The organism is Bovifimicola ammoniilytica, assembly GCF_025567085.1.
Lineage (GTDB): Bacteria > Bacillota > Clostridia > Lachnospirales > Lachnospiraceae > Bovifimicola > Bovifimicola ammoniilytica.
The window spans coordinates 1-57,671 of sequence record NZ_JAOQJN010000012.1; the positions used below are offsets into that span (position 1 = coordinate 1).

The 57,671-nt window shown below is 33.1% G+C and carries 50 protein-coding genes (1 of these 50 running past the window's edge); 1 reads left to right on the forward strand and 49 read right to left on the reverse strand.

Features of this window, described 5'->3' with window-relative positions:
• Positions 1–852 precede the first annotated feature (852 nt).
• From radA to OCV48_RS13035, 49 genes are all read right to left on the reverse strand, one after another.
• Positions 853–2,214 carry a DNA repair protein RadA gene (gene radA, locus OCV48_RS12795; RefSeq protein WP_021983822.1) on the reverse strand — a complete coding sequence of 454 codons (1,362 nt, stop codon included), beginning with the start codon at positions 2,212–2,214 and terminating at the stop codon, positions 853–855.
• Between the two features lie 85 nt (positions 2,215–2,299).
• Positions 2,300–2,713 (reverse strand): hypothetical protein, encoded by a 414-nt coding sequence (locus OCV48_RS12800; protein ID WP_021983821.1) that lies wholly within the window; start codon positions 2,711–2,713, stop codon positions 2,300–2,302.
• 28 nt (positions 2,714–2,741) lie between these two features.
• Positions 2,742–5,225 carry an ATP-dependent Clp protease ATP-binding subunit gene (locus tag OCV48_RS12805; RefSeq protein ID WP_147592149.1) on the reverse strand — a complete coding sequence of 828 codons (2,484 nt, stop codon included), beginning with the start codon at positions 5,223–5,225 and terminating at the stop codon, positions 2,742–2,744.
• A 43-nt stretch (positions 5,226–5,268) separates the two neighbouring features.
• On the reverse strand, positions 5,269–5,637 hold the full coding sequence (locus OCV48_RS12810) for a GntR family transcriptional regulator (protein WP_021983819.1): 369 nt from the start codon (positions 5,635–5,637) through the stop codon (positions 5,269–5,271).
• Between the two features lie 72 nt (positions 5,638–5,709).
• A complete protein-coding gene (locus OCV48_RS12815; RefSeq protein WP_262559860.1) occupies positions 5,710–7,638 on the reverse strand; it encodes a cadherin-like beta sandwich domain-containing protein in 1,929 nt (642 codons plus the stop codon).
• A 41-nt stretch (positions 7,639–7,679) separates the two neighbouring features.
• On the reverse strand, positions 7,680–9,821 hold the full coding sequence (locus OCV48_RS12820; protein ID WP_021983817.1) for a dockerin type I domain-containing protein: 2,142 nt from the start codon (positions 9,819–9,821) through the stop codon (positions 7,680–7,682).
• Between the two features lie 35 nt (positions 9,822–9,856).
• A complete protein-coding gene (purD, locus tag OCV48_RS12825) occupies positions 9,857–11,128 on the reverse strand; it encodes a phosphoribosylamine--glycine ligase (protein ID WP_021983816.1) in 1,272 nt (423 codons plus the stop codon).
• A gap of 171 nt (positions 11,129–11,299) precedes the next feature.
• On the reverse strand, positions 11,300–11,926 hold the full coding sequence (gene purN / locus OCV48_RS12830) for a phosphoribosylglycinamide formyltransferase (RefSeq protein WP_021983815.1): 627 nt from the start codon (positions 11,924–11,926) through the stop codon (positions 11,300–11,302).
• Complete coding sequence (gene purM, locus OCV48_RS12835) at positions 11,920–12,945, reverse strand: phosphoribosylformylglycinamidine cyclo-ligase (RefSeq protein ID WP_021983814.1); 1,026 nt, start codon at positions 12,943–12,945, stop codon at positions 11,920–11,922. The genes purN and purM overlap by 7 nt, the downstream gene beginning before the upstream one ends.
• 76 nt (positions 12,946–13,021) lie before the next feature.
• Complete coding sequence (gene purE, locus OCV48_RS12840) at positions 13,022–13,534, reverse strand: 5-(carboxyamino)imidazole ribonucleotide mutase (protein ID WP_021983813.1); 513 nt, start codon at positions 13,532–13,534, stop codon at positions 13,022–13,024.
• Positions 13,535–13,581: 47 nt separating this feature from the next.
• Complete coding sequence (locus OCV48_RS12845; protein ID WP_021983812.1) at positions 13,582–13,908, reverse strand: DUF6142 family protein; 327 nt, start codon at positions 13,906–13,908, stop codon at positions 13,582–13,584.
• Between the two features lies 1 nt (position 13,909).
• Positions 13,910–14,368: a VanZ family protein gene (locus OCV48_RS12850; protein WP_021983811.1), complete on the reverse strand. Its 459-nt coding sequence runs from the start codon at positions 14,366–14,368 to the stop codon at positions 13,910–13,912.
• Between the two features lies 1 nt (position 14,369).
• Complete coding sequence (locus OCV48_RS12855) at positions 14,370–14,519, reverse strand: hypothetical protein (protein ID WP_021983810.1); 150 nt, start codon at positions 14,517–14,519, stop codon at positions 14,370–14,372.
• Positions 14,520–14,531: 12 nt separating this feature from the next.
• Positions 14,532–15,212, reverse strand: coding sequence for an orotate phosphoribosyltransferase (pyrE, locus tag OCV48_RS12860; protein WP_021983809.1), 681 nt, complete (start codon positions 15,210–15,212; stop codon positions 14,532–14,534).
• An 87-nt stretch (positions 15,213–15,299) separates the two neighbouring features.
• The gene (locus tag OCV48_RS12865) at positions 15,300–16,205 is read right to left on the reverse strand and encodes a dihydroorotate dehydrogenase (RefSeq protein ID WP_021983808.1); all 906 of its coding nucleotides are present in this window, start codon (positions 16,203–16,205) and stop codon (positions 15,300–15,302) included.
• Positions 16,205–16,972 (reverse strand): dihydroorotate dehydrogenase electron transfer subunit, encoded by a 768-nt coding sequence (locus OCV48_RS12870; RefSeq protein ID WP_147592151.1) that lies wholly within the window; start codon positions 16,970–16,972, stop codon positions 16,205–16,207. Before OCV48_RS12870 ends, OCV48_RS12865 begins: the two co-directional genes overlap by 1 nt.
• A gap of 27 nt (positions 16,973–16,999) precedes the next feature.
• Positions 17,000–17,917, reverse strand: coding sequence for an orotidine-5'-phosphate decarboxylase (pyrF, locus tag OCV48_RS12875; protein WP_147592152.1), 918 nt, complete (start codon positions 17,915–17,917; stop codon positions 17,000–17,002).
• A gap of 55 nt (positions 17,918–17,972) precedes the next feature.
• On the reverse strand, positions 17,973–19,262 hold the full coding sequence (locus OCV48_RS12880; RefSeq protein WP_147592153.1) for a dihydroorotase: 1,290 nt from the start codon (positions 19,260–19,262) through the stop codon (positions 17,973–17,975).
• A 13-nt stretch (positions 19,263–19,275) separates the two neighbouring features.
• A complete protein-coding gene (locus tag OCV48_RS12885; protein ID WP_147592154.1) occupies positions 19,276–20,364 on the reverse strand; it encodes an HD-GYP domain-containing protein in 1,089 nt (362 codons plus the stop codon).
• Between the two features lie 67 nt (positions 20,365–20,431).
• A complete protein-coding gene (locus OCV48_RS12890) occupies positions 20,432–21,397 on the reverse strand; it encodes an AEC family transporter (RefSeq protein WP_021983803.1) in 966 nt (321 codons plus the stop codon).
• A gap of 15 nt (positions 21,398–21,412) precedes the next feature.
• The gene (locus tag OCV48_RS12895; RefSeq protein ID WP_147592155.1) at positions 21,413–23,182 is read right to left on the reverse strand and encodes an ABC transporter ATP-binding protein; all 1,770 of its coding nucleotides are present in this window, start codon (positions 23,180–23,182) and stop codon (positions 21,413–21,415) included.
• A gap of 2 nt (positions 23,183–23,184) precedes the next feature.
• Positions 23,185–24,921, reverse strand: a complete 1,737-nt coding sequence (locus OCV48_RS12900) for an ABC transporter ATP-binding protein (protein ID WP_021983801.1) — start codon at positions 24,919–24,921, stop codon at positions 23,185–23,187.
• A gap of 21 nt (positions 24,922–24,942) precedes the next feature.
• Entirely contained in the window at positions 24,943–25,899 is a 957-nt protein-coding gene (locus OCV48_RS12905) for a serine O-acetyltransferase (protein WP_021983800.1), read from the reverse strand.
• Positions 25,900–26,296: 397 nt separating this feature from the next.
• Positions 26,297–27,250 (reverse strand): calcium/sodium antiporter, encoded by a 954-nt coding sequence (locus OCV48_RS12910; protein ID WP_021983799.1) that lies wholly within the window; start codon positions 27,248–27,250, stop codon positions 26,297–26,299.
• Between the two features lie 569 nt (positions 27,251–27,819).
• Positions 27,820–28,239: a hypothetical protein gene (locus tag OCV48_RS12915; protein WP_147592156.1), complete on the reverse strand. Its 420-nt coding sequence runs from the start codon at positions 28,237–28,239 to the stop codon at positions 27,820–27,822.
• Positions 28,240–28,361: 122 nt separating this feature from the next.
• A complete protein-coding gene (locus tag OCV48_RS12920; RefSeq protein ID WP_147592157.1) occupies positions 28,362–28,859 on the reverse strand; it encodes a hypothetical protein in 498 nt (165 codons plus the stop codon).
• 310 nt (positions 28,860–29,169) lie between these two features.
• Positions 29,170–29,577 (reverse strand): Imm44 family immunity protein, encoded by a 408-nt coding sequence (locus tag OCV48_RS12925; protein WP_147592158.1) that lies wholly within the window; start codon positions 29,575–29,577, stop codon positions 29,170–29,172.
• A gap of 13 nt (positions 29,578–29,590) precedes the next feature.
• A complete protein-coding gene (locus OCV48_RS12930; RefSeq protein WP_147592159.1) occupies positions 29,591–29,989 on the reverse strand; it encodes a hypothetical protein in 399 nt (132 codons plus the stop codon).
• A gap of 174 nt (positions 29,990–30,163) precedes the next feature.
• Positions 30,164–30,403: a hypothetical protein gene (locus OCV48_RS12935; protein WP_147592160.1), complete on the reverse strand. Its 240-nt coding sequence runs from the start codon at positions 30,401–30,403 to the stop codon at positions 30,164–30,166.
• Positions 30,404–30,533: 130 nt separating this feature from the next.
• Positions 30,534–31,031, reverse strand: coding sequence for a DUF2247 family protein (locus OCV48_RS12940; RefSeq protein ID WP_147592161.1), 498 nt, complete (start codon positions 31,029–31,031; stop codon positions 30,534–30,536).
• Between the two features lie 143 nt (positions 31,032–31,174).
• Positions 31,175–31,642: a hypothetical protein gene (locus tag OCV48_RS12945; RefSeq protein WP_147592162.1), complete on the reverse strand. Its 468-nt coding sequence runs from the start codon at positions 31,640–31,642 to the stop codon at positions 31,175–31,177.
• A gap of 58 nt (positions 31,643–31,700) precedes the next feature.
• On the reverse strand, positions 31,701–31,904 hold the full coding sequence (locus OCV48_RS12950) for a hypothetical protein (RefSeq protein ID WP_147592163.1): 204 nt from the start codon (positions 31,902–31,904) through the stop codon (positions 31,701–31,703).
• A 93-nt stretch (positions 31,905–31,997) separates the two neighbouring features.
• Positions 31,998–32,300 (reverse strand): hypothetical protein, encoded by a 303-nt coding sequence (locus OCV48_RS12955; protein WP_147592164.1) that lies wholly within the window; start codon positions 32,298–32,300, stop codon positions 31,998–32,000.
• Between the two features lie 167 nt (positions 32,301–32,467).
• On the reverse strand, positions 32,468–32,875 hold the full coding sequence (locus OCV48_RS12960) for a hypothetical protein (RefSeq protein WP_147592165.1): 408 nt from the start codon (positions 32,873–32,875) through the stop codon (positions 32,468–32,470).
• Positions 32,876–32,952: 77 nt separating this feature from the next.
• On the reverse strand, positions 32,953–33,588 hold the full coding sequence (locus tag OCV48_RS12965; RefSeq protein WP_262559868.1) for a DUF2625 domain-containing protein: 636 nt from the start codon (positions 33,586–33,588) through the stop codon (positions 32,953–32,955).
• 57 nt (positions 33,589–33,645) lie between these two features.
• Positions 33,646–34,362: a DUF6896 domain-containing protein gene (locus tag OCV48_RS12970; protein ID WP_147592167.1), complete on the reverse strand. Its 717-nt coding sequence runs from the start codon at positions 34,360–34,362 to the stop codon at positions 33,646–33,648.
• A gap of 155 nt (positions 34,363–34,517) precedes the next feature.
• Positions 34,518–34,790, reverse strand: a complete 273-nt coding sequence (locus OCV48_RS12975) for a hypothetical protein (protein ID WP_147592168.1) — start codon at positions 34,788–34,790, stop codon at positions 34,518–34,520.
• A 226-nt stretch (positions 34,791–35,016) separates the two neighbouring features.
• On the reverse strand, positions 35,017–35,364 hold the full coding sequence (locus OCV48_RS12980) for a hypothetical protein (protein ID WP_147592169.1): 348 nt from the start codon (positions 35,362–35,364) through the stop codon (positions 35,017–35,019).
• 95 nt (positions 35,365–35,459) lie between these two features.
• Complete coding sequence (locus OCV48_RS12985; RefSeq protein ID WP_147592170.1) at positions 35,460–35,696, reverse strand: CPCC family cysteine-rich protein; 237 nt, start codon at positions 35,694–35,696, stop codon at positions 35,460–35,462.
• A 335-nt stretch (positions 35,697–36,031) separates the two neighbouring features.
• Positions 36,032–36,292, reverse strand: coding sequence for a hypothetical protein (locus tag OCV48_RS12990; RefSeq protein WP_147592171.1), 261 nt, complete (start codon positions 36,290–36,292; stop codon positions 36,032–36,034).
• A gap of 103 nt (positions 36,293–36,395) precedes the next feature.
• On the reverse strand, positions 36,396–36,773 hold the full coding sequence (locus OCV48_RS12995; protein WP_147592172.1) for a hypothetical protein: 378 nt from the start codon (positions 36,771–36,773) through the stop codon (positions 36,396–36,398).
• Between the two features lie 26 nt (positions 36,774–36,799).
• A complete protein-coding gene (locus OCV48_RS13000; RefSeq protein WP_147592173.1) occupies positions 36,800–37,081 on the reverse strand; it encodes a hypothetical protein in 282 nt (93 codons plus the stop codon).
• 519 nt (positions 37,082–37,600) lie between these two features.
• Positions 37,601–37,825: a hypothetical protein gene (locus OCV48_RS13005; protein ID WP_262559872.1), complete on the reverse strand. Its 225-nt coding sequence runs from the start codon at positions 37,823–37,825 to the stop codon at positions 37,601–37,603.
• Positions 37,826–37,827: 2 nt separating this feature from the next.
• Positions 37,828–38,034, reverse strand: coding sequence for a hypothetical protein (locus tag OCV48_RS13010; protein WP_262559873.1), 207 nt, complete (start codon positions 38,032–38,034; stop codon positions 37,828–37,830).
• A gap of 563 nt (positions 38,035–38,597) precedes the next feature.
• A complete protein-coding gene (locus OCV48_RS13015) occupies positions 38,598–38,885 on the reverse strand; it encodes a DUF6881 domain-containing protein (protein ID WP_147592174.1) in 288 nt (95 codons plus the stop codon).
• 1 nt (position 38,886) lies between these two features.
• Positions 38,887–53,433 (reverse strand): HYD1 signature containing ADP-ribosyltransferase family protein, encoded by a 14,547-nt coding sequence (locus OCV48_RS13020; protein WP_147592175.1) that lies wholly within the window; start codon positions 53,431–53,433, stop codon positions 38,887–38,889.
• Between the two features lie 56 nt (positions 53,434–53,489).
• Positions 53,490–54,356 carry an RHS repeat domain-containing protein gene (locus OCV48_RS13025; protein WP_147592176.1) on the reverse strand — a complete coding sequence of 289 codons (867 nt, stop codon included), beginning with the start codon at positions 54,354–54,356 and terminating at the stop codon, positions 53,490–53,492.
• A gap of 462 nt (positions 54,357–54,818) precedes the next feature.
• Entirely contained in the window at positions 54,819–55,382 is a 564-nt protein-coding gene (locus OCV48_RS13030; RefSeq protein WP_021982293.1) for a manganese efflux pump MntP, read from the reverse strand.
• 430 nt (positions 55,383–55,812) lie between these two features.
• The gene (locus OCV48_RS13035; protein WP_262559880.1) at positions 55,813–57,306 is read right to left on the reverse strand and encodes a CotH kinase family protein; all 1,494 of its coding nucleotides are present in this window, start codon (positions 57,304–57,306) and stop codon (positions 55,813–55,815) included.
• Positions 57,307–57,470: 164 nt separating this feature from the next.
• Between OCV48_RS13035 and OCV48_RS13040 the strand changes: the two genes are divergently transcribed.
• On the forward strand, positions 57,471–57,671 hold the start of the coding sequence (locus tag OCV48_RS13040; RefSeq protein WP_021982291.1) for a sigma-70 domain-containing protein. It continues 681 nt past the right edge of the window; the window shows 201 of its 882 coding nt (coding positions 1–201); it begins with the start codon at positions 57,471–57,473; the stop codon falls past the right edge of the window.

The following is a 57,671-nucleotide window of genomic DNA, read 5'->3' on the forward strand; positions in this document are numbered from 1 at the left end:
TTTTGGAAATCGTTTACACGATGTTCGCTGAAAATTTTTAGAATTTTCAGGGTTGGATTTATGTTACTGTTCAGTTATCAATGTTCATTTCTTCGAACTTTTAAAATCTGTTATCTTTATGATTCCCGACTTCAAATGTTCGTTTTGTCCTCTCTGCTCTTTAGCAGTAGAACTTCTCAATAATATCATACTTCGTTGTGTTTGTCAACAACTTTTTTGATTTATTTTTTTGTCGTTGTTGTGAATGTCTTACTGTCTCACAAGCGACTTGAATATATTATCACTATGGTTTGGTTTTGTCAACAACTTTTTTTAACTTTTTTTGACTTTTTTTCATTTTATAGAATTCTTTTTATTCCAACATATTTTTTATTATTAATACTTTGTATTATTAGAGTAATTTACCCTCTTAACATGCTAAGTCTTTCAATTAAGTCTTATTATCTTATCAACTTTTTGATTATATAAATATTTTTTCACATTTTTTTCATACAATGTACATTTTTTCATCATATTTATCTTTTAGTATATATAGTATCAAAAGTAATTTACTTTTGAGCATTTTTCTTTTTCATATTTTTCCTATATTTCATTAATATTTTTTAGATACGTGCTACAGAATGAAATAATAGGTTTTGAAAAAATTATATTTCTTTTTTATATTTCCTTTTTTATATAATTTTTTCATTTTCTCCTTATACATTGTTTATACCAATACATTTTCGTTGCGGTATACATTACATTTTCCTCATCGTTGTAATGTTAAAAAAATAAGTGTCTCATTATCCGGACACTTATTTTTTTAATCTTTCTATATAATATTTTCTTATCCATAACGTTATATTGTTTTGTTTATATCAAACTAATAGCCTCTGCGATGTTTTTAACTCCGATAAGTTTTATATTATGTTTATTCTGTATGCCATCTAGCGATGCCTGTGGCAATATACATATCCCGAAGCCTAACTTGGCTGCCTCTGCAATTCTTTGTTCTGCCATACTTACAGCTCTTACCTCACCCGATAATCCTACTTCACCAAATACAATTGTCTTGCTATCAATTACACTATTTTTATAACTTGACACGATTGCCATAATAATTCCCAAATCTAATGCAGGTTCGTTTAATTTTATTCCTCCTGCAATATTTACATAGGCATCGCAATCATTTATCTGAATTCCGATGCGCTTCTCTAATACTGCCATAAGCAGATTTACCCTGTTGAAATCAGTACCTGCCGCTGTTCTTCTTGGTATTCCGAAATTTGTTCTACATACTAATGCCTGTATCTCAATAAGTATTGGTCTGGTTCCTTCTATTGAGCACGCAATTACAGAACCTGATGCGCCCTCTGGTTTTCCATTCAGCATAAATTCTGATGGGTTTTTTACTTCGTTTAATCCATTTTCATGCATTTCAAATACACCTATTTCATTTGTAGAACCAAACCTGTTCTTTACACCTCTTAATATTCTATATGCTGCGTGTCTGTCACCCTCGAAATAGAGAACAGTATCAACCATATGCTCAAGAACTCTTGGTCCTGCCACTACACCCTCTTTTGTAACGTGTCCTACAATGAATATTGTTATAGACAGCTTTTTAGCCAGCTGCATAAATACATTGGTAGACTCTCTTACCTGACTTACGCTGCCCGGTGCTGATGAAATGTCATTTTTAAACATAGTCTGTATTGAATCAATCACTACTACATCAGGACTAAACTTTTTAATTATCTCTTCTATTATATCTAAATCTGTTTCACATAGAAGTGTCAAGCCATCTTTAAATTCTCCAATTCTGGTTGCTCGTATCTTAATCTGTTTTAATGATTCTTCTCCTGAAACATATAATATGTTTTTACCGTATTCACTAAGATTCCTACATACCTGTAATAATAGTGTAGATTTACCAATTCCAGGGTCGCCGCCTACAAGTATCAGAGAACCTTTCACGATACCTCCACCAAGCACTCTGTCTAGTTCCTCCATACCTGTTTTCGTTCTGTCCTCATTATCTAATGAAATATCTGATAACTGTGTCGGAGTCGGAATATCAGCAATTGTCCTTACAACACTGTTACATTTCTTAATAACCGGTTCTTCAACAAATGTATTCCATTCTCTGCAACCTGGGCATTGTCCTAACCACTTTGAGGACTCGTATCCACACTCCTTACAGAAAAATATACTTCCTTTTGTCTTTCCTGCCATATATAATCCTTTCGTTTTAAATACTAAACCTATGTAAAATTAAAACCTGCCACATATCATATGCGGCAGGCCTCTTGTATACAAATTATTCTTTTACTAATCTTACTTTTGATGTTTCACCTTTATTAATTTCTACACTTATTACTAATTTCCCGCCAAGATTTGCTGTTACCTTACCTACATTTATATCATTTACATATACTTTATATGTTGCACCATCTTCAGCTTCTACTGTAATCTGTGCATCATCTTCACCTTCAATCGTGAAGCATACTTCTGTATCTGATTCATAGAAATTATTAACTGCTGTTCCTGGAACTGATTCATATACGAACATTCCATTTCTCTCTAACTTAGTTATCTCTTTAAAGGTTTTGACTTTATACATATCACCTTTGTGTTCAAAGTCTGATAATTTAGACTTCTCTCCTAACTCATAGTTACCAAAACTAAGTGTTCCATCTGCCTCTGCACGCAATAATTCTTTTACTACTGACATACTATATCCTCCTGCATTTTGTGTATTTTTATTTTATCTTGTTACCAGATACTTCAAATTTCAGTTTTTTGCCACTTACACCTATACTTACTTCGTCACCACTTTTAACATTGCCATCTAATATTTCTTCTGCTAGTTTATCTTCTATCATAGTCTGGAGTTTACGTCTAAGTGGTCTGGCACCATACTTCTTGTCAAAGCTTTCATCTATTATAACATTTTTTGCCGCTCCGGACACCTTAATTTTTATATTAAGCTGTTTTTCTGCACGGTCATAAATCTCATTAAGCATAATATTTAATATCTGCTTCATATTCTCTTTCTGCAATGAATGGAATACAATTATTTCATCAATTCTGTTAAGGAGTTCAGGCTTAAATAATTCTTTTATTTCTTCCATAACACCTTTCTTCATTAATTCATAATTCTTCTCTTCACTTACATCTGTTACAAATCCTAAATGCTTTGGCTCTATTATCTTCTGAGCACCAACATTTGAAGTCATTATGATGACTGTATTCTTAAAATCAACTTTCCGTCCTGTACTGTCTGTAATATGTCCTTCGTCGAGAATCTGTAATAATACATTGAATACATCGGGATGTGCTTTCTCTATTTCATCAAATAATATTACTGAATAAGGATTTCTTCTTACTCGTTCACTTAATTGTCCACCATCATCATATCCAACATAGCCAGGTGGTGAACCAATCAACTTAGAAACGCTGTGTTTCTCCATATATTCCGACATATCTACTCTTATCATAGAGTTCTCGTTACCAAATACAGCTTCTGCCAATGCTTTTGATAATTCTGTCTTACCAACACCTGTAGGTCCTAAGAAGAGGAATGATCCAATTGGTCTGCGTGTATCTTTAAGTCCAACTCTGCCTCGTCTTATTGCATTTGCAACTACCTTGACAGCTTCCTCTTGTCCGACTACTCTATTTGTAAGTGTTGCCTCTAATTTCTTTAATTTAGCTGATTCTTTCTCTGTAAGTTTAGAAACTGGAATCTTTGTCCATATAGATACAACTTCTGCTATATCATTCTCATGGACAACAGGTACATTTTTATTGTCTCTGTTACGTCTGTTATTTATCTCTTCATATTTAGTTTTAAGTTGCTCTTCTTTTGCCATAATCTGTTTGACATCTTTGAATTTTCTACTTCTTATAGCTGCAATTTTGTCCTGTTCTAAATTATCAAGTTCCTTTTTTATATCAATTGTTGATTCTTTAACTGTTAATTTAGCCAGCTTAACTTTAGCCGCTGCTTCATCCATTAAATCTATAGCTTTATCAGGCAGATATCTGTCATTAATGTATCTCTCCGACATATTTACTGCTGCTAATATGGCCTCATCACTTATAATAACATTATGATGTTCTTCATATTTCTCTTTCAATCCATTTAAAATGGCAATTGCCTCTTCTGTCGTAGGTTCATCAACATTTACAGGCTGAAATCTTCTTTCAAGTGCTGCATCTTTTTCAAAATATTTTCTGTATTCATTAACAGTTGTCGCACCGATGATCTGTATCTCACCTCTGGCAAGTGCAGGCTTTAAAATATTAGCTGCATCAATCGAACCCTCTGCACCACCGGCACCGATAATCGTATGGATCTCATCTAAAAATAATAAGACATTTCCGTCTTCTTTAACTTCGTTAATAATCCTTTTAATTCTCTCTTCGAATTCGCCACGATATTTTGAACCGGCTACCATTGCTGCTAAATCAAGTGTAATAAGTCGCTTATCTTTAACTGTATCTGGAACATTTCCATCTACAATTCTTCTGGCTATGCCCTCAACAATTGCAGTCTTACCAACACCAGGCTCCCCGATAAGACATGGATTATTCTTTGTTCTTCTGCTTAGAATCTGAATTACTCTAGATATCTCATCATCTCGTCCCACTACAGGATCTAATTTGCCATCTAATGCATTCGCAGTTAAATCTACTCCAAATTGTTCTAATGCAGATGTCCCCTGACCACCTCGTTGTTTTCTGTCATTTGACACCTGTTGCCCGCCGAATGCTATAGCTATTTCATCTTTAAACATACTCGCTGGTATTCCCATGGTCTCTAATATCTGTGCGTATACATTTTTAAGATTTATATTCATTGTGTTAAGAAGCCTTACTGCAATACAGTCACGCTCTCTTATTAATGCAAGCAATATATGTTCTGAACCAATCAATTCATCGTTAGTCCTTGCAGCATATTTTTCTGCATTTTCTAATACTCTTTGAGCTTTTGGCGTGTATGACGGTTCATCTATTACCAATGTTGTGCTTGTCGGAGTTGTAATGGACTCAATGTATCTTTCAATTTTATCACGTTTAACATTATTATCTCTTAAAATTATTCCTGTTACAGATGATACGTCTTCTAATAATCCCAACAATAAATGTTCTGTTCCTATATATCCATGGCCGCAATTTTCAGATTTATTTTTTGCATAATTTAAAGCCTTCTTAGCTACTTTAGTGTATTTTTCCTTCATGTACTACCTCCACTTTCTTACTAATCATTTTCCCTAAGTACAATCAACGAAACTCATTATATATCTCATTAACAATTTCATGAGCTTCTTCTTCAGTAATATTTTTGCAAATAGCCTTGGCTAAAATGACCTTCATCTCGAATTTCATCTCATCCAAGGCTCTTAATTTGTCAATATCCAATGCAATTATAGCACCATGTCTTCTGTCCAGTTTAAGAAATCCTTCCTGTCTTAGAACTGAATATGCTTTATTAACAGTATGCATATTCACTCCAACATTATCTGCCATTCTTCTTACCGAAGGTAAGGAATCACCTTCCTTTATCTCATCTGTCGCTATGGCAAGAATTATCTGATTTCGCAACTGCATATAAATAGCTTCATCACTATTAAAATCAATTTCTAATACCATATAATCACTAACCTTTCACAGTCACATTTGTTATACTTAGAATATAACAAATGTGACTATTTGTCAAGCTGACTATTTAGTATCATCTCCATCATTTAAGTCTACAAATTCTATTTCAAATGGATCATCCTCTTCCATATTTATAAGATATGGTTCATTTTCATCTGATTTTTTTGATGGATTTTCTAATTTTGCTTTGTTAGCTGTTACTTTATCATCTTTTGAAGAAGCATTTTCTTCATTTACTGCCTTGCTATCCGTTGCATCAGCATTTTCTTCTACTGAAGCATTTTCTTCATTTTCCGCCTTGTTATCCATTGCGTCAGTATCTTCTTCCAGAACCTCTTCATTATCTTCTGACTCGGACTCATTCATCATTTCATTTACCTGGGCTGCGAGTTTTTCAGCTTTCATTTCATTTACCTGAGCTACCATATCAAGCTTTAATTCTTTCTGAGCCTGTTCACTTCCGATTTCTTCTAATTCATCTTCATCTTCTTCATCTTCATCATTTTCGTCGATAAAATCTGATTTCTTTGTACGAAGTCTGTATATTAATGCTGCAATACCAATTGCGGCACCGATTACAATAATTCCAAGTATAATAATAATTCTGTTTTTCTTTGAATGATCATTAACATATTCATCATACATATCATCATATTTTCTCTTCATAGCAAGATATTCCTTATTCTCCTCATCCGGCTCATCATCTACTGATTCTGATTTAGCGCCTTCAATAAATCTCTGCATAGTCTGTTCTTTTGAATCATATATGTAGAGTGCTTTCTCGCCATCCCAATTCATTGCATATACAACGTAAAATCCTGAATCTGGTGTTTTAACCCATGCACTTACCTTCTCACCATTTATATCTAATTCTGTCTTTGTATATCCTTCCGGACCAACATAATCATCACCTGTTGGTATAATTGTATAGATTTTCTGTGATGTAGTAATATTAATCATCTTATTTATAGTACCTGAAATTTCATTATAAATATAGAACGATGCATTAGAACCTTGTGCATCATCTGCCAGGCATAAAAGTGTAAGTTCTTTTGCAATTCCCTTTACTGCCGCCACTGTTTCTCCATTATATGTTGTGATGCATTCTTCAAATCCCTCAGGTACAGATACCAATGAAAAATCCTGAATTATATATTTATTAATATCACTTATTAACTTTGGCGAACGATCAAAATCTGTAGTCTGTAATTCACTTGAACTCTCCTGTGGTGATTCAGGATTAGCTGTAGTCTCATTTTCACTTGGTCTTTTTGTATACAGAGTGTATTTACTCTGAGAACCATCTTCCGCAACAACGGTTATCGTTGTCTTATTGTCACCCGGGTCAATTCGTGTTCCTGAAACTTTTGTTGTCGAATTCTTATCTGAAAGTGTCGTTGAAATGACTAATTTAACTGTATTTGCCGGCAAATCAGCTTTATAATCAAATACTTCAGGTGAAAATGAAGGTGAATAACTTACAGTCTGGCTATCTCCACTCTGACTTACAGCCTGAACTACAAGTCCTGACAGGCGACTATCACTTGAAGCTGTAGTTGTTGCATTTATAGTTACTGAGCCATCTGTTTTGTTAATATTAAGTTCCGAATCATCTGCTGTCGCAGCAATACTTGTGCTTGCATTTGAAATCGTAACTGCTGCTGTTCCTGCTTTCTTTAATCTAAATGAAATAGACATCTTGCCTGATGAACCTTCAGCTATATCAAGTATATCCATAACTATTCCGGCAGTTCCACCATTTCCACCACCTACACATTCAAGATAGTTAGTATCATATGCTACCGCTATTTGTGCTACAGCAGCAACTTCTGGTGTAACTGTTACATCAACTGTAACTGTATCACCAACAGAGCCACTTGCAGAAGATACATTAACATTTGCGTTTGCAGCATTTGCCTTGATATTACTCATCATCATGATTGCAAAGCATACAATAATCCCCGCCATAATTTTGCTTAATTTTGATTTCATTTTAATCTCCATTCCGTTTGCACTTATCGTACCTTACTCTGTTATTGACTAATTTTCTTTATTCCTAATATATCTCTCTTAATCTGTGTCATATCTCTTATATCTATTCCATTATTTTTATTAACATCTCCCGCTATCAGCGCTGCACCTGACAGTTTACTGATTCCGAGAATATCTCTCTTCTGACGAGTCATATCTAAAATAGATATCTTACCATCTCCATTGGCATCTCCATATATAACACATATGAATTCCCTTAACTTCTTGCCACTATTATCCGCAATAATGACTCTGTTACCTGTTCCGATAATTCCGTCATTCTTCGTCTTTCCGTCAGACTTATATACAGTCAGTTTGCAATTGCTAAGTGTAAATCTCTGTGAAAGTCCTGCAGCCGTAGTTCCCACTTCTATACCCGTAAGATAATCATTATTAAGTATCTTATATGATGTCGTATAATTTGCTGTCTGTGGTATCGTGGTCGGCTGTGTTGTTTCCTGTGGCTTTGTAGTCGGCTGTGTTGTAGGTTGTGTCGGCTTCGTAGTCGGTTTAGTTGTAGGATTGTTATTATTATCCGCCGCCTTACGGACAACGTTTAATGTATAGGTTCTATTATTACCATTCTTAGCAGTAACCACAACTTTAATCGTATTATTTCCGACTTTAAGTGCTATCTTACCTGTTCCGCTAATACTTGCCTGACTATCAATTGCGGAAGCACTTATCTTAATGCTGTCTACATTATTAGCCACTATAAGATCATAATTCTGTGTGAACTTATCAAATGTAGGAGTTAATGTATATCCATCAATAATTAATTTATCAAGTATGTTATTAGGACTTCCATCACCTGTCGGACAACTGCATGTATTAGCCGGCATATTCTTAAATACCGGTATCTTAAACACCAACGATACACTGTTTTTCATAGAAGAACTGTAAGCCTTTGACATACTGACTGATTCAGATTTAGGTGCTAATATATTAGTCATATACTGATGTGTATATGGAGTCCCTGCGAAGTCGAATTTCTCATAATATACTGTATCCTGGCCAATATTTATATAACCTTTGCCGATATAAATTGCACCACCGACAATTGCATTATACTTAGTATTCCATGGTCTTAACGTTGTACTGTCTGTTTTAGATGCCCATATCAGACCATTTTCTACTGCGCCCCTGCCATTTGCAGTATATGCTCCAATATTGTAGAAATTATAAACATTTCTATATACATTACCGGTTGATGGTGCATAATATCCTGTCACACCACCTGTTGTTCCTGCCGTACCTACCTCCTGTTTAACTCTTGCAGCAAGATGGTATGGACTAACTCCAGACTTCTGGCCGGCTTCCATAAATATTGTTGAATATAATTTACCACTCTGTATCTCAGTCCCACTCATAAATGTACCACTGAGTAATGTATCTACATTGGATTTTTTATGTATACTAGAATTATACGACAGCATTTCAAACTGGAATATATAAGTCTCATCTAAGAAATTACGTGGGTCCATACAATATGCCACTAATTCTTCAGATGCTGCCACCCATGAACTTCCGTCAAATGTAGCCCACTTACCTGTTTCCCAGTTATATGCTCCTCTTGCTAATGATTTCCATGAACTGATTGAACTTGTGTGAACAAGACTTCTTCCAAGTACACTTTCATTCTTAACAACATCGTTCCAGTCATATGATAAATTATCTGCTACAAATATCCAATTCGGATACTTGGCATGAAGTTGTCTTAATTTAACTTTATAACTTTCCGGAAAGCCTTGTTTAGTAAGATATGATTCAAAATCAGCATCAGGAGTATATATAACATTATCAACATCTATATATGCACTATGTACATATCCGGTAAGTTCTACTCCATTGCCTTTGGAATAATTAAATTTTATCTTATACCATACCGCGCCATCACTTGCCTTAGCTTCGTCAATAATGGTAACCTTCTCAGCATTTACAAGCTGGACATTTCGCCCATTATATGAGAGTTTTCCATTATTAGTTCCAGCTCCGGTTCTTACATTTAATACGTCAGCATTAACCGTTCCTGATTTCTCATTATATGCTAATGTCTTAGAATACTGAAATATCAGAACACCTAACATTGACATCATCAATGCTAGGGAAGCAATAAGCATTTTTCTTTTCTTAGATATTGCCACCTAAAACACCCTTTCGTATATTCAAGCTAAACCTTTTATGCCTCGTCTATAGCTTTTCCAATGTCGTTTCTCATATATTTATTATCGAAATCTATCCATTTTGTTGCTTCATAAGCATTGGCTCTTGCCTCTTTTAAATCTCTTCCTGTTGCTGTTACACCGAGAACTCGTCCGCCGTTTGTAACAATCTTTCCATCTGATAACTTTGTTCCTGCATGGAATACAAAATATGAATCTTTGTCTTTGAAATTATCAAGTCCCTTGATTTCAAAACCTTTCTCATAAGATACCGGATATCCATCTGATGCAAGAACTACACATACAGCAGCATTGTCTTCAAACTGTAACTCAATCTTGTCAAGTGTTCCATCTATACATGCTTCGAATACATCTACTATATCGTTCTTCATTCTTGGTAATACAACCTGTGTCTCAGGATCACCAAATCTTGCGTTGTATTCAAGGACTTTAGGTCCATCCTCAGTAAGCATTAATCCAAAGAATATTATTCCTTTAAATTCTCTGCCCTCTGCTTTCATCGCATCTACTGAAGGCTGATATATGTATTTCTTACAGAATTCATCTACTTCTTTAGTATAGAACGGACTTGGTGAAAATGTTCCCATTCCGCCTGTATTAAGACCTTTATCACCATCTTTGGCTCTCTTATGATCCTGTGCAGAAGTCATTATCTTAATTGTGTTACCATCAACAAATGATAATACTGATACTTCTCGTCCTGTCATAAATTCTTCAACAACGATTGTATTTCCTGCCTGTCCAAACTGTTTATCAAGCATAAGTGTCTTAACACCGTCCATCGCTTCCTCTTTAGTATTACAGATCAATACACCTTTACCAAGGGCAAGTCCGTCAGCCTTTAAAACAATTGGATACTTAGATGTTTCTAAATATTGCATTGCTTTCTCTGCTGAATCGAATGTCTCATATGCTGCTGTTGGAATATTATATTTCTTCATTAAATCTTTTGAAAATGCTTTTGAACCCTCAAGTATGGCTGCATTCTTTCTAGGGCCAAATACTCTTAATCCTGCTTTCTCAAATTCATCTACTACACCACCTACTAAAGGATCATCCATTCCGATAATAGTTAAATCAATAGCTTTCTCTTTTGCAAATGCTACTAATTTATCAAATTCCATGGCTCCGATATCTACACATTCAGCAATCTCTGCAATTCCTGCATTGCCAGGTGCACAGTAAATCTTGTCAACCTTACTGCTCTTAGCTACTTTCCATGCTATTGCATGTTCTCTTCCGCCACTTCCTACTATTAATACTTTCATATGACTAACCTCCGTATGATGTGAATTTTATATTGTCAACCTGATTCTTATTACTCAGTTTTATTTCTATCATTATTTTCCGGTACACCATTTTGCAATTAACTCTACTAATAATACAAAATATTTTATTTGATTATTTAGAAATTAATATTCTGGTATACCAGTCCTTAATTACTCCGAAATAATAACTTTATTATCCTTAATGGATACTTTACCGTTAGCAATCAGATTAATTGCCTCAGGCATTATCTTCCATTCTGCTTCTTCCATTACTCTTCTCTGAAGTATCTCTGGTGTATCATCATTTTTTACTTCTACAGCTTTCTGAAGAATAATAGGACCTGTATCGGTTCCCTCATCTACAAAATGCACTGTAGCACCTGTTAACTTAACACCACGTTTTAATACCTCTTCATGAACATGAAGTCCATAGAAACCTTTTCCACAAAATGCTGGAATTAATGCCGGATGGATATTAATAATCTTATTTCTATATTTCTCAATAAGTTTTGCAGGAAGTACAACCATACAACCTGCTAAAACTATTAAATCAAGATTACACTCATCAAGTCTGTTAATAAGTGCATCGTTAAATTCTTCTCTTGACTCAAAGTCCTTAGGCGAAATACACTCTGCATTTATTCCATTGTTCTTTGCTCTTTCTAAAGCGTATGCATTAGGATTATTACTGATAACTATCTCTATTGAAGCATTTGTAATAATTCCTGCTTTTAACGCATCTATTATCGCCTGGAGGTTTGTTCCTCCACCTGATACTAATACGCCAATTCTTAGCATAATGTAACTCCTTTTTCGCCTGCAACTGTCTGTCCGATTACATATGCTGTTTCGCCTGCTGCTTCAATTGCTTTAACTGTAGCATTAACATCTTCAGGAGCAATTGCAAGCACCATACCGATACCCATATTAAATGTATTATACATCATTTCTTCTGCGATATCTCCGTCCTGTGATAACATCTTGAAAATCGGTGGAATCTCATAGCTGTCTTTCTTAACTTCTGCTCTTATTCCATCAGGTAACATTCTTGGAATATTTTCATAGAATCCACCACCTGTAATATGGCTGCAGCCTTTAATCTTAACACCAGCTTCTTTGATATTTCTTAATGTCTTAACATATATCTTAGTAGGTGCAATTAATGCTTCTCCTAATGTCTTACCTAATGAATCATAATATGTATTTAAAGATTCCTGTGTCATATTGAATACTTTTCTTACAAGTGAGAATCCATTACTATGTACACCTGACGAAGCGATACCAATTAATGTATCTCCTGCTTTAATATCTTTACCTGTAATTAAGTCTTTTTCATCCACAACACCAACTGCAAAACCTGCAAGGTCATATTCATCAACTGGATAGAAACCAGGCATCTCTGCTGTCTCGCCACCGATTAATGCTGCATTAGACTGTTTACATCCCTCTGCTACACCGCTTACTATTGTAGCAATCTTCTCAGGTTCATTCTTACCACATGCAATATAATCAAGGAAGAATAATGGTTCTCCACCTGCACATGCGATATCGTTTACACACATTGCAACACAGTCAATACCTACTGTATCATGTTTATCTAAAAGAAATGCTATCTTAAGTTTTGTACCTACACCATCTGTTCCTGATACTAATGTTGGTTTCTCCATATTCTTAAATGCTTCCATGGAAAATGCTCCTGAGAAGCCTCCGATATTAGTTAAAACTTCAGGTCTCATTGTACCTTTAATATGCTCTTTCATTAATTCTACTGATTTGTATCCAGCTTCAATGTCAACTCCGGCTTTCTTGTAATCCATTGTAATATACCTCTTTCTGTTTTATTTGCATTATATTTTCAACACATTACTGTCTGTAACATTAACATGTTTTAATCTACATCTGTTTTAAATATTCTTTATAGCCTATCTCTTCTAATTTAGCAGCTTTTGCACTTACTTTATCTTTAAGTCCCTGCTTGTAGTCTTTCAATTTCTTTAAAAGCTCATCATCTGATACTGCTAAAATCTTAGCTGCCATAAGTCCTGCATTAGCTCCACCATTAATAGCTACTGTTGCAACAGGAATTCCCTGTGGCATCTGAACGATTGAATAAAGTGAATCAACACCACCTAATGATTTAGTATGAATTGGGACACCTACAACCGGTAACTGGAATATAGCCGCTGCCATTCCCGGCAAATGCGCTGCACCGCCTGCACCTGCAATGATAACCTTTATACCTCTTTCTTCAGCATGTGTCGCATAATCATAAAATACATCCGGCATTCTGTGAGCTGATATAACTGTCATCTCATAATCAATACCAAACTCTTCTAAAATCTCTGCTGCCTTGCTCATTACGTCAAGATCTGAATCACTGCCCATTAATATTCCAACTTTTGCCATTGTAATAATATCTCCTTTCATATATGCAAGTTATATTCTTATATAGTCTACCACAACATAAAACCTTTCGCAATAATAAGACACATTCCTAACCATAAAATACCATTAGAAATTGTTCCAATCCAAGAAAATATATAAAATTTATCTTTTTCCTTAAAACTCTTTAATCCACTTATAAGTCCTGCTGTGGCAAATAGAAATGACATAGTTCCTAAGCCGCCTGCTAATGTTCCCGCAGCTCCGGACTTCTTATAAGAAATAATAACACCTGCGACAACTGTAACTAATGCTATAATTGCAAGTATTACTGAAATAATTCCACCACGTGTATTATTCTTATTCGTAAATTTATATCCATGTCTCTCAGTTCTCATATTAATCCTCATTTCTAATTTTATTTAATACCGCATATACCACATAGCCTAATGCTCCACCAATTGTATTAAGAATTAAATCGTCTACATCAAATATGCCAATCATAAAATACAACTGGATTACTTCTATACACAAGCTAAACATAAATGTTGTAAAAACAACTTTAATAAATGAAATCCTACGTTTAAATATATATGGCACAAATAAACCAAACGGCATAAAGCACGCTATATTTCCAAATAGATTCAAAACTGCCTTGTAAGTTCTTGTGCCACCTAACATATTATAAAATCGCTTTATCTCAGCAAGCGGTTCTAAGTTATATCTGTAAACTCCTCCATTTGTTCTTCCAAATCCTTCTGATACAAGTAAGAAGTACAGTACACATAGCATATATAATACAAATAGCAAACGACTAACTATTATCAGCCGTTTGCTCTTTTCTTTCTTCTTTCTCATATTAAAAAGTTATGTCCGATTTATCTCTTAGAAGCTTTGCACCACCGATTATTGTCATAATACCGGCTGTCACCCCTGTTATTATCATAATGATACCAAGAGCTATATTTCCTGCACCAACACTTTTCATAGATTTATAAATTCTTTCCATGTCAACCTCCATTTATTTAACGCCATACTGTTCATAATATGCATCTATTGCTTTCTTTAATTCATCATCGATAATTACTTTGCCTTCACATTCTCTGTTGTATAAGTGTTCAACAACTTCTTCCATTGTAACAATTGCCTTGCCCTCGAAGCCGTATTTATCCTTAATCTCATCTAATGCGCTCTTTGTTCCTCCTAAACCTACTTCCATACGGTTAAGTGAAACCATAAGCCCGATGATTTCAACATTTGCTGCACCCTTAACCTTTGGAACTGTTTCTTCCATAGATTTTCCTGAAGTTGTAACATCTTCAATCATAACAACTCTGTCGCCATCTTTAAGCTTTGTGCCTAAAAGTCCGCCTTTATCTGCGCCATGATCCTTCTCTTCTTTTCTGTCAGAGCAATAGCGAATCTCTTTACCATATAATTTACTATATGCAATTGCTGTTACTACTGCAAGAGGAATACCTTTATATGCAGGTCCAAAAAGAACATCAAAATCATCTCCGAAATTATCATGAATGGCTTTGGCATAATATTCACCAAGTCTTGACAACTGACTTCCTGTAACATAAGCTCCTGCATTCATAAAAAATGGTGATTTTCTTCCACTCTTTAATGTGAAATCGCCAAATTTTAAAACATCACTTTCCACCATAAATTCTATAAACTCTTTTTTATATTGTTCCATTCCGACCAGCTCCATTCTTCTTTTATATTTTTGAAAATTCTATCATATAATTTTTCTATTTTCAAGATACGATTAAGAAAAGTTATTTTATCTGTTTACTATGCCAATCAGTTCATTAATATCATCACAGTTATGTGCCTGCATATATTTCTCTATGCCGTCAACTATCTCAACTGTTGTATAAGGATTGAAGAAATTAGCTGTTCCAACTGATATAGCTGTCGCACCTGCTAATATGAATTCAACCGCATCTTCGTAATTAGCAATACCGCCCATACCTATAATAGGTATCTTTACGGCATTAGCTACCTGGTTAACCATTCTTACTGCAATAGGTTTGATTGCAGGACCTGAAAGGCCACCAGTCTTATTAGCTAATGCAAAGGTCTGTCTGTTAATGTCAATCTTCATACCTGTTAATGTATTAATAAGTGATACCGCATCAGCTCCGGCATCTTCTACTGCTTTTGCCATAACTGTTATGTCAGTAACATTAGGACTTAATTTCATTATTACAGGTTGTTTTGCAATCTTCTTAATCTCTTTAGTTATTGCATATGCTGTTTTAGCATCCTGTCCAAAACCTATTCCACCCTCTTTAACATTAGGGCAGGAAATATTTATCTCTAACATATCAACTGGCTCATCGCTTAATTTTTCCACTACATCAAGATATTCTTCTGTGGTTTTTCCACATACATTTACGATAATCTTTGTGTCATATTGCTTTAGAAATGGAATGTCTCTTTTAACAAACACATCAATTCCGGGATTCTGAAGCCCGATTGCATTCAACATTCCACCATGAGTTTCTGCAATACGTGGTGTAGGATTACCAGGCCATGGCACGCTTGCCACACCTTTTGTTACTACTGCACCTAATTTATTCAAATCTACAAACTGACTGTATTCCATTCCTGAACCAAATGTTCCTGAAGCTGTCATAACAGGGTTCTTAAATTCTACTCCTGCAATATTTACTGTTGTATTCATTAGATTTCAACCTCCCTTGCTTCAAAAACCGGACCATCTGTGCAGATTCTTGTATTATTCACATGTGTATGCTTATCTTTATCCTTAGTCTTACATACACAGCCAAGACAGGCACCTATTCCACACGCCATTCTCTCTTCAAGTGAAATCTGCGCTTCAATGTCTTTATCAATAGCAAACTGTTTAACTGCCCTAAGCATCGGCATTGGTCCACAGGCATAAATAATATCACCTGAAATATTATTTTCTCTGATGGCATCTAATATATTTCCCTTAACACCTGCTGAACCGTCTTCTGTAGATATAAATACATCTCCATACTGTTTCAATTCATCTAAGAGGAATAATTCATTTCTATATCCGACTACAATATTTATCTTGCAATTATATTTTCTTTTAAGTTCTTTAGCAAGTTCAACGATTGGTGGTACACCTATTCCACCTGCTGCAAGTATTGCAGTCTTATTCTTAAGTGTGTATCCGTTTCCCAAAGGTCCTAATATCTTAACCTTTTCATCACTTAATAACTTAGAAAATTCATCTGTTCCTTTTCCGACAACTCTGTATACAATTCGCAGCTTAGTCTTATCCTCACTTATTTCGCAGATGCTTATGGGACGAGGTAATAATGTTGCACCATTCTTAGAATATACTGATATAAACTGTCCTGCTTTAGCTTCTTTTGCTACTTCTGTCTTAATCCACATACTGTAAATGTCTGTGGATATTTCTTCCTGTCTTATGACAATAGCTTCTTCTACTTTCATATTTCCTCATTTCTTTGCAATCTGATATTAAATGTTTTCTGTTATATCTTTAATCATAAATTCTACTGCTGCTCTTGATGCATCTGCATAATTCAATTCGCCAAATGATGCATACTGTTCCTGCTTGTATGCTGCAATAATTCCTCTTGAAGAATTTACAATTGCACCAAGTCCATCTTCGTTAAAGTATGGTGCAAGATCTTTGGCTTTTCCACCCTGTGCGCCATAACCAGGTACAAGAATATATGTCTTTGGCATAATCTTTCTTAAAATCTTACCCATCTCAGGATAAGTTGCACCTACAACGGCACCAACATAGCTATAAGAATCACCCATATGACTCTCGCCCCATTCAGCAACTTTTTCGCCTACTAATTCATATAAAGGTCTGCCATCTACTAATCTGTCCTGAAATTCTCCACTTGATGGGTTAGATGTCTTAACAAGGACAAATATACCTTTCTTAGTCTCCTTACACACATCGATAAATGGATTAACTCCGTCACTTCCAAGATATGGATTAACTGTTACAAAATCTTCATCAAAAGGTGTTATAACTTTACTTCCGACTTTAACATTTCCAACGTGTCCAACTGCATAAGCTGCTGATGTTGAACCAATATCTCCACGTTTAATATCTCCGATTACTACTAAATCTTTTGACTTTGCATAGTCAACAGTCTTCTTAAATGCTTTAAGACCCTCTATTCCAAACTGTTCGTACATAGCTATCTGAGGCTTAACAGCAGGAATGAGGTCATATGTTGCATCAATAATTCCTTTATTAAACTGCCATATTGCTTCTGCTGCACCCTCTAATGTCTCACCATATTCGTCAAATGCTTTCTTCTGAATGAATTCAGGTACATAATTAAGCATAGGATCAAGTCCTACTACCATAGGTGCATTTAATTTTTTAATTTTTTCTACAAGTTTGTTAATCATTACTAATTCCTCCTGTTACTTATAAGTTAATCTCATTCTATGTTATTGCTGATTATTACTGTCTATATACGATTTGTCCATGGTGAATTGTGCATTCAACAACACCTGTTACTTTCTTGCCATTAAATGGTGTATTCTTACCTTTTGATGCGAAATCATTCACATCAATGACATATTCTTTATCAGGATTGAAAATCATAATATCTGCAATCTTACCCTCTTCTATGCTTCCTCTGTCTATTCCTAAGACTTTGGCAGGATTATAGCTCATCTTCTCTACCATCTGCATAGGTGTAAGATATCCTTTTAATACTAATTCTGTATGTGTAAGAGATGCTGAAGTCTCTAATCCGACTATACCAAATGGTGATTTTTCAAATCCTCTGCTCTTCTCTTCTTCACTATGTGGGGCATGGTCTGTTGAGATAACGTCCATAATTCCATTCATAAGTCCCTCTCTTAATGCCTCAACATCAGCTTTGCTTCTAAGAGGTGGATTCATCTTGTAATTGCCGTCATCTTCCTTAATATCATCTGTTGATAATATAAAATGATGTGGGCAAACCTCACCTGTTACTGATATACCATCTTCCTTTGCTTCCTTAATCATTCGTACACTGTCAGCAGTTGAACAATGGCAAAGATGTAATTTAGCTTTAGTCTCCTTAGCAAGTAAGATATCTCTTGCAACAATAATGTCCTCTACAGCATTACTTATTCCTTTTAGGCCAAGTTCTTCTGCCTTAGAATCCTTATTCATTACACCGCCTGCCACAAGGTTAATATCTTCGCAGTGGGCCATAACAGGTATATCGCATTTTCTTGCTAAATTCATCGCATCACGATATATATTAGAGTCCATAACTGACTTGCCATCTTCACTTATGGCACATATTCCTGCTTTCTTCATTCCCTCTATGTCAGTAAGTTCCTTGCCCTCCTGACCTATTGTGATTGCACCAACAGGCAGAACAGTAATTACTGCTTCTTTAGCAGCTCTTCTTACTATCTCTTCTACTTTTCCAGGGTTATCCGTAGGTGGCTTAGTATTAGGCATAGGACATATAGTCGTAACTCCACCTCTTGCCGCTGCCTTTGCTCCTGTTTCTATTGTCTCTTTATATGTTAATCCCGGGTCTCTTAAATGTACGTGTAAATCTATTAAGCCTGGCATTACATAACAGCCTGCTACATCTATTACCTCTGTATCTTTTGCAACTTCATTTTCTTCTATCTTCTTACATATTCTAGATACTTTGTCATTCTCAATATAGATGTCTGTTATCTCATCTATTTTATTCTTAGCATCAATTAATCTTCCATTTCTGATTAATAATCCTGACATATTACTCCTTTCATTAATCACGTATTGCTTCTTCAAGTGTTTTCTTATCTATTATGGTTCTGTTATCCATAGTCTTCATAATGTCTTTAATCTGTACCGACTCATTGGTCTGTTCTAAATTATAGACTTTATTATTGTTAAAGCCAAGAACCACAGGCTTTAATAGGTTGTCCCTGTTCTCAGTAAGTACAAGCCCTTTTTCTCCATTAGTAAGTTCTACGCACACACCAGGGTTAAGTATATTTATAGATGCAGTCAAAGCATTTATAAGTTTACGGTCCACCGAATTACCCTCATACAGACTCTTAACAACTCTGAATTCTGAAGTTGGCTCTTCATCTAACTTCATAGCTGTAAGCCGGTCATAAGTATCAGCTAAAATAAGTATCTTAGCCTGGGTAGTCAGATTCTTCTCTCTGCCCTCATAGACATTACTGCCAAGTCCGTATACTTCTCTCTGTACAGTCGCAATTATACGTCTTATTCCCTGAGGTATGTTAGCCATCTCTAACATATTATTCTCCTCTGCAAACGCAATTCTTACAGATTCCCTGTCATCATCATTATATTCGTTACTGCATGCTATCTTATTATTGACTAATAATAACAAGACATCATGAATAAGTGCTGCCATAACTAATTCTCGCATATCGTTAGAGCTTTCATTCATATTTCTGCCAATCAATGCACATAGTATTGCTACATTTAACGAATGTTTATATACATAATCTTCAGGACTCCTGAGATTCTGTGTGAAATTAATCTTCTTGTATCCTCTTCCATATGTAGCTATTATTAAATCAGCCATTTTCTCTAAATTCTTTGGTTCTTTTCTACTTACTAATGCCTGTAAGTCTTCTTTAATTCCAAACACAGCCATTGCCTGAAATCTTTCAAATTCCACATCTTCATCAGACATAGGTGGTAATGGTTCTGCCGGCTCTAATATATATATTCCAATCAAATCAAAATTCTTTATACTGGCTATACCCTGCTCTGTTAATTTCGTATCCCTACCATACAACAATACGCCTGTTTTACTATATATTGGTTTAGCCAGACGCATTCCCTGCTTTAATTCTTCTGTCTTTACAAAAAGCAATTGTATACCTCCAATTTTTCATTTGGAATAATTATAACCTAATTCTTATTAAAAATAAATATTTATTTTAAATATAACCCATTGTTCTCAATATAAATATCCATGCCGTTATGGTAAATGCTGACATAAGTGTTGTTAATACTACAATACTTGATGAAAGCACACCTTCATGATTCATATTTTTAGCCATTATGTAACTCGTCGCTGTTGTTGGTGCTCCAAGCATTATAAGTGCAGCTACAATCTTCTCAGGTTCAAAACCCATCGCTACTGCTACTGGTAAGAATATCAATGGCTGTATTACTAACTTAATCGTTGTGGCAATTATGGTAGGTTTTAATTTCTTAATTGCTTTTCTTCCCTCAAAACCTGCACCAATTGCAATTAATGCCATAGGCGAGGTAAGTGAGCCGATACTGTTAATAGTCTTATACATTATCTTTGGAAATGTAATATCGAAATATGATAAAATCATTCCGCCAAGTATACTAAGTATAATAGGATTCGTACAAATTCCCTTTACCGCTTTCTTAAGATTCTTACCAAGTTCATTTTCTTTCATATCGGGTGATTCAAACGTCAGTACAATTACCGCAAATATGTTATATAGAGGAACTGAACCAAGCATCATAAGCGGTGCCATCTTAGCATTTCCACTTATATTCTGTAAAAGTGCGATTCCAAGTATGGCAGCACTTCCACGATATGCCCCCTGGACAAATTCACCAACTATATTTTTATCAGAAGCATTTTTCTTCTTGCAGAAAAGCTTCGCAAGTGTCCAGATAACAGTTATGCATATTATGGTTGAAAACGCACAATATAGAACATATTTGCCATCAAATGTATTTTTGATATCACAATCCATCATATTAAGAAGCAAAAGACATGGTAGTGTTACATTAAAATTAAATTTATTCGATACCTTTATATATTCTTCATTTAACATTCCAGTTCTTCTTAAGAAATAGCCTACAACCATAACTAAGAATACTGGCATAGTTGCATTCAGGCTGTATATGAGATTACTCAATTTGTTTCCTTCTTTCTATTTTGCGAACTGGCTATTATAAAGATTAGCATAAAATCCATTCTTCGCTAACAATTTCTCATGATTACCCTGTTCGATTACGCTACCGTCTTTCATAACTAAGATTGTATCTGCTTCCTTAATGGTTGAGAGACGATGTGCAACTATGAAGCTTGTTCTTCCTTTCATCATCTTTGCAAATGCACTCTGTATCTTCTGTTCAGTTCTGGTGTCTATTGATGATGTTGCTTCATCAAGTATAAGCATTGGTGGTAAGCAGAGCATTACTCTCGCTATACATAAAAGCTGTTTCTGTCCCTGTGAGAGACTTCCACCATCTTCTGTAATATATGTGTCATATCCATCTTTTAATCTCTTAATAAAGCTATGGGCATGTGATGCTTTAGCTGCCACTATCATTTCTTCCTCTGTAGCATCAGGTTTACCCATACAGAGATTTTCACGAATAGTTCCCTCTTTTAACCAGGTTTCCTGTAATACCATTCCATATGAACTTCTAAGGCTGTCTCTTGTGATATTTCTTATGTCTGTCCCCTCTACCTTAATGCTTCCACTATTCACATCATAGAAACGCATAAGCAGGTTAATTACAGTAGATTTACCACAACCTGTAGGTCCTACTATCGCCACTCTCTCACCAGGTTTGACTGAGAGATTGAAATTCTCAATGAGTTTCTTCTCAGGAACGTATGAGAAATATACATTTTCTAATTCTAACGCGCCATCTACATCTGTATCCTTAAGAACCCTTGCATCCTCATTATCAGGAATCTGTGGTTCTTCTTTAATAAGTTCAAATATTCTTGCCGCACACGCAAGTGCATTCTGGAGTTCTGTTACAACACCAGAGATTTCATTAAATGGCTTTGTATACTGGTTAGCATAACTTAAGAAGCAAGATAACTGTCCAACCGTAAATGCAGGATTAGTAATTACCGTAAATGCACCTGTTATTCCGACACCTGTATATACTAAACTGTTTACAAATCTTGTTGATGGATTAGTAATTGATGAGAAGAATATTGCCTTTAAAGACCATTTCTGTAAACGTCCATTAATCTCATCAAACTGTTCTAAAGCTTCATCTTCGTGTCCAAATGCCTGAACAACTTTCTGGTTACCAATCATTTCATCAATAAGCGCAGTCTGTTCACCTCTTGTTTCAGACTGAAGTCTGAACATTCGATAAGTTTTCTTCGCTATAAAACTTGCAACAAATAATGATATAGGTGTAATAAGTACAACTACAAAAGTTATCTTGACATTTATGGTAAGCATAAATATAAGAGTTCCAAGAATCGTAATAACACCTGTGAATAGCTGTGTAAATCCCATTAACAAACCATCTGCAAATGTATCAACGTCTGTAATTACACGACTCACTATATCTCCGTGTGAATGTGAATCAATGTATTTTAATGGAAGAATCTCTAATTTCTCGAATGCATCCTTTCTTATATCTCTGATTACTCCATAAGTTATCTTATTATTGCAAATGTTCATTATCCATTGTGACAATGCTGTTAAACCGACTACTATTATTATCTTCTTAACAATTGCATATACTGCCGAAAAATCTACATTTCCTTTTCCAACAATCAAATCTATGGCATCACCTGTAAGGATAGGTACATAAAGTGTCATAGCTACCGTAGCTGCTGCAAATATCACAGACAAAACTACATAAAACATATATTTTTTGATATATTTAAGCACTTCTTTAAGTGTTTTAGACTGTGAATAGCCTGATTTATTATTCTTAGCCATAATTATTTACCTCCCTTTTCATCTTTAGATATCTGAGAATAATGAATTTCTCTGTATTCCTCACATTTTTCAAGAAGTTCTTCGTGAGTTCCAATCATAACGATTTGTCCGTCATCTAATACTACTATTTTATCTGCATGCTGAATGGAAGATGTTCTCTGTGATACGATAAATACTGTCATCTTACCTTCCATAGATGCAATGGCTTTTCTGAGCTTCGCATCTGTAGCAAAGTCAAGTGCTGATGCACTGTCATCTAATATAAGAATCTGTGGTTTCTTCACTAATGCTCTTGCAATTGTAAGTCTCTGTTTCTGACCGCCTGAAAGGTTCTTACCGCCCTGTTCAATCATTTCATCTAATTTATCAGGCTTCTGTTCAACGAATTCTCTGGACTGTGAAATGTCTAATGCATCATAGATTTCTGCATCTGTTGCATTTTCATTTCCCCATTTCATATTATCTCTGATTGTACCTTTGAACAGAACAGCTTTCTGCATAACCATTCCGACAATATCTCTTAACTTCTCTACAGGCTGGTCTTTGACATTTACACCATTTACCTTAACTTCTCCGCCTGTTGCATCATAGAAACGCGGAATCAGATTAACGATTGAAGATTTACCACAGCCTGTACCACCTATGATACCAACTGTTTCACCACGTTTAACCTTGAAGTCAATATTACTAAGTGCATCTTCACCTGCATCTTTGTATTTAAGATATACATTATTAAATTCTACTGCGTATTCTGATGAATTGTCACCAAGCATAACTTCTGTCTTATCGCATACTGATGCTTTTACATCGAATATACTCTCTATTCTGTTAGCACTCGCAAGTGCTTTTGTACACGAAATAATTAAGTTCGCAACCTTGACAACTTCTACAAGTATCTGTGACATATAGTTTACAAGTGCGACAACCTGTCCCTGACTTATTGCACCGCTGTCTACTCTTATCGCTCCAACATAGATAAGTGCCACGATACCGCCATTAATAATTATATAAGTAATTGGATTCATCAATGCTGAAATGCGTCCAACATACATCTGTATCTTAGTAAGTGCCGCATTGCTTTCATTAAATCTTTCTACTTCATCTTTCTCTTTATTAAATGCTCTGATTACTCTTACACCTGTAAGATTCTCTCTTGTTCCAAGTAATACTCTGTCAAGTCCTGCCTGAACTTTCTTATATAATGGAATACTTACAAACATTATTGCAAATACAACAATACAAAGTAATGGAATTGCCACAACAAATATTAATGCAGCTTTCACATCTATTGTAAATGCCATTACCATCGCACCAACAACTACGAATGGTGAACGAAGTAACAGACGAAGAACTAAGTTAACACCATTTTGTACCTGATTAACATCACTCGTCATTCTGGTTATAAGTGTTGATGTCCCGAGAGTATCTATCTCTGAAAATGATAATGACTGGATATGTCCAAATAATGAATGACGTAACTTTGTTGCAAAACCTACTGCTGCCTTTGCTGCAAAGAACTGTGCCGTAATAGAGCATACAAGTCCGATTATACCTAAAGCAATTAAGACAAGACACATCTTAACTATATATGGCTTATCTGCATGCCCGATACCTTTGTCAATTACTGCCGCCATTACTAATGGCACAAATAATTCAAATGTTGCTTCTAACAACTTAAATAAAGGACTTAATACACATTCTTTCTTATAATCCTTTAAGTATTTCATTAATGATTTCATTTTCCTTAAAACTCCTTTTTACTATATTTCCCAAGGAGTATTTTCCTTGCTATCTTTATTGCCGTCTTTCATCTTTAATTCAGGATTAATTACACTAACCTTAGTATTAGCAGGAATTGATGCAGTTATGAATGCATTTCCCCCGATTACCGTACCTTTTCCAATTACTGTTTCTCCTCCAAGAACCGAAGCACCTGAATATATTGTAACATTATCTTCTATTGTAGGATGTCTCTTCACGTCTCTAAGCTGCTGGCCACTTCTGGTAGATAATGCACCAAGAGTAACACCCTGATATAATTTAACATAATCACCTATTATAGTCGTCTCTCCGATTACCACTCCTGTACCATGGTCGATGAAGAAATATTTGCCAATTGTTGCACCTGAGTTAATATCAATTCCTGTCTTGCCATGTGCATACTCTGTCATAATTCTAGGTATGAAAGGAACATTCTGAACATAGAGTTCATGTGCAAGTCTGTATACATATATTGCAAATAATCCCGGATAAGATGAGATTATTTCCTCTTTACTCTTAGCCGCAGGGTCACCGTCAAAGCCTGCCTGAACATCCATAAGAAGCATATTCTGTATGTATGGTAATTTCTTAATGAAATTAAGTGATATGGTTTCTGACTGTTTCTCAATCTCTTCATCACTTAATCCCTTTTCATTCTCGTAGCTCATCGCTAATAAGACCTGTTTATTAAGTCTGTCTTTTATATTTACTAATTCATTTCCAACAAAATAATCTGCAAATGAATAACTAAGATTAAAGTCCTCGAAATATCCCGGGAAAATGATTCTTCTTAAATCTTTGATTATTCCTATAATTTCATTTCTGCTAGGCAGACGCATTGTCTTATTAAGGCAAAGTAATTCTGAATTTCTATAATTATCTGTAATCTTTGCAACTGTGTCAATTAGCTGCTGTTCGTTTTCTGTTATTTTATTATTTTTGCATGAATTATCCATATTAATCCTCATTTCTGAAAATATATTTTAATATACGCTAAACAAATACAAAATATATGGAAGATAGCCATAATTTCACAAATGTCTAATAAGTATACTACATAAGTAGGAAAATATCAAAGAATTTAGCTAAAAAGAATATACTATACAATATTATATGCCACTTTAAGCAATGTTCTCCTGTCAAATAAACAAAAAGTGGCAAGACATAATATAACGTCTGATTAAATGTAAAGTCTATTGAAATCTATTCACTTAATCAGCATATATTAATATCTTAACCACTCTTTAAACCGCTCTTTAAACTAATTTTATATCAGATAAACCAAGCATAATCTTAACGAAGCTGAATACTAATCCGGATATCATTTATTTAAAATTATAGTTTCTGTAATTTCTAACCCACTATAAGATATGCAAAATATCCTGCATAAGCGATTAACATTATTATTCCCGCCATTCTGCCTAGCTGTTTCTTTCTCACTACTCCTAAGAATAATAATACCGCTGCTGCAATCGCAACAATTCCATCAATTACAAAGTTCGTGCTGTATGGTACTGATTTGATAAGACTGGTTGTACCTAATACAAACAGAATGTTAAATATATTACTTCCTACAATATTACCTATGGCAATATCAGCTTTTCCCTTTATTCCTGCTGTCACTGATGTGATTAATTCAGGAAGTGATGTACCAAATGCAACTATTGTAAGTCCGATAATTCTGTCGCTTATACCAAGAATCTTAGCTATTTCTGTTGCCCCATCAACTGTCAGGTCACTACCTATAACAATTGCTGCCATACCGGCTAATGTAATAAATATTAATTTTATCATTGAATCTTTCTTTCCATCGTAGGCTTCGCCCTCTTCTACGATTCCGTCTGACTTGCCACTCTTAGCCATTTTAATCAGATATACAAAGAAAAGAATAAATAATGCCCATAAAATTATTCCTGATATGAAACCTAACTTACCCTGAGTTCCACCTATAACAACTAAAACAGTTGTTATAAATATTACAAAAGGAATCTCATAATAAACTGTAGACTTAGCTACTTTAAGGACCGTTATACAAGATGTAATACCAAGTATCAGAAGAATATTCATTATATTACTTCCTATTATATTACCAATTGCAATTCCCGTATTTCCTTTAATTGCTGAACTTATACTTATAGCAGCCTCTGGTGCTGATGTACCAAATGCTACTATTGTAAGTCCTATTACTAACTGTGGTATTCCTAATTTATCAGCAATTTTAGATGCACCCTCTACGAAATAATCTGCACCCTTAATAAGCAGGACAAAACCCACAACCAATAGAACTAAATTGATTAAGAAATTCATATTTTACCTCTTTCCCGGGCGACTTGTCAGCGATTTAGCTTTGAGAAATTCATAAATTCATATAACTGATTTTCCACTTGCCATAATACTAATTGAATACTAATTGTTTTCGCCCTGAAACAATCATTCATCTAAAAATCAGCAACTTCCAAAATAAAATTGAATTGAAAATGCAAAAAACGAGACTTCATAAAATCTATGATTATCATCACTGTCACTCATAAATTTTATCAAAGTCTCGCCATTTAATTACGATACGGATATTTTCATATCGGGTATGTCGACATCGTACACACAACATTTGTATGCCGGCTACTCCCTTTTACAGGTATTCTATTCAATTGTCATTTGTAATTTCTGTCATCACTTAGTTATGTACTATATCAGTTTTGAAATATTCTGTCAATTACTTCTAATGCTATTTTTCATTATGTAATAAAAACTCTTGGATTTTTAACGTTTCTTCATAATGTATACCAATTTACTCAACAAGTTCAATATCATAACGCAAAAAAACATATATTCTTTTTAAATTGTTCCACTTTATTTCATTCATATCTGAATTCTCCTCATATAATATCATCTACTAATTCTAAGGATCCTTCAATATAAACTCTATCATACTTTTTATACATCATTTTATTCTCAAACTCTATTAGTATAGATTCATCACATAATGAACTCTGGGCATAAATAGTATACTCATCAACAACTTCCTTCACTTCAATAATGGCTTTTATATTAGGGGAATTTTCAAATTCCTGGATAAAACCCAATTTTTTATTCGTAATATACGAATTACTTACTAAATCTATTTTTATATCAGAAACTATTATATCTCCTATATTTTTTAATGCCGTTTTCTCATTATCCTCCAAAAACTCTGAGTATTCAATATAATGTACAATAAGATTCTTATTGTTTATAATATTAACTACTACAAATCTTTCATATCCATCAGTTATAATATTTTGAATTACCATCTCCATAACATTTTCTCCTTAATATTGGCTTTAAATGTTTTATCCTCTTCCACTATCAAAATTCAAATTTCTTTGATTAACATTTCAGCAAATACAAATTTATGATACTCCTAAAGAAGATATGTTATTTATTTCGTCACTTCTTCATACATCGTAATACATAGCCCAAGTTCTCCCATAAGCTCATATCCCAATTCAACAACTATATTTTTTTCAGGAAATAATTGATTAACTCTCATTTGCCAGAAATAGCACAAAACCTCACCAAAATTATAGATAATTTCATCATTATATGGCAATTGCGAATTATCACCAAGAAAAAAATCACCTAATGAACATGAATTTATAATCATTTCAATATCTTTTTTACAATAATTATATTTTTCCTCCAACCTTTCAACCATCGCAATTAATTTCTCATCATTATCTGAATTTTCCAGAAACATCTTGATAAATACATAATCCTTAACACAAATTATATCTGGACAAAATAATGCAGCTGCAGCCAAAGTACCATCCATCTGATTTTTAAACAATCCATAATGAACTAAATCCTCTACCCAAGCGGCATCCTTAATATTTTCCTTGATATTACAATTAACTATGCTACTATATTTCTTTATCATTTAACCTCACCATCCAAATATATATGTCAGCTTTATATGATTATCCTGAACATGACTGTCTCTGTTAAGCACACGCTTACATTGATACTTTCAAATATTACATCCTGATTGATAAATCACTTGATATTCACATTATAATATTTTACTCTCATATAGTAAAGTCCATCATCGTCTGATATCCATTTATCTTCACAATCCTCTTATACCCTCTACATTCTTATGTACAGCCTCTATAAGTTTTTCAAATATGATTCGGCTTGAACGTATATCTGAATAGATTAAGAAAAATATTTCTATTCCATAATCCTTATTAAATACAATTTATACCATTTTCTTCACAAAACTTATTCATATCCTCTTTAAAAAGCTTAAAATCTATCTTAGCTCTCGTTTTTATTGCTTTTACAGAATCTACAACATTTTTTATTATCAATGCCTTTTTTTCATCCATATTCGATTCAACATACGTTTCGTAATCGATTTGCAAACTTACAGATGCAAAGCCAGATTTTATTTCACATTTTTTTGTTTCTTTCCACAACCCTTTTTCTATTTCTTTCTTAGGTGCAATTATTGGTACAAGACCTATAATTTTAATAACATCACTATAATTTTTTTCTTTTACATAATATGATAATTTACGACAAAACCAATATATTTCATCTTCTACACCAAACTCCCTTGTATAGTACGCTGGCGAGTTAATATTTAATTCCATTTTACCAATCTCCTCATATAATAGCCTTAAATGGTGGATGACCTGTTTCAGCATTTCTTAATTGGGATGGTTTTCTAAATCTTAAACTTGTTTCAAAATTAAAAATAATCCAATGATTGCTAATATCCATCAATGAAATATTAATCCATATTGGTACAAACGGCGACTGGCATGCCACTAAATTTACTGTTTCCTCAATTGTCAACAATCTATTTCCTATATTTTTTTCACTCAAAGCGATTAGCCTCATTTGATTATCAAGTCCATTAAATGTTTTATCTTCTTCATAAACAGGTATTATTTTAAATCTAATACTTTTATCATCTAATTTGCTATTTCCTGTAATCTCATTTATTGTCAATATTAGATTATTATAGAAAATAGATTTATTCATTTCTTTTAGTTTTATCATATCCTCTTTCTCCATAATTAAAACGTATTTTCAGGCCATTATTACTTCATCTATTTACAAGCCTTTCAAATTTAACAATTCAGTAAATTTATTATAAAAAACGTATCTAAATATTCTGTACCGTCCCTAATAAGTCTAATTTTTTAGGAGGCACTTCATGCAACTACTCATTTTTTAATTCGTTATCTGCGCCTCGATTGCTTTTGCTATTATATACATATTGCTATCAATATTAGTACACGATAACCTAAAAATTTGGTTTCCTTGAGTAACACCATACTTTTTATTTAATTCTACAGCTTCATTTTCCGTAACCAATGACCAAAAATCACCATTGCCTTCATAAGTGAAACAAAATGTACTAATTACCATATACGTTCTATCAAATGTTATTTTAATTTTTTCAACATCCATTTTTAGTTTCCTCCATTAATTGCAATATGTGTTATTCATGCAATATTTTCATTAGATGTGCCATTTTTAATAATCTCTGCCATATTAACCACTTAATATTCAGTTTTATTAAGCTATCAATAAATTTATACTATTTTTGATTTTGTATCAAAAAATTTACTTCATCCTTAAGCCAACGTTTATTCTTTTCATAAAGGTAATTATAATTCACATCTGTATAATATTCCACAGGAGATATATTGTTATCCTTGCCTTGAATAATATGTGGTGAATCGGCTGTATAACCTATTTCAAGCCATAATTCTGTTAAGCCTATTAAACCATCAATACAATTTGATTTTTCTTTTAGAAAATTATTAACTCGTACAGCCCTTAATTTCCTGTCCTCTAAATCATCTTGACTTTTTTCTTCATTAGCCAACTCATAAAGGTTATTCATAATATCCTCTAAATCATAATCTCTAGAACCTGCCAGTTCACATATTTCAATTCTATTATCTTTTTCAAGCTGTTCCATCGCATATTCTACTATTTCATTTATAGAAATTTGCTTTTCTAATAATCCTCTATATAACATTCTCCAAGTTATATTCAACTTAAGTTCTTTAATATCTGCAATTTTAATCATAGTTCTATCGTTACTCCATTATAAACTTCACACATATCCGAATATCTTTAATACCTTCAGAGTACAATTCTAATACTTTCATTTCATCTTTACACACTGGCAAACTCTTACCAATAAAGCACTTTTCTATAACCTTGCCAGAATTAAGCAGTAAAAATATATCCCATTTTCTCCATTTCAATTAGTTCATCATTGGTATATTCTTTTACAAAAAATTCGCCTTTTTTAATATTTTGATATGGCACATTTTTTTTAATCCATTTTGTAAGATTATTGTACTCCATAACATAATTTTTACTTTGTTGTATTTGACTATTACAAGATTTATAATAGTCAGATATCCATAATCTGCCTCGTAATATTCTATTATCTTTTATCTTTGTTTTACAAAATTCAATAATCGGACTATTAAACACATCAATTAAATTATTTTTTTTTAATAAACAACCAAATTCTCTCTTATACAAATAACAATCATTGCAAAAACATAAATCTTGAAATTCTATTTTATTACCTTCATTATTCAGAAACAAAATTTCATTATTTAACATAAAATCAATGAACTGATTTTGTACATTTTCGCTCATATAAAAATTTATTTGTTTTCCCATAGCAAACATCCCTTTCGCTAATATTAATAAATTATTTTCATATCATATTTACCATTTATTAAATTCTGTCAATAATCTCAATTTCTGACCATGAATTTGTAATATTATTTCTTTCTGAATAATTTTCAAATGTCGAAATATATTCGTCTGAAATTTCCTTTGTCCAAATGCTATCACATTCTTCACATATGTAAAATATATCATTACTTTTTTTATTTTTAACTTTTAATATTTCTCCTTGCTCACAAATCGGACAAATCATAATCATATCCTCCTTTTTATTCTCTAAGGTATTGCGTAAGCCGATATTTTCTTTTATGCAGAATTTTGAAATATTTCAAATTATAAGTCAAAATCAAATAATTTTATCTTCATAACATTTAATTTTGCAAAAATCTCCTGAATTAAATTGAAGCTCTATATTTAAAATATTATCTATATAAAAAGCATCACTAGAAACAACATATGTTCCTTTTCCCCACTTTTCCTTATTGGTAAACTCAATATCTATAAATCGACTAATTGTAATTTTTTTTATTATATTTTTTAAATTAAGCAATTGCAACACAACAGTTCCTTTTGGATAGTCAATCTCCATTTTTTCCATTTTATAATCATGCAAAGCCGAATTTGCAAATACTTTTTCCACATCATTCATAATTTTTATTCCTTTCTATAATTCTTCCCATTCAATACATTTTGGTAATTGGAGTGTTTCAAAAAATTCTTCTATTGAGTTACTTGCGATTGACAAACTCATCCAATCATCCTGGTATATTTTTTCTTTCACTTACATAAACTTCATTATTGATGTCCATAATATCATTAACATTTATATACATATATCCATTCAATAGGTGCAGTTAGTTCATCCCAATTATCAACATCCTCCAATTCAAAACATAATCCTTCTATGCCTGGTATTGCATATACATCTCCATCGTTTTCAATTCCACCAAACTTGTTTACAACATCTTTCATTGTACTTCCAATACAAATAGACATAAAATCACCATAAAAGTCTTTTGTGACCCCAATTTGCACTAATTCTCCATTAACATTAAACCATAATTTAAAATTATCCAATGTATATATGCAAAAGCCATCTCCCCTTTCCCATATTTGGTAATTATCTTCTAAATTATTAAGTATATTTTCTTTCTTTGAACCAATTATATAATTACTTATTCTTATTCCAGGTTCTATTATTCCATTAATAAGTTTCATCACCATTTTACCCTTTCTACATAATATCAATTACATTTACATCATAAATCATATCACATCCTTATATTTTCAAACAAAATGGATTAATAATATCCAAATTCATGTGCATACTCTGAGTTCATTCTAATCAATTCATCTGATGAAACAATTGTTTTTGAAGCAGTTTCCAAATTACATTCTTTTGACCACAAAAAAGGATATATCAATATCATTTCATCAAATCCTACCTTGCTACAATCTTCTTTCCAACCATTCCATCTCATACTACTGTAAAATTCATCCGTATTTCCCTGTATTGCCCAGACAACAAATTCTGCGTAATTCATATCCATACACTCCCACTGCAAGTTATCAGGTGCAAAATACCACACTTTTTTTAATCCTTCCGGATATTTGCCAATATTTATAGCAAATATTCCCCCTACTACATCTTGACCAACAATCGTCATACTTTTCATAGTTACATTTTCTTTTTGATAACTCTGATAAGACAGAATTCCCTTATGTATCAAATTTTCCTGTCCCATTATTCTAATCCAATTATCAATAGAAATACCTGAAGAAAAAGTAACAATTGCACCTAACGTTGACTTTCTTATCAAATTCATTTTTTTCAATTCTGCATATCCTGCACTCTCATTCCCATCAAAAACACATATTTCTTTCGAAGAATCACTAATCAAATCATATATTTCATCCCACAAATCTCTTTCATCCATATTATACATCCTTTCTAAGTGTTTTATTTTTTGAATAGCCGGAACTAATTTCATCACTCATAATGCCTTCAACAAATTATGCAATATATCATCACTCATAATTTTTATAGCTCCTTCCGGGTATCCAATATCATCATATGATATAGAATAAATTTCTTTTTCTTCCAGTAAAAAAGATAACACATATTTATCATTATATTTATCATTATATCTATCAATCTTATTGTACACCCAGCTACTCTTTCTTATAAATTTATCAATAACTTTATTCCTTGGTAAAGACCATGTTGAATCACGATGTGTTACAACTAGTGTATCGAATTCTTTTGGAAATTGAGGTTTAAAGGTTTCGCTTTTGGGAATGGCAAAATAATATTGTTCATATTTTTTAAACATTATACCATCTTTTACAGCTTGTTCACATGTTTTTTTTATTAGGTTTCCATCATAATATTCACTATATTGACTTTTACTTTTTTTAATAGTCATCGAAAGTTTCCATGGATCAATACCGCACCATCTACTTCTATATCCAAAATCCCAGTCCAAAAAAAATTCTTTATTAAAAGCCCTACAACCTTTACCATGAAGTCTATAACTAATTCCCCTAACCTCAAACTCCATATTTGATTTTTTCATTCTATAATCAAAAAAATCTTTCTTTGTTTTCAGATTAAGGTTATCTCTATAATTAATTCCTTCTAATAAAATATTACAAGTGTCTTCAACATCTTTTATATACTTTTCCATAATGTTTTTAATTTTTTCTTCCATAATGTCTTCCTTTAACTCTTAAATCACTTAATTTATCACCTGAATAAGTTCTATTGTAGTATCAGAATTATTATCATCATTATCAGTAATGATGATAACAGATACGCACTTGTTGTTACCTGTCTATGGTTATCATTTTGCACCACATTCTATTTTCAGTTTTTCCACTCAATATCCCATCCGTCCAAAGTTTTCCATTCAAAAATTTCATTGAAATCCGAATAACAATTTTCACAAATACAACATGCACAATCTATAGTTACAAACCACCTTTGATATGGACTATTCATAACTTTATCCAAACAAAATATACACTGTTTTAAATGAGGTGCATTATTAACTATTTCTTCTCCATCTGTTGGATTTAAATCAACACTTTTTAGATATTCGACATTCTTTTGTAAACGCCAATCTTTGTTATTACTCATATGTTTGTCACCTCCTCAAAATACTTTTTAAGTCGTCAACCACCACTTCAAGAGGTGATGTCACAGTTCCTTTTCCACTTTTTATTGCTGTAAATGCATTTATTCCTAATGCTACAACGTTACTTGCTGTATCAGTCCCAAGCCATTTAATATGGCATGTCCTAAATTCTTCCAGTTAAGTCTGTCAAGTTGTGACAATCCAAACGGGTCTGTCTACTTTATAGGATTATGTCATTTTGTATGCAATGCAAAATCTTACTGCTTCATTCAAAGCATCCATTACATCACTTTTTTGCATATTCTCATCATCATAAAAACAATATACCGGTTGTTTCTCTTCTTCATTTGATATTTCAATATCCATAGCTTCAAAATAGACAAATTGATATGGCACAAATTGCGAATTGGTTACCGAAAGTTGTGCTATACAATTTTCAAAATCAAAGTCAATAATCAACGCATCATTATTATTTGTGGACACAATAATATTATTTTCATTCTTCATATCAGATGAAATTTTTTCATACCATTCCATAACGGATTCTTTAATAATCTCATAATTATAATCACTCATATTACTTCCTCCTATCATTAGTACAGTACATCGCATTAATCTATGTACTCAGGTATTATGTTTTCACCTATAACACAATCGAACATTTTTATAGTTTATATCTCATCCTCATATGGTTGACGAACCATATTTATAAAACGTTCTTCTGTGGCTCCAAACAACTTATAATTCTTCTTAGCAGTATTCAATGACACCTTATTTGCTCCAATAATTCTATCGGGCATATTTTGAGCCACTTCATCATATTCCCAAAAGCAAACATCACAAATATCTGTAATTAATTCATCTGTATCATCAATAGTTAAGTATCCACAACATGGACATTTTTTCATAAAACTCTCTCCTTAAAATTTCTTGATGCATATTTTTTAATTTGCTCTAGCCAATATACCATTCTATTTTCGTGCTTAAAAAGTGTACAGTCAAGCATCTTATACATCTGTTCCAACATCTTGTCTACTTTAACAAGCACATTACCTGCTTAGCTGATATTACTTTAATGCATCTTTTGCATACAAAATATCTTGCTCTAATTTTAAATCCAGATACTTGACAACCAATTTTTCTATACATTCAATAAATCTAGAAATTTGTACTTGTTCTGAAATATCTTCAAATATTTCACTTATCCAATCTATATTTTCTTTGCAACAACAATTCAAATACACTATAGTGCTTTCTTCAATTCTTTCGAAGATGATAGCAGGTTATTTCCACTTGTTGCGGCCGTAAATGCGTTTATTCCAAATGACACCAGATTCTTAGCTGTATCTTCTGAGAATAACTTGCCATTTATCATATTTTTGACTATCGCTTTGGCATTGTTAACGCCTCCGATTGCCGCCTGTGTAAATGTTGCCGCATTACTTACCACCTTGCACGCTGTACTTACTATTTTAGCTGCTGTGGTTATTTTCGCTGCTGTCATTATTCCCGAAGCAATATATGTAATCCTTATTTCATTATTTTTACCGATATCTTTGTATTTTTAATACTATAGTCAATGTTACATTTTTTACAATAACCTCAAATTACTTTTTCGAAATCACTATATCTTTCGGTTTGATCCAGGATAAACTCTCTTGTAAAATCTTGCAGAACTCTTCCTCATTTTCTATTTCATATCGTTCTTTAATTTTTTCATCTTCTCGTAAAAGAAACAAATAAAAACTTGACAATCTAACAATTTTTTCCAAAAAAATTAATAATGAATTTCTAATAAAATCGCCTTGAAAATTATTAGCTAAAAATTCCAATTCGGAAAGTTCATTTTCTTTATAAATAAATGCACTATACTTTTGTTCATCTAAATTTTTTCCTAATATATCGCTATAATATTTTAAATTTGTTAACTTTTCAAATACAAGATTTTTGCTAATAAATCTCGCAGGTTCTTGTGAGAATAGCATACCATCCCATTCTACTAATTGTTCTTCTAAATCAATTTTTTTATTTCATCCTTTGGTATAACAATATCCAATAAAAAATCCATATTATAATCATCCTCCTTTATGATAATATGGTGTAGGTTCTCTTCTAACCCAACCACCTCTGTCTGGATTATATTCAAATATATGCTGATGTGGATTAGTATGATGTTTAGGCGTTCCATGATCAGTCCAATGTACTTCACTCCAAGGAACTGTAAATTATATTCCAACAGTGGCTTATTATTAGCTTTATTGCCCCACTTATTTCCAACATCTGTTCCTATCATTTTCTTGATATCCTTACCAGATGTCACAGCTCCTTTTCCACTTACTATCGTTGTAAATAAATTTAGTCCTAATGCTGCAACATTACTTTCTGTATCAATCGATAGTAGTTTTCCGCTTTTGGCATTTCTGAATATGGCTTTTGCATTTTCTAAACCTTATATTGCTGCCTGGGTAAATGTCGCCCTCACAGGCATACCATACTGCGTTTATACCATCGAATATAAAGCCATATCCATTTATACATCCCTGTATGTTTAATGCTGAATGTCCAACATTTCTCCAGTTAATTTTATCAAGTGGTGACAATCCGAATGGGTCTGTCAGCTTTATAGGATTACCCTGGACATAACTGTATCTATTAAGGCTCTAGCTTACATTGATACTTCCATGTGCTACGTCCTGATTGACTAATCGCTTGATATTAACATTATAATATCTTGAACCATCTAATCACTTTTCTAATTGAAAATGTCACAGAAAATACGCATTATCTCAACAACATATGCTATGATTTTCTTTTACCATACATTAATAAAAATATCTATACCCTCTTCTTTCACAAAAAACGCTTCCAACGAATCAGCAATATAAACCATTTCATTAGCATCTAGATTACCAAATGAAACCATATAAACTCCAAAACCATTGATACCATTTGCATAAATCACTGCATTACTGCATTCATCATCACCTATTGCCAAAGAATTTGGTATATACTTTTGAATATTATATGCAGAATTCATTTCTATACATCCACTTGCCCCCATATTCGTATATACTTTTCATTTTTGACCATTATCTCAAGTTCTGTTTTCTCTTTAATAATCTCTATAAATTCAAGAGGAACATCAATTTTTGAGTAATGAATTAATTCATCAATTTCAGTATCACTTGATTTTGCATCACCTACAGCAATTTCAAATGACTTACTCATTTTACTTAATATACTCATTAATATTTTATCCTTTCATACTTAACATCAAGTTTATCTAACATTCTATATTGTTGTTCCATTATGTCATTTATTACTGCATCCGAGAATCCTGCCTCCCTAAAATCAGAAACAATATTTCGGCGTTATCAGATACGGATAGTTTCAGATTGCTGGTGATTATCCATGATTATCTTAGTTGTCTGTATTCATGAGACCCCAGCGAATTGTTTGTAAGCTGTCTTTGAATCTCATAATTCATCTTACAGTAAAACTTAATTACGAGAAAATCTTAGAAAATGGCTCGATTTCTAAAGAAAAATGGGGTCTCGTAATATCTTTGAAAGTAAAATCAAAAGAATCTGATACCGTCTTTCTGGCAAAAATCTGTATGTGATTTACCGTCTTTCAAAGAAATATTCGAATCGAAATTACCTCTTTTTTGACCATTTTTATATCTGAAATACCACTTAAGGAGATTATTTTTACAGAAAAACGCATTGTCTTCATAGCACCAAGTACCATGAAAACAATGCTTTTTTCATCTTTGATAAAAGAATATTTAGTTATAATTTCGGATGTACTTAAATACCATCTATACTGACAGCCTTATGCCATATCGACTCAAAGTATTCTTTATCAATTTCACAGGCTTCAAATTGTACATCTAAATTAATATCCTCCAATGAAGGGATTTCAGTTTTTGACAAAAATGTGCCATTTACACTTTTGTTTTCACAAGCATATCCTAATTCATTATTTTTGTAAACTTCAACCTTTCTAACTTCATTCCGCATACTATCTAACTCTGAATATAAAAGAATTGGCTCATCTTCAAAATCATGTATCCACTGTACCTTTATATATGTCATTTTAATCACCCACCTTTCCGTAAGAAACTATTCTATCCATTAAATCTAAAGGTTCTTGATTTAGAATGACAAATACATTGTCTATTCCATATACTACATCCAAATCTGTAACATCTATCTCTACATAATAAGCATATTTTGCTCCTTGAAATGGATTATGGATAAAACTTCTCGATAATTGGGCTGGTGATTTGGTACCAGGTACTATATCAGATAAATACTGCCCCTCCCCATAAAAACAATCATTAGGATTGTTAGCTTTAAGTGAAGGATTTAATTTCTTCGACTCAACAATTCCATTCATACCTTTCTCATTGGTATAATGGTATAAAGTATTAGAAGGACTACCACTCTTATCCGCAAAGAACTGCAAATTACATTCCAACAGTGGTTCTTTCTTTGCTTTCTTGCCCCATTTACTTCCAACACTGTCTCCCACCACTTTCTTCAATTCTTTTGAAGATGATAGCAGGTTCTTTCCACTTGTTGCTGCCGTAAATGCGTTTATTCCAAATGACACCAGATTCTTAGCTGTATCTTCTGAGAATAACTTGCCATTTATCATATTTTTGACTATCGCTTTGGCATTGTTAACGCCTCCGATTGCCGCCTGTGTAAATGTTGCCGCGTTACTTACCACCTTGCACGCTGTACTTACTATTTTAGCTGCTGTGGTTATTTTCGCCGCCGTCATTATTCCCGAAGCAATATTTCCTATCATCGGTAATGCCGACATCATCGACAACACTGCCATTCCATACTCACCGTCGTGTGCATACCATATGGCATTGGCTATATCAAATGCCTCTCCGATTACAGGTATCAGTCCCAAGCCATTTAATATGGCATGTCCTAAATTCTTCCAGTTGAGTCTGTCAAGTGGTGACAATCCAAATGGGTCTGTCAGCTTTATAGGATTACCCTGGACATAACTGTATCTGTTAAGACTCTGGCTTACATTGATACTTCCATGTACTACGTCCTGATTGATGAATCGCTTGATATTCACATTATAATATCTTGCTCTCATATAGTAAAGACCATTATCATCTGTCATTACGCCTAGCTGACCATTATATAAGAATGGGGTTATCTTAGTATCTCCACTTAGAACTTCACCGTAGGCACCATATTCATAGCTTTGGATTACATTTCCATTATTGTCGGTTAACTTTGTGGTACTTCCAATATTATTGTAATGATAGTATGTTGTACCATCCGTATCTTTATCTGATGATTTGTCAGATGATAAATCTTGTACTTTGTTATCGGATGTTGTGCTGTCTGCTTCATTATCATTATAACTGTATATCAGACCATTGCCATATACATAGACTGTATGTATCTTCTTTCCGTCATTAGTTTTCTCATATGATTCTAATACCTGCGACATTTCGCCTGCCACATCTGTCACATATGTAATCTTTTTATCAGTTGTTGTTACTGATGTTCTTGTATTTTCGGCATCGTAGTCGTATGTTACATTTCCTGCACTGATAAGTCTGTTTCGGCTGTCATATGTAAGGTTACACATTTCTCCATTCACAGGACCATATAACATATTTCCATCTTTATCATATTTTATCTTTTTATTATTATAGCTTATAAGACGGTTTGCACTGTCATATTCCATTTCTAATGAAGTAGTTACTGTTTCACCATCAGATGTTACGATGCTGTTACTTTCTGCTGCAAGTTTCAATGCTGTCTTGTTAGCAGTATCCGGTACAGGTAATGTGTAATTATTATCCTCTGTTAAACCATTGGTTGTTTCAGATTCATTTTTTATATCGACTGTTGATTCGTCTAATGTAGCATCTGTTGTTTTCGCTGATGTATCAGCTGTTACATCTACAACACCTACGATATTTCCTCTGACATCGTATTTATAATGATATTCGTTGATGACCTCACCTGTGGCGGTTTTTATGTCCTTTTTAGAGATCAGTAAACCAAGCTCATTGTATTCACAATGCTCTTTTGTTCCGTTTGGTCTTTCTGTATCTGTCAGATTTCCTGTTTTATCATATTTATAGTAGGTTACTCTGCCTTTGCTGTCTGTTACTGTCGCTATCTGACCGCCTGCATAGTATGTATAGCGGATTGTTTCTCCACCTGGATATGCTATTGTAAGTATGTTGCCTAATTCATCATAGCCGTATCTTATGGTCTTTCCGTTGGCATCTGTGCATGATGTCACCCTGTTTCGGCTGTCATATGTTCTAGTGATGACTTTGATGCTTTTGGCATTTGCGGCTGACATTCCCTTTATTTTGCCTGTGTTTTCCTGCTTTCTCTCTTCTGTTTCTCTTAACACATTGCCGTTTTTATCATATTCATATGTTATCCTGCCTGTTTCATCTTCCTTTGATGTTATTCTTCCGATGGCATCATATGTATATTTTGTCTTTTGATTTCTTCCGTTTGTACTTTCCGTAAGAAGTCCTGTTGCATTGTATTCATTTGTCTTTGTTACGCCTATGGCATTTGTCTCTGATACCGGTCTGCACATCTTGTCATAAGTGTAGGTTGTTGTTCCTCCATTTGCATCGGTTACCGTTGTAACATTTCCTATGTTATCATAAGATGTTTTGGTGATTCCGTCTAATGGATCTGTTACTTCTGTAAGTCTGCCTGTTTTATCATAATTATATGAGGTTGTTACGCTGTCTTCTGTATTAGTGTATTTATTCTCTTTTATGAGGTTATTGGTATTATTATACTCATACGTATTTTCATGACCTGCAGCATCTATTGTCTTTATAAGATTATTGTTTATGTCATATTCATAACGGGTTGTATGTCCCTCTTCATCTGTTTCACTTATAAGATTGCCAAGTCTGTCGTAACTGTATGTCTTCGCATTTCCTGCTTCATTTATAGTTTTAGTAAGACGTGATAAAGCATCATATTCATATGAAATGGTTATCTTACCATTTGCCTTAGTCTCTGTACTTACTGATATTAATCTTGACAATGCATCATATGTATTAGTCATTATGGTTCCATCAGGTAATGTCTTTTCGATACAGTTACCGTTTGCATCGTATTTGTATGAGGTTGTGTTACCATTTTTATCTGTTGTGCTTAGTAAACGTCCGTTTATGCCATACTCGCATTTCTCTGAATTGCCTAATGCATCTCTGGTCTCAATAATTCTTCCCATTTCATCATATCGATATGTTTCTGAATTATTCTGTGAGTCTGTTTTTCTGATTAATTTCCATGTGCTGTCATATGTGTAAAGTGTACGACTATTATCAGGATATATTTCTGCATATAATTTTCCATTTGGATAATATGCATATTTTATCTTGTCACCAGCTGCATTGGTTTCGCTTATCTTCTGGTTAAGTGCATCATATTCATAAGTTATTACATTGCCTGACTCATCTGTTTCACTAAGCATATTTCCTTCGGCATCATATGTATAACTTAATTCAGTACCATCAGGTTTAATTATCTTAGTGTTTCTTCCATTTGAATCATATTCATATCTTATCTTTCTGCCGTCAGGAGTAATGTCTGCTGTCTTATTTCCGATAATGTCATATTCATATGTTGTAGTCTGTCCTGCTTCATTAGTCTCTGTAAGAACATTTCCATATTTATCATATGTATATGACTTTGTTCCTCCGATAGCATTTGTCTTAGTTAATGTTCTTAACAAGGCATCGTGTGTATAAACGGTAGTGCCTCCAAGGGCATCTGTCTCACTGACCACACAGCCTGTTCCGTCATAAGTATATGTTTTCGCATTGCCATTATAGTCTGTAGTCTTTACTAACATTCCTTCGGCATATTCATACGTTGTGCTTCCGATACCTTCTATGGTCTTTCTTAATACCTGTGCATAATCATTATATTCATATGTAGTTACGCATCCTGCATAATCTGTAGTTTTAATAAGCAGATTTCTGTCATTATATTCGTATGTGGCAGTATTTCCATTAGCATCTGTTGTTGATGTTACATTGCCATTATCATCATAGGTGAATTTAAGTTTATTACCACTCTGGTCTCTGACTGATATCTTTCTGTTATGGCTGTCATACTCATTGATGACTGTTCCATCTAATGCATCTTTTTCAAATATCTGATTGCCATTTTCATCATAGCCCATCTCCGTAACATTTCCATTTGTATTAACATTCTTAATGGTTCTTCCATTGGAATCTAATACTACTTCACCGACATTGCCTAAACTGTCATAGGCTTTCACAATAGTATTTTCACCATCATTTTCATATGTCATCTTAAGACTCTGCTTACTCTCATCAGCATCTGACTGTTCTATTACTCTGCCTTTTTCATCATAAATATTTTTAACATATGTAACGTTTTCACAATCTGTCTCGCTTATAATTCTGTTTTCTGCATCATAAGTAAATGTAGTGGTTTCTCCCATTACATTTGTATAGGTCATAAGCTTTCCGTCCTGATATGTGAATGTCGATTTTCTTCCATTATCATCTGCAACAGATGTAATTAATCCCTCAGAATTATAGTTAATTATAATTCTCTTTCCACTTGCCTCCTCTGTAATTATTTTCTGTGTATTTCCATATGTAATATATCTGTTTCTTCCGTTAGAATCAGTTATCTGTGTGTTTCTTCCTGATTCATCGTATAGATATATTTCCTTTGTCGGTGTAATTACCTTATATGTACCATCAGCTTCTTTAAACAGCTTATACTCCTTTGTTAATTCTGATATCGGTATATATTCACCAACATTTGAATTCTCTTCAAGGAATATTTCATCATCAACCACCTTGCCATAATAGGTTCCATCTGCCATTTCCTTATTAATAAATGCACCTGTTATGCCTGATGTAAGATTTAGTGATATAACATTATTTTTATCCTCTATTGATGTCTCTAAATTATTATAGAATCCATATCCGTTTTCGCCTTTTAATGTTGAAAGTCCGGAATTATATTCAAGGTTAAATGCTAACTCTGAAGCAGCGTTTACACTCATAGGTGTCATACTGTCCGTAAATGCACCTGTGCTTAAATCTACAGGATCACCGAAATAATTCTTAACCTCTACCTGTTCTACTATCGTTTTGGAAATATGACTGTCTATAGGATGTACTTCTATCGTTACACCCTCTATATCACCAAATGCCTCTACTAATGATTCTATCAATGTATAATATTCTTTATCCTTATCACCAGAACCTCCAAACTTAGTAAAATATGTTCCATTTACTGCCTGTCCCGAATATAATACCGGTATTCTAAAAGTATCTCCTCCTTTTAGTACTGTTGCACTTGTGTAACCCGATGGTGCAGAGATTATATTTGAGCTTCCTCTATGAACTGTTTCGTTTTTATCTTTATCTATGACTAACGTATCACTTCTGGAAGTTTCATAATGATACGGTGGCATTGATGTATGGAAGTTATACAGGTCTTTTCCTGATGTGTTCTTAATCTCGAACTGTATATAATAATTCTCGTCTATATATGCATCTTTTTCCGGATATATGGATACAACTATTCCCTCTCCTTTGGTTACTTCGAATTCTTTCTCTGTTTCAAAATGTGCATATATATTTCTGTTAAATGGAGACAATTTACCTGTGAAATCTGCCTCCAGCTTATATGAGCCTGATTTATCCCCTTTTACAACCCATGTCGCTGTCTTCTGCTGTTGTCCCATAATATTACCCATATCATATGTCAATGACTGTTTGTCCTTAGTCACTGCTAAAGATACTCCATCCGGTAATTTTAATTCTGCTTTTGATTCTTTTATAACATATTTTGTCTCTGCTGCATTCAGTATATTCAAATCCACACTATACATATCTTTAAGCCAGCTTACTTTATTAGACGTAGAGACTATTGCAATTATAGGCTGGTCTTTCTCTAACAGTTTAGCTTCCGGTACGGGTTCTTTTGCCGGCGTATGTGTTCCTGATGAAGTTGACTCTGGCTCCTTCCATTCTCCATGGAAATCTAATGCATTACCGGGTGTTTCTGATATTCCGCCTCCTATATACTGTATCTGGCGTGGAATAGGCGATTTAGCCAATTTAACCGTTATGGTAAACGCAAATGAATTAATATTATCAGGATCTGATACATCTACTCCTGCATCTATAATCTCCTGTAATGTCATTCTCTTAACATCAAGATTACCAACTACAATATTACCCTCTTCAAGCTGTAGATTAATTATCTTCTTCTCATATCTGTCTATGACTACTGTAGTGTCTGCTGGTAAATATTTATCATAATAAGCAGCTATCTCATATACACCCTCTGCACCTGCTATTTTTATCTCGCCTTTAGCATCTGCACGCATTGTATCTATGCTGCCATCAGGTGATTTTAAATATATATCTACATATGGCAATGGTATACCATTTTTATCTGTTACATTTACGGTTGCAGTTCCACTATTTTCATTATTAAGGACTTTTACCGTTGTCTCAGCACTTGAAGTATTTCCTGCCGCATCTTTAACGGTCAGTTTTACCTTATATACACCCTCTTTATTATATGTGTATACAGGCATAACTCCCTTTAATACGTCACCATTTCCCATACTCCATGTATAATCTGTTATTCTGACATTATCGGTCGATGCACCGCCATCTAATGATATTTCGAAGCCTGTCAGCGTACAGATATTCTCTGTGATTATGGCTGCAGGTGCTTCTGTATCCTCATCTGTAGCATATGATGTAACAACCTCTGATTCTGAATAATTGCCATATATATCGTAAGCTAATACCTTATAACAATATATTCTGCCCGGTACTGCTGTTTTGTCTATGTATTTTCTGGCACTAGTAGTAGCTATACAGCTATATCCGCCTCCTGATACATCAGCCTTATATATTTTATATTCTTTAAAATCTTCTGACTGTTCGCCTGTAATTGCTACTTCTATCTTATATCCTCCCGGAGTACACTCAATTACAGGTGTATCAGGTGGTGTCGTATCTATAGTATAGCTGACTTCTGTATATTCACTGTAATTTCCGAACTTATCTGTTGCAGATACTCTGAAATCATATTTTCCCTCTGTAAGTCCCACTTCTTTTGGCGAAAACTGTACATATACACTTCTTTCATTTTCTTCTAAATATGTCTTAGTATATATCTTATTAAATAAGCCTGCATCATCAGCCTCTTTCTTACATTCAACCACTACCTCCTGAATGGCAGAATTATCAATTGCTACTATGTTAATATTTCCATTTAATCCGATTACCGAATCTGTCTTTGGAGAAATGCCTTTAATCACAGGTGCCTCTGTATCCTCATCTACTGTAGCAGATACTATTTCACCATATTCGCCTGTGTTTCCTGCAATATCTGTTGCGGCTACCCTATATCTGTATGTATGTCCCGGAATTACATTATTATCATAATAGTCTGTGTTTGTACATTTATCTGAAATGTTATAAAAGGCTCCGTCCTCACCATCAGCTCTGCTGACAACGTAACAGACAGTATCTCCCTCCTGACCGTCCCACGATATATTAACATATCCTTTTTCACCATATGCTTTCGTGTTCTCTGGTCTGTCAGGTGCTGTTCTGTCAATTATATATTTGACAATTACTTCATTACCACCTTCTAATAAGGCATTTTTATTTCCTGACAAATCATATGCCTGGAATCTCACATATACTTCGCCCTCCGGAATATCTGCAGTATTCCATACATACTCAATAGTTTCATTACATAATTTTTCCTTTGTCTCAATGCTTGCTAACTTAACATAATTTATACCATCCACAGAGTATGCAAATACTCCATTTTTCACTCCATCATTATCTGATACAGACATTGACAGCTCAATTGTATCTCTATATCTTGACTGTATTGGAAGTATACTGTTAATTGATGGTGAAATCTCATCACTTATGGTTGTAACAGTTATTTCATCAGATGGTATTCCCCGGTTACCAAGCCTGTCATATCCGACTACTCTGAATGTATAAGTTTCTTCAGGTATTAAATTGTTCACATTATAGCCTAATACATCTTTTACAGTTCCTATTCTCACGAATTCATCTGTATCAGGATTAACTAATTTCTCCACAGCAAAATATGCTAAGTCATCTGCCTTAACATCTTTCCATCTTAACTGTACACTTGTTGCCTTTATGGTATGCTTATCTAATTCTATTTTCTCTATACCTGTATTATCTGTTGTATATCTTCTGGTATATAACTCTGTACTTTCATTCCCTGCAATATCCATTGCAACTGCAGATAATATATATACTCCATCTTCTAATTTCGTGGTATCAAAATTAAATGCAGCCACACCGTCTACACATTCGCTTGTACCTATCTTCGTTGTTTTATTATCATCTTCCCTGTTATAATAGAGTGTAATCTGCTTAACTTTCACATTATCTGCTGCAGTAACACTTATTTCTTTCACTCCTGCTATCTCTTTATCATCAGGTGTTATTCCCTTAATAACAGGAGGTATGTTATCCCTTGTTGTCTGTATTGTTACTGATTCAGTAATACTGCTTTCATTATTATATTTGTCATATGCTGATATTGCATATTCATATATTTTGCCCTCTTCTACATTTTTATCACTATATCCGGTCTCGAATTTGCCTGGGATTTTCACATATTGTTTAAATACATTATTATCTTCTGTCTTCCTGTACACTACATAACCTTCGCAGTCAGCACTTACCGATGGTGTAAAATGCAGTATATTAACACCGTCTTCACTCTTAACTGTCAGATTCTGTGGTTTCTCCGGTGCTGACTTATCAATGATATATGTAACTGATTTAGTAGAACTGTTACCATCTTCATCATATACAGTAATCTTAATTTCATACTCGCCGCCATCATTTATGTTGCTTATATCCCAATTGTATGATGCATATAATCTTCCATAAGATTCTCTTGAGAAATGCAATTTATCCGCAATAGTCTGCCATTCACTGCCATTATATCTATATTCTAATGCTGCTGTATAATTTGAATTATTAATATTATTATTTGCATATATGGTTATATTAACTTTATCATTGCCTATAGCACTATTATCGCCAGGTGATATACTCTCAATTGCCGGATTACTCACATATGTTTTTACTACACTGGTTTTATCAGAACGATTACCTGCCCTGTCAACTGCTACTACATAATATTCATATACTGTGTCCTGTTTTAAATCACTGTCTCTGTAATTAATATAATTATCATTTTTACCAGCCTTCAATTCATCTATTTTCTTACCATTACGATATATCTCGTATCTATCAACTCCAAGATTATCTGTAGATGCATACCAGGACATTGATACTGAACTTCCTGTTCTCTTATATATACTGAACCTATAAGGTATGGTAGGCGGCTCATTATCACCCTCTGTCGTAACTGTAAGAAGTGTTCTGTTAGTCGATTTATTATCACAGTAATCATATGCACATACCTCATATGTATAATCTGTTCCCGGCATCAGTTCTATATCTTTATATGTTGTGTTATTAATGTCATCAATTAATTCTCCATCTCTATACAGATAATATCCACATACTTCCATATTATCAGCAGCTTCATCAAATTTTAACGAAATTGTATCCATCGTAATCTCTGTAGCTGCCAAATTCTCTACGTCTGATGGGTTTTCTTTGTCATTATAATCTCTTACTATGACACTACATAATCTGTTAATGTCAATGTCTGATTCATAACCTTTCTCTAATGCTTTAGTAATTACTAAAACATTAAATAACTGGCTGTTTCTGTAATTATTGACAGTTATCTTCTGTCTTAATTTTCCCTCATTATTGTTTCCGCTTAGTATAGTCTTATGCGTTCCTGTGGCACAAAAGCTCTCAGGCTTGTCACATATGAAATCACCTTTTACTTCCAATGTACCTGCTGACAGTGTTCCTGTACCTGTCTTTGTTCCTATGTGCAGGTCACCCTTTACTAATACATAACCCTGTTCGTTGTCCATATTGAGTGAACAACTATAAACATTATTTTTATCCTCATATCCACTATCTATTATCGTATTTCCATTACAGATTAACTGACCTGACTCTGCATTGATAATATATTTGTTAATTATATTGTCAGTCTCTAAAGAACCATTATTCATATTTAAATGCCCCTGGTTCACGAAGCTTTTAGATATAATTTTACCATTATCAACATTTAGTGTGCCTGAATTATCAAATTCATTTTCAGATATAATTTCTCCATCATTTACATATGTTGTACCTATATTTGTAATGCTGTCAGCCTTTACTGTATATTTGTCCAATTGCACATATCCCATTTCTAACTTGCCTTTAACACAAAGGTTATGTTCTAACTTTTTAATTACAGAATTATCTTGCTGAATGTCTGCTTCTATTATTTCATTCTTTATGCTGCCTAACCCCTGTACTTTTATTAATGGCTGTCCTTTAAGTTTAGCATCCTTTAAATCTATTTCTTTACGAACACAAAATTCATCCTCCAAAGTAATTTCTGTACTGTTTACAATCATTGTATCAACTTCAGCTATAGTATTTTTATCATTATTAACTTTTTCACCATTAAATGTCAATATGGCATATATATATGCTTCAATATATTTTGCATATTTATCGTTTTCTCTGTGTAATATACTTCCATCAAGATTAACATCTATATATGAATGCCAGCATGATTCTAATATAAGATTTCCCCTTATATCAATTTTCGAATTATCCACTTCATTAGTTTTTGATATATTATTATAAATCGCATTTACTACATAATTACCTTTTACTTCTATTTTTGTATTTTCAACTCTAATATTGTATCCTTGATACAAGTTTTCTTTTATTTCTACACTTGCATCATTACAGATAATTTCTCTATCTTGATATAAGTTTCCATATACCAATAATGAGCAAGCATTTATTTCTAAATATCCACTTACATATACATCTCCATCTATAGCTGTATCATTTGTGATAGTCTCCCCATCATAGATATATCCCACTCTATGCTTACCATTTTGTAAATCTGTAATTTTAATTTTACTGCTTATTTTTACTCCATATACAGAATCATTTAATGATTTTACCATACCAAGATTAGTTGCCTCTTTAGTCCTTATTTCCTGAGTATCTTCTCCTGACATAATTATATTACATAAATCTGTTGTTATAAATTTACTGTTTATATCCATATTTCCTGTTATATTTAATGTTCCCTTATCAAGACATGATAGATTGTCTGATTCATACTTTAAATTTTTACAATTGATAATTGATTTTTCATCTGTAATCTCTATTTGTGAACCATTCTTAATAATCAGTTCTCCTGCTGTAACTACACCTCCATTATTTATTAATTTTGATTCCTTACCATTATATCTACTAAGGCATAATTTTTCACCTGCACTTAACGAGCCATCTATGGTAAGGCTCACGCCTGATATCTCTATATTTCTTGCACTTATTTTACTCTTAATCTTAACATTTCCAGATATTATAATATCACCATTTATATCAATATCTCTTTCCAGTTCAATATTATCTTTTACTATTACTCTGCCCGAAATACTATTATTTTCCATACTGGTGGTATCATATACGCATAAATTATTTATATTTGTATCATTACCATATACTTTTCCTGATGCGCCAAAATTGCCCCAGCCATATATATACACACTTTCACATTCACATTCAAGATTAGGTATAATAAATTCAGAGTCTGTATTAATTTCCTGTTTTTTAACTCCATTAAGACATAATGTGAGATTACCATCTAATTTAACTTTTTTTCTTTTTTCAATCGTTATATCTCCCTTAACGCTAATCTTTCCATTAAGTTCTGCTATCTCTGTGAAATAATTTTCTCCAATGTATAAATTTCCTGATATACTTATGTTATCAATATCTTTTTCCATAACAAGACTACCACTGTTAAATCTACACTGGTCTTCTATTATCACATTTCCGTTATTCAGGCAAAATGTTCCATTATTCTGTATTAAATCTCCCTTGATTGTTAAGTACCCATTATCTATTTTTGAATCTCCTGCATACTGGCTGAAATCACCATTAATTATTAGTTTTCCATTATTAATATTTACTGTTCCATTGTTATTTACAAAATCTCCATTTACAATTATTGTGTGTCCATTAAGGTCAAGTTCTCCACCTATTAACTCCACATTGTCTAACTCTATATCTTCATTTAGTATCCAGCCATATATTATTTCTGAATTATCCGCATAGATTCTGTTCTTTGTTTTTTCTATATTATTCAGACTGCCACTTACTATATGAACTTTTCCGGTATTGTTATTATTCTTAATTCTTCCAATACTTCCTGATATATTAAGTATCTGATCTGATTTTCCATTTAATATGACCAGTAGCTCATCATCTGTTCCCAGACTAATCTCTGAATTTATATCTCCACCTATCTCAAGTGTACCTTTATACATACTACTAGACTGTGTATCTAAAACATTAAACTTACCATTAACTTTAAAATAATCATTTTCATTATTCATACAGATAGAAACCGGTTCACTATAATAACTATAATAATCCTCTATCATTTGATAATCCTCTATCATTTGATAATCCCCTTTTACTTCTAATCTTCCGCCATTAAAGATTATAGAGCCATCACAATGATAAAATGAACCATTTATTGTCAGCTTATGCCCATTTAGATCAAGATTACTGTCTAGGGCAAAGTCCCCATCTATTACCATATCTCTGTCCAATGTTCCTAAATCATAATATTTAATCCCATTATATGATGGTGTTATTTCTTCATAACGTATGTTTTTTATTTTCGCCTCTTCATCTATACTGATTCCATCAATTGATGTATTATTTACTATCAGATTTGAAATGTTTCCGGAAATATTCTGTGTTTTCCATCCACTTAGAATTACTTTTGCATTATCATATGTATTTATACTATTATATTTTCCCTTAAGTTCAATAGTTCCATCACAAATGTTTTCAGCAAATCCCAGGTCACATCTGCCATATATGCAGACATAGTCCTCCGGATGACTCATCTTAAGCACAATATTATCTGAAGATGCCCATTGTGTATTAAAATATCCATAAATTATTAATTTTCCCTTGTTCATTATAATATCCCCGCCGCCGTAATTATACTCATTGACCTCCACATTACCGCCTATTTCAATTATCCCTTCTATTGAAATTGAATTTGCCCTTATATTATTTGCAATATATACATTCTTCGTTATATAAATATCTCCATCCGTACTTATTTCGCCATTATTGAATATATTGTTATCTGTATATATATTTATATATCCCTTAACATTTATCCTGTCATTATCATTGTCCATAATGATATTGCCTTTGCCTACATAGTCACCAATATCTTCTGAATATGATGCATAATTAACATCAACACTACCATCAACATTTAATGTACCGCCATTAATTCTAAGGCTTCCATCTGTTACATTGACATTTCCTTTAACATAAAGGGTATGTCCATTAAGATTAACTTCTCCACCACTTATATATAAATCAGCCTCTATTACCTCATCTTTGTCAAGTGTCCAATTATGAACATAAACATCTTCTTTCTTATCTATATTACTTCTATCTTCTCTTCTGATGTTTCCATTAACCTCACATTTTATTGTCTGATTATAATTCTTCAAAAATATCCCCGCATCACTACTATTATAACTAACAAGATTATCTATTATTATATCAGAGGTTATTGTCTGAAGCCCATCTCCTCTCAGATTCATTGTTAATGCATCACTAAATTGCACATCTTTTGCAGCAGTAAAATCTCCATACAAATCAATTCGTCCGTTTTTAAACTTATATCTTCTATCATCAGTTTCTGAATTGCAGGTAAGATTTCCTCTGACAATCATTTCATCTGACGAATAAATCATTTTACAATCAGAGTTATTTTCAAAGGTAACATTTCCACCACATTTTAATTTTCCCTTGTTAAATAATAAATATCCTTCTTCTGCATTGACATTTCCATAAACAGTCAAAGTATATCCATTAAGGTCAAGATTTCCTTTCATAATATCAAGATTATAGACAGCTATATCCCTATTCATAGTATAATCTTTATCAATACTTAAATCTCCGGGCATATCAATACTAACATCCTGACTTGTACCATATACACCATTCTCATCTAAATAAACAATTACTTTATATGTATAATGTCCATCAGATTCAGTATTATAGTCAGAATATTCTATATCATTTGTACTGGCAATTATTTTGTTATCTCTGAATATCAGATATGTATAATTCTTTTTATCATTCTGATTATTTCCGTTAATGTCATTCCATTTTAAACAAACTTCGCCTTTGTCACCTATCTTACTCTCAAGTGTTATAATGTTTTCAAATGTTTTTACATTTTCCGGTTGTTCTGCTTCATTAACCACTTCATCCGCATATGTCTTTGAATTATTTTTATTAAAAATTCCTGTATCTACCCATTCACTTACAGGCAGCATAACTATTACCAATACTATTGCTACAATTCTTTTTAATGTCTCTCTTTTCATAACTTTTCTCCTACTTATTTTTACAACATATATAAATTTTTATTGCCTATTTTATATCATGATACTCTCATAAGCTTTATAAACATTATTATTTTGTATATATACTCATTCATCTTCATCGCTCTGCTATTCACGTTATCTGAAATTTTTTCAAATAACTTCCTTGCCGTCATATATGGCGTACTTGTTGCGTTATTATTTACACTGAAGCGATTTGTATTATTTGTTTTACTATCTCTATATGTTTTATTAAGTGTGGTATCATTACCTGTATTCTTTACAACCTTACTGTCTGTTTCACCATTAACAGAATTTTTGCTCTTATTATTTTCATTATTCTCATCGTACTGTTTTATAATACTCAAAACACTATTAAATGGCTGATTTAACACATTGTCATTTCTTGCCTGTGTCCGCTTTGTCTTCTCTATTACCTGTTCTATTCTATTTTCAGCATTGTTCTGCTGTTTCTTATCCTCATACTTTTTAGTTGTTTCCGACTCTTTCTTTGTTGTTTCCTGGTTCTTCTTTGTTGTCTCTGACTCTTTCTTTGTTGTCTCCTGGTTCTTCTTTGTTGTCTCTGACTCTTTCTTTGTTGTCTCCGGATTCTTCTTTGTTGTCTCCGACTCTTTCTTTGTTGTCTCTGACTCTTTCTTTGTTGTCTCTGACTCTTTCTTTGTTGTCTCTGACTCTTTCTTTGTTGTCTCCTGCTCTTTTTTTGTTGTCTCTTTGTTATACACCTTTACACTAATTAAATTACCATTCTTATCATACTTATATTCTGTATAACTTCCATCATCATGTACAACTTTTACTAATCTGTTTAATTTGTCATACTCATAAGTTTCTGCTGATACACATATCCTTGCAGACACAACAATAATAATTATGACAAAAATCATAATTAATTTCTTATTTTTCATAACTAATCCTCATTTCCGGGTGTCTACCCACTCTCTCCAATGTCTCCTACTTTTCGACATTATTTCCTTGTATATTACCATTTGTCCTTTTTTATGTCAAATAAATTTTAACGGCAAAGCTCTTCTTTCGAACCTTGCCGTCAACATTTTTTATATATTTAGTTAAAACAATTACAATTGCAAATGCCTGAAATACTACGACTCATACAAAATTTCAGACACTTTTCTCCACTTAACTTCCTGAACTCTCATAATTTCTAAGCCCTCTGCTCCATATAAATGTGCCTACTGCAAATACGGCTGTTGCCGCAAGAATTATCGCAGCACTTTGTACTTTTTATTCATCTCTTTAATGGCCTCTCTAATCTTTTCTCATACTAACACGTCAAAAACTCATTATCAAATATAAAATCACGTAAGTCCTTACTTTTTTGTAAAATATTTATAAGCTAAATCTATGCCTTAGAAAATACCTAAATGCTCTAAAAGAATTTTTATACCCAGCAAAATAAGTATTATGCCACCAGCTATCTCTGCTTTAGCTTTGTATTTTGTACCAAATATATTTCCAATGCCTACACCTACTGCCGATAATATAAATGTAGTAATTCCAATAAATGTAACTGCATGAACTAAATTCACTGACAGAAATGCAAATGTTATACCAACTGCTAATGCATCAATACTTGTAGCTATAGCAAGCATAAACATTGTCTTAACGTCCAGATTAGCCTTAACTTCTTCCTCGTCATCTTTTGAACAGGCCTCTTTAATCATATTGGCACCTATTATCCCTAGAAGAACAAAAGCTATCCAGTGATCAATCGCTGTTATCTGGTTCTTAAACTGTACACCCAGAAAATATCCGATTGTTGGCATTAATGCCTGAAATCCTCCAAACCACAAGCCTACAATCGCCATATTTTTAAACTCTAGTTTCTTCATTGCAAGTCCCTTACAGACTGACACAGCAAATGCATCCATTGATAATCCTATAGCTAAAATCAAAAGTTCAAGTATTCCCATTTTCTTCCTCCGTATCTCTTCTTTGCTTAGTCTGATTACGGTATAAACTCATATAATGTCTGCCTATATTTATAAGCATAATGTACCTTTTACACCTTAATCTTAATTCCAGAGTTTCTTAATAGTGTTTTTTTATCATTTAATGTTCAAAAAACAAAGTGGACAAGTCCACCTTAATTTCTCTGTTAAAATTCTTTATCAAATAATAAAAGACTCGAAGAATCTACAATAGCTAATCATTCTCTGTTAAACGATTAAGATACCACAGATTCCACGAGTCTCGTTATTTAAGATAATACCAGATTTTCATCATTATGTTGATATTATCACAACTATTGTTGCTAACTACTCCCTCAGTGGGAATATATAAATGAATTTTAACACAGGGCATTATTCTACTATAATTGTCTGTAAATGTAAAGGTCTATTTTTATCCCTCTTTATATGCTTCTAAGATTCTCTTGGCATATTCTGAAAATGACATATTAGCATCATCACCACTTGTAAATTTTCCCTCTAAACTAAATTTAAACATATCATTATCTGCATTTGCAAATTCAATTGATGGAACTACAACAGACTCGTAATTCTGCTTAGCAGTTTCATAGTATTCATTAAATTTTGCATCTGTAAGCCAGTCGCTTTCAGCAACTTTCTTCAAAGCATCGGCATATGCATCTTTAAAATATGCATCATCTCCAAGAATTGTTTTTGTAATAACAGGATTTACCTGACTCCTGCCTGTTGATTCACAATCTTCAGAGTATGGCGAAACATCTGTCATACCTGCGCCCTCAGGATTCCAGTCATATGTCATTCCAAAACATCTGTCATTATCATATGGTATAAAAATTGCTTTTCCCGAGTCTTTTAAGAAATATAGATAATGATTATTATAATTATTTCTTATATCATCCGGATTACCGACGAAATAACTTACTGCTAAAAATTTAACCAGATAATCAGTATCCATTATACTTTCTAAATCTTCCTTAGAAACATCATTTTTATTCAAAACATCCAGCATATTAATAAGTGTGCTATAATCTGAATCTTTCTCATTTGTCTTTAAATCATAATTATAGAATTTACCAGCATCTTTATCCTCTATGCCATAAGTTACAGATGATTTTATATAGTTAACAGGCCTGAATGTCCAGCCACATTTATATAAATCCCCACCCTGTTCTGATTCAGGAAGATTTCTCTCTATAAATATCTTATCCACAGGTTCATAGATATTAACTACACCATAATTCTCACCATTTATCCCTAGTGAACATAAATTTACATGCTGTGATAACACACCCATATCCCTGAACATGTCATTTGCATATATCTCTCTTATATGGCTGTCATCATAACACCTGTTCCATTTGACCTCCATACCCTTCAAAGTTGCAAATCTTCTGTCTTTTCTCGCCTGGCGTTCCTCTTCACTATTCCATACTTTCGCATCTTCTCCGTAGTATTCTTCATTATCGAAAGTCTCGTTAAAGCTCAGACGGTAATGTGAAAGATTAGGTTCTCCGGTCTCTTCATCATATACAGGAACTCTTGATGTATTTCCTTTAAGACGTATGCCCACCTCTTCAATCTCATACACCTCATCACCTATTGAAATTACAACTTTCTCTGCCATTCTGTAAATAGGTGATTTTGAGTTCTTCCTATCATATTTCTCATAATCTTCCTGAATCTTATCCAATTCCTCATCAGATATCTTAATCTGTATCGAAACAGGATTATTTATATCAAATAATTGCTCATACAATTCATTTTCATCAGAAATATCATTATCAACCTCCGTTGAATTATCTTTCTTCGTTGGCTTCTCTTTATCATTTTTATTATCTTTCCCACAAGCTGATAACAGACATACCACTAAACACATCACAAGTAAAATCGACACTCTTTTCTTCATCTTGAAATACCTTTCCTTTCCTTGATTCTCATAGTCAATCAAAGCATTATACACTATATTTTCACAAATCATTCCTTGCTTTATTTTATCATTTACGATAGAATAAAGCAATATTGAAAATATCTGTAATCACGTTTTTATAACCTACAGGATATATTATTCAAATGAAAGGATATGAATCAATTATGAATGAAAATGAAAAGAAATCTCAATTTCACGAGGCTTTATCATTTCTAGTAGAATCAGCAAATATAAATAATGGCTCACTTACCATAGATGAAATCAAATCAGCTCTTAATGATGTAATAACTGATGATGAACAATATACGCTTGTATATGATTATTTACTTGAGAATAAAATTTCC

What these genes read in the sequence shown, in the direction of transcription:
- radA (WP_021983822.1), bottom strand. Translation starts at nt 2,214, where the DNA reads ATGGCAGGAAAGACAAAAGGAAGTATATTTTTCTGTAAGGAGTGTGGA.
- OCV48_RS12800 (WP_021983821.1), bottom strand. Translation starts at nt 2,713, where the DNA reads ATGTCAGTAGTAAAAGAATTATTGCGTGCAGAGGCAGATGGAACACTT.
- OCV48_RS12805 (WP_147592149.1), bottom strand. Translation starts at nt 5,225, where the DNA reads ATGAAGGAAAAATACACTAAAGTAGCTAAGAAGGCTTTAAATTATGCA.
- OCV48_RS12810 (WP_021983819.1), bottom strand. Translation starts at nt 5,637, where the DNA reads ATGGTATTAGAAATTGATTTTAATAGTGATGAAGCTATTTATATGCAG.
- OCV48_RS12815 (WP_262559860.1), bottom strand. Translation starts at nt 7,638, where the DNA reads ATGAAATCAAAATTAAGCAAAATTATGGCGGGGATTATTGTATGCTTT.
- purD (WP_021983816.1), bottom strand. Translation starts at nt 11,128, where the DNA reads ATGAAAGTATTAATAGTAGGAAGTGGCGGAAGAGAACATGCAATAGCA.
- purN (WP_021983815.1), bottom strand. Translation starts at nt 11,926, where the DNA reads ATGCTAAGAATTGGCGTATTAGTATCAGGTGGAGGAACAAACCTCCAG.
- purM (WP_021983814.1), bottom strand. Translation starts at nt 12,945, where the DNA reads ATGGATTACAAGAAAGCCGGAGTTGACATTGAAGCTGGATACAAATCA.
- purE (WP_021983813.1), bottom strand. Translation starts at nt 13,534, where the DNA reads ATGGCAAAAGTTGGAATATTAATGGGCAGTGATTCAGATCTTGACGTA.
- OCV48_RS12845 (WP_021983812.1), bottom strand. Translation starts at nt 13,908, where the DNA reads ATGAGAACTGAGAGACATGGATATAAATTTACGAATAAGAATAATACA.
- OCV48_RS12850 (WP_021983811.1), bottom strand. Translation starts at nt 14,368, where the DNA reads ATGAGAAAGAAGAAAGAAAAGAGCAAACGGCTGATAATAGTTAGTCGT.
- OCV48_RS12855 (WP_021983810.1), bottom strand. Translation starts at nt 14,519, where the DNA reads ATGGAAAGAATTTATAAATCTATGAAAAGTGTTGGTGCAGGAAATATA.
- pyrE (WP_021983809.1), bottom strand. Translation starts at nt 15,212, where the DNA reads ATGGAACAATATAAAAAAGAGTTTATAGAATTTATGGTGGAAAGTGAT.
- OCV48_RS12865 (WP_021983808.1), bottom strand. Translation starts at nt 16,205, where the DNA reads ATGAATACAACAGTAAATATTGCAGGAGTAGAATTTAAGAACCCTGTT.
- OCV48_RS12870 (WP_147592151.1), bottom strand. Translation starts at nt 16,972, where the DNA reads ATGAAAGTAGAAGAAGCTATTGTCATAAGACAGGAAGAAATATCCACA.
- pyrF (WP_147592152.1), bottom strand. Translation starts at nt 17,917, where the DNA reads ATGATTAACAAACTTGTAGAAAAAATTAAAAAATTAAATGCACCTATG.
- OCV48_RS12880 (WP_147592153.1), bottom strand. Translation starts at nt 19,262, where the DNA reads ATGTCAGGATTATTAATCAGAAATGGAAGATTAATTGATGCTAAGAAT.
- OCV48_RS12895 (WP_147592155.1), bottom strand. Translation starts at nt 23,182, where the DNA reads ATGGCTAAGAATAATAAATCAGGCTATTCACAGTCTAAAACACTTAAA.
- OCV48_RS12900 (WP_021983801.1), bottom strand. Translation starts at nt 24,921, where the DNA reads ATGAAATCATTAATGAAATACTTAAAGGATTATAAGAAAGAATGTGTA.
- OCV48_RS12905 (WP_021983800.1), bottom strand. Translation starts at nt 25,899, where the DNA reads ATGGATAATTCATGCAAAAATAATAAAATAACAGAAAACGAACAGCAG.
- OCV48_RS12910 (WP_021983799.1), bottom strand. Translation starts at nt 27,250, where the DNA reads ATGAATTTCTTAATCAATTTAGTTCTATTGGTTGTGGGTTTTGTCCTG.
- OCV48_RS12915 (WP_147592156.1), bottom strand. Translation starts at nt 28,239, where the DNA reads ATGGAGATGGTAATTCAAAATATTATAACTGATGGATATGAAAGATTT.
- OCV48_RS12920 (WP_147592157.1), bottom strand. Translation starts at nt 28,859, where the DNA reads ATGATAAAGAAATATAGTAGCATAGTTAATTGTAATATCAAGGAAAAT.
- OCV48_RS12925 (WP_147592158.1), bottom strand. Translation starts at nt 29,577, where the DNA reads ATGGAATTAAATATTAACTCGCCAGCGTACTATACAAGGGAGTTTGGT.
- OCV48_RS12930 (WP_147592159.1), bottom strand. Translation starts at nt 29,989, where the DNA reads ATGATAAAACTAAAAGAAATGAATAAATCTATTTTCTATAATAATCTA.
- OCV48_RS12935 (WP_147592160.1), bottom strand. Translation starts at nt 30,403, where the DNA reads ATGGATGTTGAAAAAATTAAAATAACATTTGATAGAACGTATATGGTA.
- OCV48_RS12940 (WP_147592161.1), bottom strand. Translation starts at nt 31,031, where the DNA reads ATGATTAAAATTGCAGATATTAAAGAACTTAAGTTGAATATAACTTGG.
- OCV48_RS12945 (WP_147592162.1), bottom strand. Translation starts at nt 31,642, where the DNA reads ATGGGAAAACAAATAAATTTTTATATGAGCGAAAATGTACAAAATCAG.
- OCV48_RS12950 (WP_147592163.1), bottom strand. Translation starts at nt 31,904, where the DNA reads ATGATTTGTCCGATTTGTGAGCAAGGAGAAATATTAAAAGTTAAAAAT.
- OCV48_RS12955 (WP_147592164.1), bottom strand. Translation starts at nt 32,300, where the DNA reads ATGAATGATGTGGAAAAAGTATTTGCAAATTCGGCTTTGCATGATTAT.
- OCV48_RS12960 (WP_147592165.1), bottom strand. Translation starts at nt 32,875, where the DNA reads ATGGTGATGAAACTTATTAATGGAATAATAGAACCTGGAATAAGAATA.
- OCV48_RS12965 (WP_262559868.1), bottom strand. Translation starts at nt 33,588, where the DNA reads ATGGATGAAAGAGATTTGTGGGATGAAATATATGATTTGATTAGTGAT.
- OCV48_RS12970 (WP_147592167.1), bottom strand. Translation starts at nt 34,362, where the DNA reads ATGGAAGAAAAAATTAAAAACATTATGGAAAAGTATATAAAAGATGTT.
- OCV48_RS12975 (WP_147592168.1), bottom strand. Translation starts at nt 34,790, where the DNA reads ATGAGTAATAACAAAGATTGGCGTTTACAAAAGAATGTCGAATATCTA.
- OCV48_RS12980 (WP_147592169.1), bottom strand. Translation starts at nt 35,364, where the DNA reads ATGAGTGATTATAATTATGAGATTATTAAAGAATCCGTTATGGAATGG.
- OCV48_RS12985 (WP_147592170.1), bottom strand. Translation starts at nt 35,696, where the DNA reads ATGAAAAAATGTCCATGTTGTGGATACTTAACTATTGATGATACAGAT.
- OCV48_RS12990 (WP_147592171.1), bottom strand. Translation starts at nt 36,292, where the DNA reads ATGACAGCAGCGAAAATAACCACAGCAGCTAAAATAGTAAGTACAGCG.
- OCV48_RS12995 (WP_147592172.1), bottom strand. Translation starts at nt 36,773, where the DNA reads ATGCTATTCTCACAAGAACCTGCGAGATTTATTAGCAAAAATCTTGTA.
- OCV48_RS13000 (WP_147592173.1), bottom strand. Translation starts at nt 37,081, where the DNA reads ATGATAGGAACAGATGTTGGAAATAAGTGGGGCAATAAAGCTAATAAT.
- OCV48_RS13005 (WP_262559872.1), bottom strand. Translation starts at nt 37,825, where the DNA reads ATGAATTCTGCATATAATATTCAAAAGTATATACCAAATTCTTTGGCA.
- OCV48_RS13010 (WP_262559873.1), bottom strand. Translation starts at nt 38,034, where the DNA reads ATGAGTATATTAAGTAAAATGAGTAAGTCATTTGAAATTGCTGTAGGT.
- OCV48_RS13015 (WP_147592174.1), bottom strand. Translation starts at nt 38,885, where the DNA reads ATGACATATATAAAGGTACAGTGGATACATGATTTTGAAGATGAGCCA.
- OCV48_RS13020 (WP_147592175.1), bottom strand. Translation starts at nt 53,433, where the DNA reads ATGAAAAGAGAGACATTAAAAAGAATTGTAGCAATAGTATTGGTAATA.
- OCV48_RS13025 (WP_147592176.1), bottom strand. Translation starts at nt 54,356, where the DNA reads ATGAAAAATAAGAAATTAATTATGATTTTTGTCATAATTATTATTGTT.
- OCV48_RS13030 (WP_021982293.1), bottom strand. Translation starts at nt 55,382, where the DNA reads ATGGGAATACTTGAACTTTTGATTTTAGCTATAGGATTATCAATGGAT.
- OCV48_RS13035 (WP_262559880.1), bottom strand. Translation starts at nt 57,306, where the DNA reads ATGAAGAAAAGAGTGTCGATTTTACTTGTGATGTGTTTAGTGGTATGT.